The organism is Microcoleus sp. w2-18bC1, from assembly GCF_036700365.1.
In the GTDB taxonomy this organism is placed as follows: domain Bacteria; phylum Cyanobacteriota; class Cyanobacteriia; order Cyanobacteriales; family Microcoleaceae; genus Microcoleus.
Genome location: NZ_JAUBOS010000023.1, coordinates 1 through 57,671 on the forward strand (window position 1 = coordinate 1; position 57,671 = coordinate 57,671).

Here is a 57,671-nt window from a genome sequence, read left to right on the forward strand (position 1 = left end):
TTAGCAGGCATTCACTTTGTCTGAATATCATTATGTTATATTATACCACTATGCGTTTTAAATGCACAACAGCTTAACCAGTGTCTTGTTTCGTTTAAGGAGCCTCTGGCAATTTTAACAAAACGCTGATTATCTTGGCAGCTATAGCGTCCATGTCCTTCTACAATATTAGCACCAACACTATCAGCAGATCGCACTATTTGTTTGCCCATCGTATCCTTCGTAAACTCGTCCCATTTTTTAACAATAAACCATATTTCGTTTGATATTTTTTCAGCTAATTGATAAACTTGTAGCTGTTGAAAGCTTTCCATATTAGCTCCTTTAACATAGTTGATGGCAAACCGTCAACTGCCAACAGTCAACAGTCAACCGTCAACAGTCAACCGTCAACAGTCAACCGTCAACCGTCAACCGTCAACCGTCAACTTCCTTAAACTTTCGCTTCCAAAGACTTGAGAAACTCAGTATTTACCCCCGACTCGCGCGTCAGGGCAATTTTCCCAGTACGAGCAATTTCCTTAATCCCAAATCTATTCAGAACCTGGACGATCGCCACCATTTTACCGGGATCTCCCACAACTTCCAATGTCAGCGTATCATCACCAATATCCACCACTCGCGCTCTAAAAATTTGAGCTAACTCAATGATCTCCGATCGCGCCCCGCTAGCAGCATTAACTTTCAGCAACATCAACTCCCGTTCCACACAGGGAATTTCCGTTATATCCTGAACTTTAAGCACGTTAATCAACTTGTACAGTTGCTTTGTCAACTGTTCGATAATTTGGTCATCTCCGGGTACAACCATCGTAATCCGAGACACTCCCCCTTGTTCCGCCGGGCCAACGGCCAGACTTTCAATATTAAAACCCCTACGGGCAAATAAACCAGCAATTCGAGTGAGGACACCCGCTTCATCTTCAACTAAAACCGAAAGAGTGTGTTTCATTTCTCCAAAAAGACGCATTTCGTGCAATTCTACTTTCGCTAATTCACCTTTTAGCAGAAGTGCACGCCCATTGAACCTGCCTTAGACATTTTATCGCGAGTTATTGGCCGTTCATCTGCAGGAAAAAACAATATCATTAAGCTGTCGGGGCCAGAGTCACCTCCGATCGACAATATCACTCATAGATCGGCGTAAATCCGCCCCCTCCCGCTTATTGTTGTCGATCGCACGCACATGATCTAAGTAATTGTGTGTACGAACCTACACAATTACTTGATCGAATAAAAAGTTTTCACGTCGGTTGGCCCAGTAGGACTGAAATTTTGAGACCCAATGGGTCTCAAAATTCCTTCACAGAAAAACCCGGTGTTGCAGAGATGGCATCTGGCGGCGGACTTGTTCTAGTCGATCGGGATTAATTTCTGCAATTGCCACACCCGGTTCGTCTCCAGCATCCGCCAAAACCACACCCCAAGGGTCTACAATCATCGCGTGACCGTGAGTTTGACGGCGACCGTAGTGACGGCCAGTTTGTGCGGGGGCAATCATATAACAAGTATTCTCGATCGCCCTAGCTTGCAACAAAACCTTCCAGTGATCCTTGCCAGTGTAAGCAGTAAACGCCGCCGGCACGAACAAAATATCAGCCCCCTTGTACGACAAATGCCTGTACACTTCCGGGAACCGCACGTCATAGCACACCGAAAGTCCCAGCGTCCCCAACTCCGGCGACACATAAACCGGCGGCAAATCTTCACCAGCTTTCACAGTGTTCGATTCCCTGTAAGTAATACCGTCTGGCACATTCACATCGAACAAATGTACTTTTCTGTACCTTGCCACTTCAGTGCCGTTTGGGTCTACCAGCAAACAAGTATTGTATACCTTCCCTCCCTCCGTCGGCACTGGAAATCCGCCGCCCAGAATCGTTACCTGGAATCGCTGGGCCATCGTTTTGAGGAATTTTTCGCTTTGGATGCCGATCGCCTCTGAAGAAGCAATCTTTTCCTCCTCTTCTCCCATAAACGAGAAATTTTCTGGTAAGGAAACTAACTCCGCACCCCGACGCACTGCCAGGTCGATTAATTCCTCTGCCTGAACCAAATTTTTTTGCAGGTCAGGCAAGCTAGTCATTTGAATTGCTGCGGCGAGATAAGACTTCATCGATTCACAATATTAGTCATTAGTCATTAATCATTAATCATTAGCCATTAGTCATTAGTCATTGGGAACTAATTTGATAACTAAATAGTTTAGATCCTTGGTTTTCACCCATTTAGGCGCTGGTTTTGTACTCAATGCTCCAGTTTGAGAGTTTTGATATTTGAGCTTTGAAATAACTTGATAAATCACCGCTCCAACTTCAAAACTCTCAACTTTTTTTTCTAGGTTTAGGAACCTAAATCCACTGATTTTTTATGGCATCGGATGGAAAAGCAAGTCTGGGAAAAAACGGTTGAATTCAATTAAAATTCCCGCCGTTATCACCATCCAAGCTGCTGCCAATACTGGTGCGGTCGAAAGATACTTCAGAAAGTATTGCATGAATACTGCTCCTCAAAAGTCGAGACAACTTAAATTATGCGAACCGATTTTAGATTAAGGATTTTAGGCTGGGAATTTGTAAACCAACTAAAATCTAAAATCTAAAATCCCAAATTGCTAGCGCGGCGAAACAGTAATTTCGTCGTCCTTCGCAAACATTTCACCAGTGGTGATTTCTTTGAGAGCTGCTAGAGGCCACAAAAAGCCACTCAGCATCAATGGGACTGCCTTTGGAACATCGATAATAATCTCTTTTTCCTCAGGAGAGCCAGATTTTTTGGCTGCTTGCAGATAAGAACGGCCTACCCAACCAATCCAACCAGCAATATACAAGAACAGCACGCTGGGAATCAAAAAGTCTCCGGCTTTGCTCAAATTGCCGTCTACGATTAAGTGCGGGTATCCTTCCGGGCCGCACATAGCTTGAGAATAGCGATCGAATCTTGCTTTGGCAGATGCGGGGTCGCCATTCGTAGAACGGGCATTTTTAGCCAGTTCCTTGAATTCGGGAGAGTCCTTGCACGGCACTAAATTGTAAGCCGAAGCAACTGGAGCAAAACTGATCCAGACACTCAACACTAAAATTGCAGCAAACAATCGTCGCATGGAATTGTTTCCTTTTGTTACAAAACAATAAGTTTTTGTACAAGCATTTCAACTTGCCGATCTGGAATCCAGATTACCGTGTTTGTTGACAGTGTAAAGTATCCATCATTGATGCGGCAAATCCCAATAGAATGAGGGATTAGCGTTTTCATAGGTCAATGCTGAGCTAGCAATACCGTGAGGATATTCCTTCTTTGCATCCGATGATGGTCTTACCTGTCGATCGGGCAAAAATCCCTTAACAATAACCTGAGTACAGGTAGAGCGGGGGACTTGCGCCGAATTAGTTAAGCTAGCAATAACTAACCTATCAAATAAAATTACCAGTTAATGGCAACCATTTTCGCGATCGAAACAAGTTGTGACGAAACAGCAGCAGCGATTGTTAAGAATCGTCAAGTTTGCAGCAATGTTGTAGCATCACAAATTAAAATCCACGAGCAGTTTGGCGGGGTAGTGCCGGAAGTGGCTTCGCGGAGTCACCTAGAAATGCTCAATCAGGTAATTGCCCAGTGTCTCGGTGAAGCAAACCTGAGTTGGTCAGAAATTGACGGCATTGCAGCGACTTGTGCCCCCGGTTTAGTAGGTGCATTGTTAGTCGGGCTGACAGCGGCGAAAAGCTTGGCAATAGTCCATCAAAAACCTTTTTTAGGCGTCCACCACCTCGAAGGGCACATCTACGCTTCTTACCTTACCGAACCCGACTTGCAGCCACCGTTTTTGTGTTTGTTAGTTTCCGGGGGACATACTAGCTTTATTTACGTCAAAGATTGCGGTGTTTATGAAACAGTAGGACACACACGCGACGACGCCGCTGGCGAAGCTTTTGATAAAGTTGCGAGACTGTTGCAGCTAGGATATCCCGGCGGGCCCCTGATTGACAAATTGGCCGCCCTTGGCAATCCCCAAGCATACCCTCTACCAGAAGGCAGAATTTCCTTGCCTGGTGGTGGCTACCATCCTTACGACAGTAGTTTTAGTGGCTTGAAAACTGCTGTTTTGCAATTAGTACAGAAACTCAAGAAACAAAATAACAATGTGGGTGCCGAAGACCTCTTGCCTGCCTCTACAATTAATGATATTGCGGCCAGCTTTCAGGAAACAGTAGCTAAGGGTTTAACAAAAAGAGCGATCGACTGTGCCGTAAATTTCGGGCTTACCACTATTGTAGTCGGCGGCGGAGTTGCAGCAAACAGCGGACTGCGAAAACACTTACAAGCAGCAGCAGGAAAACACAACTTGCGAGTATTGTTTCCGCCATTAAAATATTGTACGGACAACGCAGCAATGATTGGCTGCGCGGCGGCAGAACACTTGCAGCGAGGACACAAATCGCCGCTAACTTTGGGAGCAAATTCAAGAATGGGTGTCAGCGATATTATGGAACTGTACAAGAGTCATTAGTTATTAGTCATTAGTCATTAGTTATTAGTCATTAGTCATTAGTCATTAGTTAACTGTTGACTGTTAACAGTTAACAGTTAACAGTTAACAGTCAACAGTCAACAGTCAACATTCAACCCAACGATGAAAATCCGCGACGCAGAAGAAAGCGATTTGCCAGCAATTGTCCAAATATATAACGCAGCAATACCGGGCAGAATGGCCACAGCAGATTTAAAAGCAGTCTCAGTCGAAAGTCGCCTCCCGTGGTACAGAGAACACTCTCCCAATTCCTGGCCGATTTGGGTAATGGAATCAGAACAAAATATTGTTGGCTGGCTGAGTTTTCAGATTTTCTACGGACGCGCTGCCTATCAGCATACAGCAGAAGTTAGCATCTACGTTGCACCCGATCGCCAACGCTGCGGAATCGGACAAAATTTATTGCAATCGGCAATTGTGCGGAGTCCAGAATTGAAGCTTAAAACTCTCATAGGAATTATTTTTGCTCACAATCAGCCGAGTGTAAAATTGTTTGAGAAATTTGGCTTTCAGCGGTGGGGATATCTGCCACAAGTTGCGGAACTTGACGGCTTTGAAAGAGATGTCGTAATTCTGGGTTTGCGTTGTTAGCTGTAGGGAAACGGCAATGCCCATTGGTGTCAACTTAAGGTCAAACGTAATACCGGTCTGCTGTTTGACGATTAGGCCTCGATCCCCCCTAGCCCCCCTTAAGAAGGGGGGGGGACAGGAAGCGCTCAAAGTCCCCCTTCTTAAGGGGGATTTAGGGGGATCGAGACTACGGTAGAAGCGAGATTTTCCAGGCTCTGATGTTTGCTCAATCTGCTAAAATTGTAATTTCATCCAAAGATGCGATCGCCACATCCGCATTTTCCAAATGACTAACCTGGGCCTTTCCCCAACAAATCCCGATACAGCCAGCCGCGCCCGCATTTTTACCCATCTGAATATCGCCTGCTGAATCTCCTACCATTAAAGTTGCTGCGGGATTTACTCCGAGTTTCTCACAAGCTTGCAAAAACAATTTCGGATCGGGTTTGTGAACCGTTGAATCCACTCCCATTTCTAACTGAATCCACTCGGCCAATGCGTGGTGTTTCACAAACTTCTGCACAACCTCCGTCGTAGCCGCCGAAAGAATTCCCAGTTTTAAACCCGCTTCCGAAAGATATTTCAGCACTTCCAAACTGCCGACAAATAGAGGAGAAACAGCACTATTTTTAAACATTTCGTCAGCTTCGTCAAAAGCGCGGCGCGCAATAGTTAAAGATTCCAGCCATCCTCTGCCGGTTTCGGCGATGTATCCCGCCGCCACAATCTCATTTTCCCTACGACTACCGACTGCTAGCAAGCCTGTGGGGTCGATGCTGCCGCCTTCGATGCCGAAAGCCATTTGTAAAGGCTCTCCAACGCCCGGAATTTGAGCGTCTGCGAGGCGCGCTCGCTTAATTCCCAACAGTCTCAAAAATTCTTGAGAATCCTCTAGAGTGCCGTCTTTGTCAAAGATTACGGCTTGGATATTCGAGAAGGTAATGCCCCGACATTTAATATTTACCAAGAATCTGAACTCCGTAATTTTTATATTTTTTTATATCTTCCCATATTGCGCTATTTTTGGCAATTCTTAATTGCCCGCGATCGTTGTAATACTACAAAATTATGTCCAACATTAGACATCTCCAATAATCATTATTGTGGAACAGGCAAGATGCCTGTTCAAAACAGGCTTTTCTGGAGCTAACTATTGTTGTAATCCTACAAAATTAGGACACAACATTGTTGTGTCCCTACAATCAATAAACTAAAATCGTCCTACTAAATTAGCCACCATTAATCCTAGTACAACCGGCTGAATCGGCTTAACCATATGCCTTTGAAAACCAGCTTCGATCGCCCTTTCGCGTTCTTTATCGCCCGCATAGGCAGTCAGCGCCGCGGCGGGGATTTCTCCTCCGGCTGCTGCTGCAAGAGCTCGCACTTCTCGAATTAAGAAATACCCATCTTCCTCTGGCATTCCGATATCGGAGATGAGCACGTCATATCTGCCCGGATTTTCAGTCAAAGCAGCGATCGCACTTCTGGCAGATGCAACTGCCAAAACCTCCGCCCCGTAGCCTTCAAGCACAAATTGTAAAAAGTCGCGGGTATCGATCTGATCGTCTACGGCTAAGATGTGCAAGCCTTCTAGAGAGGGGACGCGATCGCTAGAGGCGTTTAAAGGCCCTACCAAAGCAGTTGACTTTAAATCGATCGCCGATGTCAACTCTGGCGGTAGGGATCGCAACGGCAATCTCACAGTCATTGTAGTTCCTTGTTCCTCACCCGGACTTTCGGCTTGCACAGTTCCCCCGTGCAATTCAACCAGGTGACGCACGATCGACAAACCCAATCCCAGCCCTTGATTCCCTTTAACGCTGCTGGAATCGCCTTGATGAAAACGATCGAAAATATACGGCAAACATTGTGCATCAATCCCTTTCCCCGTATCGCTGACTCGAAGTTGAGCATGATTCTCAATCGTCGATAGCAGGATTTCCACTCGTCCCCCCGCCGGAGTAAACTTAATCGAGTTAGACAGAAGATTCCACACAACTTGCTGCAAGCGATTGATATCCCCTAAAACAGTCGTAGGAATCAACTGCGAAACAATTTGAATGTTTTTTGCTTCGGCTGATAATTGAACGCCCTCCAGCGCCGCTTGCACCACTAACCGCAGATCGATCGGACAAATGCACAGTTGAAGCTTGCCACTGGTAATCCGGGAAATATCCAGGATATCTTCGATTAACTGAGATTGGGCCCTCGCGCTGCGCTCGATCACCTCTAGAGCCTTAGTAACGGCTGGTTCCTTCAGTTTCCCGGAACGCAGAATTTGTGACCAGCCCAGGATCGGAGTCAAAGGATTGCGTAATTCGTGGGAGAGATTCGCGAGAAATTCATCTTTACTACGGTTGGCTGCTTCTGCCTCGTGGCGGGCAAACTGTTCCTGCAGTAATAACTGCGATCGTACTGTCTCCAACTGCTTGCGCTGCGTGATATCCTCGATCGACAACAGAATCATTAAAGCTTGATCTTCTCGTTCAAGTTTACAAGCATTCAGCAGCATGGTTTTGGGCCCGATATTATCAAACAGGTGATCCAACTCAAAGTTTTCAAGCTGAACATCACTAACCAGAATATCTTCCAGAATCCATCGCACTTGGGGGATATTCCACTGCCCGTTGCCTAGCTCAAACAGCGAAGATTTTGCTGTTTCTGACGGTGAAACCTGAAACATTTCATAGAACGATCGATTTGCTTTATTCACTCGGAAATCAGCATCTAGGACGACTAAAGGCGTTTGCACAGTTTCCACAATGGTTTCAGCATAATTTCGGGCCTCCTCCAAGGTTCTGGCACTGCGTTTAAGAGCATCAATATCGAGCAAAACCATCACCACACCGTCAATCTGGTTTTCCGTTGTCCGGTAAGGACGAATGCGGAGGTTGTACCAATATCCTGATAAAGTTTGAACTTCTTGTTCTTTCGTCTGGAGAGTATCAATCACCTCCAAAATCATCTGTTCCAAGTCAGGAACGTTCAGAGTTGAGCGGATGTCGCTAAAAGGTCGTCCAACATCTGTGGGAATCACACTAAAAATTTGCTGTGCCGTTGGCGTAAAGCGTCGAATCTGTAAATCGTTTGTCAGCATTAAAATAGGGATATTGATACTGGAAAGCAAATTTATCAGATCGTTATTCACTAGGCTTTGTTCAATATTTCGGCTGCGAAGTTCATCGTTAGTGGTAGTGAGTTCCTCGTTAGTGGCTTGAATCTCTTCTTTGGCAGTTTCTAACTCCTCATTGGTGCTTTGCAACTCCTCGTTGCTTGATAGGATTTCTTCGTTCGCAACTTTGAGGTCTTGGTTGAGACTTTCCTGATCCTGGATCACCGCTTGCAGTTGGGCTTGAGCCGCAGTTTTTTCTTGGTTAGCGGCTGCAAGTTGCTGCCTCAGCAGCTCAATTTCGCGCACTAAATCAGCTTGCTCGAAGCTTTCAGAAGGGAGAGTGCTGAGGTTAAGCACCGTGGGTGAAGCCTCTTCAAATACCACCAAAAAGTAGCGTCCTTCGGCCGCCTGTGGCTGGAACGGAATCACCTCAAAATTGACGATACTCGATCGTCCGCCCACTTCAAGCAATACCCTTTCTTTCCTAATGCTTACGTTCTGCGTTTGTGCCTGATAAATCGCGGTGCGAAGCTCAACCAGCAAGCCTGCCCTTGCCATTGCCAGCAAGTTTAAGTCGGGGGTTCCGGCTACCACTCTCAAGTAAGGATCGATGTCTCCCCGCACTTGCAGGATTTTCATCTGCTCGTTGACAACCACACTGGCTGGGGCATATCGATTTAAAATCAGTTGGTCAGTTTCTTGTTGTAAATCCAAGCTATTCGTAAAATTGTTTTTCACTTCCTGCCGTTCACGTGCTTTAGCGACGGGATAGGAACTCGGCGTAAACGAAAAATTGGGACGAGTCGCAGCCAACTTTTTGGCATAAATTTTAGACTTTTTATCCACTGAAGTAAACAAGTAGGAAAATTCTCCGGTACTCTCAGAAGTGCCTAACAAGAGAAAGCCCGTTGGCTTAAGACTGTAATGGAAAATCGGCATCACTTTTTTTTGCAATGACTCTCCCAAGTAAATCAGCACATTGCGACAGCTAACTAAATCGATATTGGAAAAAGGCGGGTCGCTGCCTAAGTCTTGTCGGGCAAATACACAAAGTTCGCGGACTGCCTTGCTGATTCTATAGCTACCTCTTGCTTCGGCAATAAAGAAGCGAGTACGTCGTTCTGGTGAAACATCTACCATCTGGTTTTCTGAGTAGACGCCAGACCTCGCTTTGCCAATTGCCTGTTCGCCAATGTCCGTGGCAAAAATCTGGATCGGTGGCTGGATGGCTCGATCGCCCAAAAACTCTAACAAGCAAATGGCGATCGAATAAACTTCTTCACCTGTCGAACATCCCGCCACCCAAATCCGAATCGGAGTTTCGGCCGATTTATTTTGAATAATCGTGGGGAAAACCAGTTCTTTTAACTTTTCAAAGGCTTCGGCGTCACGGAAGAAACTGGTAACGTGGATCAGGATTTCTTCATACAGGGCTGTGACTTCAGCCGAATTGTGTCGAAGATGTTGGGCGTAATCATTCAAGCTTTCAAGCTTGTACAACACCATCCGTCGCTGGATGCGTCGCCCGATCGTGGTGGGTTTGTAGTGGCTAAAATCAACGCCTGTAGTGGATTTCAGCAGCGCAAAAATAGTTGCCAGGGCATCTCCCTGTTCGGGGGATTCCTCAACTTTTGTCATGGCAAGCGGGCCAGTGAGAAGGGGATTGTGACTATAGTTTGCCAGTTCCTCGGCAATTTTTTCCGGTGGCAGAACGAAATCGACATTTCCTGTGGCAACAGCGGTATTCGGCATACTATCGAATTTTGCTGTGTCTTGACATTGAGCAAAAGTCATGCCTCCGGCTGCTTTGATTGCCTTGAGTCCGAGTGAACCGTCTCCGTCTCCCCCGGATAAAACTACGGCGATTGCTTTGTGCCCGCGATCGATCGCCAATGAGGTAAAAAACGCATCTCCCGGCATATATTTGCCATAAATCTTCTCGCGCGGTGAGAGTTGCAGCACGCCTTTATATACCACCATCTTGGTGTTGGGCGGAATAACGTAGACTTGATTGGGCTCTACAGCTACGCCGTCTTCTACCTCATTAACAGGCATTTGCGTTGTTCTCGCGAGAATCTCGCTCAGCAGACTTTTGTGATTGGGGTCTAAATGCTGAATCAGCACAAACGCCATACCCGTATCGCTCGGTAAATGGCTCAGTAACTGCGTGAATGCTTCCAACCCTCCTGCTGAGGCGGCAATCCCAACAATGGGAAAGGGGGCATCGGTTTCGGTTAATTGTTCGCAATCGAGGGCGACTGGTGCGATGGCTTCGGGTGTATTTTCTGGAGATAATTGAGGAGAAGTCATGCTATGAAGTCGAGGACTTCAGCTATTCAGCAACCTACAGTTCTCGCAAGATGCCGCTGAAGAACCCGTACTATACTTAAGTATACCTTAAGTTATAGGTATTATGCAACTCATTTAATGAGTAAGTATACTGTTGGAGTCATTATCTTCTGAGCGCGATCGAACAACTCTATCTGCTGTTGGGGCGATCGCAACGAGAGGCTAGCAATAACTACTTATATTTGTTTACCTACTTAGCTTTTTTTAGCGACAAGTGTAGCAGACAGCGGGATTACTGATTCCGTGTTTATTCTAGCAGTATAAGTGACTTGTGCGCCTTGTATTCCTTTTAAATCTTCAACTCGTTTTTGAATTTCGGAGACTCCAGCAGTTTTTAATCCACTTAAAAATGCTTGGTCATGATAAACTTCTTCGGAAAACGAAACTTCGTCACTTTTAGAAAGATTTTGAATCCTGGCAGCTTTGTTGACTGTGGAGCCAAAATAGTCGATCGAATTATTGAGATTCACGAGCAAAGCCGTACCTCGGTGAATACCAATTCTGACTTGAATCCACTCTGCTTGTTGGCGAGTTGAATTGTATTTCCTGAAACTAGCCACAGCATCGGTGGCTGTCATAATTGCTTGTTCGTTGCTGATAAAAGAAGCCATGACGGCATCGCCGATGGTTTTAATTACTTTTCCGCCAAATTTCTCGATCGACTCAAAGAAAATTTCAAAATGGTCGCGGACAATATTGTAAGCTTTGGTATCTCCGAGCGTTTCGTACATTCTGGTAGAACCGGTAATATCGGTAAACATAATAGTAATCGCCCGAATCTTGACTCGCTCTCTTTCCGATATTACTTGATCGCCAAACAAACGCTTATAATCCGGGTGATGAAGCAGTTGCATTCCTGACAGCCGCAGGGGCAGTTGTTCTAATGTCAGTTCATCGGGCAATTCATCTGAATGCAAAATCAGCCCGGACAAATTGTGTTCGGTATTAGTTAATTCGAGCTTAACTTTTCCGGGACGCACGGCCAGCTCTTTTTTATCGAAATCTGGGCCGGCCAACTGCTGGAGTTTAATTTCTTGTATCTCTTCTGTTTCTTCGCCTTCAACCTTTAAAATCCCTTTAGCTAAAGTCAGGGGACAGCAGTAGCGATATCGACCGTTTTCTAAGGTGACAATCTCGGATTCGGTGCAGTATAAAGGCGTTACCAGTTGCAGTTTGCTTTGGAGTACGGGAGGGGGAGCGCAGACGGGTCGCAGTTGCGGGTCTTCGATTTCTTTGTTCAGGGAAAAAGTAACTTCGACGCGATCGAGCAAATCAATTTTAAACTCGCGATCGCACATCGGGCAAAAAGACATTTCTGATGTGTCTGCCAAATCTTTAAATTCTTCTGTAATCATGTTGCAGTGGGGGCAGTGAATATCCCAGTGCAAGTCGAAGGCACCGGCTTTTACTCCGTGCAGAAATTCGGAAGTAATTTTTTTAACATTCTTGACTGTCTCGCCTGCTACGTAGTAAGGATTAATTCTCAATCTCTGCAAAATGTGGGAACCGGTTAACCAGTTTTCAATTTGGTCGATCGTTCCTTTGCTCGAATTGGGACGTTTTTTTAGCTGTTCTAATTTTTCTTTTAAGAGTTCGATGTTCATGATCCACTTGCCTTTGAGCGTCAGGGCAAGAAATTTCTAAGTATTATTTTGTGTAATTTGCTTGTCTAGTTTGTTTTTGCCTGAGAATGCTGATGAGTTTGCACTTGTGCGGATGTCCCTGATGTTTGTAAATCTTAACAAATTAGCAGCGTAAAGGCTAGGTTTATTTAGGCAGATTGATCGCGCTGCCACTTTTTTTGATTCAAAGTGCGATCGCTGCATCGGTCTACAGAAATAGGTTAAATCTCGGTAATTAAGAATGGGGAATTGGCAACTGGGAATTGTCAACCACCGAGCAGCGACTAATGACTAATGACTAATGACTAATGACTAATGACTAATGACTAACTCAAAAAAAAAGAGGGAAAATTCCCTCTTTTAATCACATTAACTGTGATGTTATTCTTCCGTCGCAGGAGGGATTTCTTCCTCTACATCTAATACTGCTTCCGGTGCTGCTTCCGGTGCTGCTTCCGGTGCTGCTGCTTCCGGTGCTACATCTTCTGGCAGATCCTCTTCCATTGCTGAGGGCACGTCTTCGAGTATTTCGTCGGAGATATCATCAGCATCGATGGAATCTACAGGAATGTCGATGCCTGCTTTAGCTTGCTTTTGAGCCAGCATTTTCTCGCGGAACTTAGCTGCCATTTCCTCAGCTTTTTCGTATACCAATTCGCGATTTTTGACCATCGCGCCCGGTTCCGGTTCCAACTGCTTGGTGGAGAGAGAAATCCGGCCCCTCTCGGCATCCAAGTCAATGATCATCACTTTCACTTCGTCGTTGACATTGAAGACGCTATGAGGCGTATCGATGTGATCGTGTGAAATTTCCGAGATGTGCAACAAGCCGCTGACGCCGCCGATGTCGATAAAGGCACCGTAAGGCTTGATACCGCGTACTGTACCGATGACGACTTCCCCGACTTCGAGGCGGTTCATCTTGCGCTCAACTAAGGCGCGACGATGACTCAACACTAGGCGGTTGCGGTCTTCGTCTACCTCTAAGAATTTTAATGGTAATTCTTCGGCGACTAATTCTTCCTTCGGTTTGCGGGTACTTATATGAGAACCGGGAATAAAGCCTCGCAAGCCTTCTATTCTCACGAGTGCGCCGCCGCGGTTGGTGGCAAATACTTGCGATCGTACTGTGGCATCTTCTGCTTGCAGTTGTCGCACTCTTTCCCACGCCCGCATATACTCGATGCGCCGGATGGACAGGGTTAATTGTCCGTCTTCATTTTCATCGGTGAGGATGAAAAATTCTCTGGTTTCGTTTGATTGCAATACCTCTTCAGGGCTTTCCACTCGATTGATGGACATTTCCTGAATGGGAATGTACGCTGCTGTTTTAGCACCGATATCAATCAGAGCGCCCCTGGGTTCTATACTAAAAACTGTACCCGCTACTACATCGCCCGGGCTAAAGTGATAGTCATATTTATCAAGTAGGGCTGCAAAATCTTCGTGAGTAAAGCCGATGTCTTTGACTGTGGTTTTGAGATTGACCATGCGAATAGTTTCCTAGGATTTCTCTCCTTCATGTTTTTCGTTTGTGCCGGCAGATATTCGAGATTTTGGTGAAAAAGCGATTAACTTTTTTCAAAATCTTTTACTAAAGTCAGTTTTCGCTAACTTTTGCCAGGTGCAACTGCACACCAGCGCTTGCCATTACTGTTACTCCATACTCTGTGTTAAAACGTTGCATCTTAACATTCCGAGTCAAGTAGACTATTTTGACACTCTCAGGTATAAATAAACTGAGATTCTTCGTTCAACGAGCCGACTTGCTGGCGACAGGATTACTCCAGTCTAAGTAGAGGTCGGTTTCTCCAGAAGCGTAAATTTCGGTATGTCCTACCGTATTTAATTAGTCACCGAGCTTTAGTTAGGTTTTGTTCAAATGCGAGCTTTCCTAAACTGCAACACCGTTAGGTGTGACTACGCACTCAACTAATCCAGTTAAGTTTTTACGTTGTCTAGTTATACTCTATTTTAGACCGATGACGATCATATCACACCCAGGACTCTTACTGAGAAAAAAGAACACTCGATCGAATGAGAGTCCCTTGAGTCGCTATTTCTCCCGGCCTTCCTCGCGACACGGTTTTCAATCTCCCAGAATATATCGATAAATTAATTTAAGCGAGCTTAGCTGGGAGTAGCGCAGGATGCTGGGCTTTCTCGATCGACTGCTTCGGAATCCGGCAAATCTGCGTCAAAATTTGTCTCCGTTTCTGTATCTTCAGCTTCGTTGAGGGGATTCTGAAGGTGATTTAGGGTATCTACAAAATCTCGGATGCCTCGAAATTGACGATATACGGAGGCAAAACGGACATAAGCGACTTCGCTGAGCGGCCGCAGGTGCAACAGCACCAGTTCCCCTATTTCTGAACTGGCGATTTCTCGGAGCGATCGACCTTGGAGTTGGGCCTCAATTTCTTCTGCCAGAGTTTCGAGATGCCCCGAAGACAAACCGGTTTTTTCGCAGGCCCGAACCAATCCCCTAACTAATTTTGACCTGTCAAAAGATTCGCGCTTGCCGTCCCGCTTGATCACCGTAATCGGCACAAATTCTATGCGTTCGTAAGTTGTGAAGCGGTGCTGGCAGTTCAAACACTCACGCCGCCGACGGATGCTTTGACCTGATTCGGCTGAACGCGATTCTAAAACGCGACTATTTGTGTGTTGGCAGGAGGAACAGCGCATGATTGCTGATTTTAAAAGGCATGGCCAGCAAATTGCCATTCATCTAACCGCCTGGGGTCTGATGAATGGCTGGACTAGAAAAAATCACTTAGCACACAGCGGTGAAATAGTCCCGCACCAAATTAGATCACTATGATGCGGGCTAACCGCAGTCCGGTTCAAGATATTTTGGACTTGCTGGAGGCGTATAGCTAATTATTTGCCAATCCGGGGAGGTTCCCGAAAGGCGATCGCAAAAAATAGTACGCCTATGGCTAAAGCCAGAATCAAAATGTAAGCAACGCTTTCCATGTTAAATTTTCCCTATCTTCCCTTGCCGTATTATCTTATCTTAATTGTTGGTTTTATTATTAACTAAAAAAACCCGGTTTCTTCAAGAAACCGGGTTTTTTTACACCGGGGATGTTTCCCGGCTAGCCAGAGGCTGGCAAAATTTAGAGAGGTTCTTCTCTTCTGGTGGTCACGTCGCCCAGTTTTTGGAACAGGCCCCACTCGACTTGTTCTTCCAAGTCAGCCTCAACTCCAGCAAACACGTCGCGGAAAATAGTCCGAGAACCGTGCCAGATATGGCCGAAGAAGAACAGCAAAGCAAAGCAAACGTGTCCGAAAGTGAACCAACCGCGAGTCGAAGTGCGGAACACCCCGTCAGAGTTCAAGGTTTCGCGATCGAACTCAAATACTTCACCCTTTTGAGCAGCGCGAGCAAACTTCTTAACATCTAGAGGATTATTAAAGGTTTGACCGTTAAGTTCGCCGCCGTAGAAGCTGACGGTAACTCCGCTTTGTTCAAAGCTGTATTTTGATTCAGCACGGCGGAAGGGGATGTCAGCGCGAACGACCCCATCTTTGTCCGTCAAAATTACTGGGAAAGTTTCAAAGAAGTTGGGGAGGCGGCGAACCGACAATACCCGACCTTCGCTGTCAGTAAATACTGGATGGCCCAGCCAGCTTTTCGCAATACCGTCGCCATTGACCATCGCGCCGGCCCGGAACAAACCGCCTTTAGCAGGAGAGTTGCCCACGTAGTCGTAGAAAGCCAATTTTTCAGGAATTTGTTCGTAAGCTTCTTGGAAGCCTTGACCACCGGCCAAGCTAGCTTGAGCTCTGCGATCGATTTCTTGTTGGAAATAGCCGCTGTCCCACTGATAGCGAGTCGGGCCAAAAAGTTCGATCGGAGTAGCAGCAGAACCGTACCACATCGTACCCGCAACCACAAAGGCTGCGAAGAACACGGCAGCGATACTGCTAGAAAGTACAGTTTCGATATTCCCCATCCGCAGGGCTTTGTAAAGACGTTCCGGCGGCCGCACTGTCAAGTGGAACAAACCGGCAATTACGCCGACTACGCCCGCTGCAATGTGGTGAGCCACGATGCCGCCCGGATTATACGGGTCAAAGCCTTCAGGGCCCCAAGCAGGTGCCACTGGCTGGACGTGACCGGTCAGGCCGTAGGGGTCGGAAACCCACATTCCCGGGCCAAAAAGTCCCGAAAGGTGAAATGCGCCGAAGCCAAAGCAGAGCAAGCCGGAGAGGAACAGGTGAATGCCAAACATTTTTGGCAAGTCGAGGGCTGGTTCACCGGTGCGAGGGTCTCTGAAAAGTTCTAAGTCCCAAAATACCCAGTGCCAAACCGCTGCTAAGAACAGCAGGCCCGAAAGGATGATGTGAGCGACAGCGACGCCTTCAAAGGACCAGAAGCCCGGATCGACGTTACCTTCGCCAGTGATGCTCCAACCACCCCAAGAACCCGTAACTCCCAAGCGAGTCATGAAGGGCAACACGAACATCCCTTGACGCCACATTGGGTTCAGAACTGGGTCTGTGGGATCAAAAACTGCTAGTTCATAAAGGGCCATTGAGCCGGCCCAACCTGCCACGAGGGCAGTGTGCATTAAGTGTACAGAAATCAATCGGCCTGGGTCATTTAAGACGACTGTGTGTACGCGATACCAGGGTAGTCCCATTGACTGCGGTTCTCCAAGGTGTAAGTGATGATGTCTATTTTTACGGAAAAATCAGATTCTTAATCCCCAGCAGTTACCTGCAGGGTTTAAACTCTGCCTTTTGCCGACTGCCATCTACCTTCAAAGGTGGAGGCATAAAAATGAAAGTTATTTAAAGAAGTGTATCGAGTGTTAGAACCGATTGCAATATGTTGAGCATTACATTAGTTGCGGGTTGCCCATTTCGCAGCGGGCGGCGATCGTCCCGAGGCGTTCGAGGACTTGCTCGGCATCGATCAGTCTGGTGAGGGTGACGTTGCCGATATTTTTGGCGGGATCGGCAGGATCGGGACGGACTGCTGGTTGGACTTCTACCATGAGTACGGCGTCTTCTACGCGGTAGAGCCACATTTTTTCGTTGCGATCGGAAAGACAGAGGTTGAGCTGTTGGATGTCCGGCGCCCGCCTCCAGGCGGCGTGACTCCACTCGCCGCCCACGCCCCAAACGCGCCCAACTTTCCAGCCGTCGGATAAGAAGAAGTATTTCACTTGTGTACGCTTGTTGAGATTTTTTTGTCTAACATAGCGCAAAACTGCAATAGTACGGAATGATTGAACCGCGAAGGCGCGAAGGGTGCGAAGGAAGAGTAGAGAAGATGTAGGTAATCTGCAAGCTGTTGGGTAAATCTACAGCATTGTCAGATAAGTTTCGGTCTGGTCGATCGGTAAAATATCCTATCTTAGATTTTTCAAGTCGAGTGCAATTCTTAGCCTTTCGAGGAGGAATACTCCTCACAGCGGCTCGCTTGGGTCAGAAAGTTCTAAACATTCAAATGTGCCTTCGGGCCCTAACAAGGTTGTGGTAATTTTGCCCTTTTGGTCGCTGGCTGTCGATCGCATAATCTTAATCTCAATTAATATGCCCCAATTATGAGCGTTCGATATTTGACCAAACCTTTTACTATACTATATAATGGTATTAAATGACAGGTGCCCCGAACTGCACGGGGAGGTATGGTACGGTTGAGATACCGTGCGCCTGTCAGAGACAAGGTGCCCCGAACTGCACGGGGAGGTATGGTACGGTTGAGATACCGTGCGCCTGTCAACCTGAAACATGATTTTAATGATCATACCATCACTGCCAAAATAACGCCCCGCCAAGGCGTAGAGAGTTATTTTAAGCCCCTCTTAAAAGAGGGTTAAGCTCTCAATAAGGGCGAAATCCACGACTATTTATAGTCGTGGATTCGCATTTAAACTTACCCTTCATTTTAGCGGTCTTCAAAGTGGATTTTATGCTGGAGAATAGGAATTTTCAACAACTGCATTTTCGGCTCAAGTAGATGGAAGGCTTCCTCCAATTCAGTATGACCACTGGCTGTCCCTGCTTCCTTTGAATAACGATCTATCAAGTACACCACATAATCTGCTAGCTGCAAACCAGTGTAAAATTCTGAGAAGCCAAACAAAGGTAGTTCCACAAAGTTAGAATATTTTTTTTGTGACTTCCAATCTCGATACACTCTGATCAATCTCCCATCCTGAATACTGGTATGCTGAGTTGAGCGCGAATCCATAAGTAATATTCCAGTTTCGCTAGATTGCTTTAGATAAGCATCTAGCTGCTCTAATAATTGATTGAAAGTTAAGCGATACAAACCAGTTTCATCTTTAATATATTCGCTGGTTTCGCGCAATCTTTTTTTGTTGGCTTGAACAGCGAATATATTGCTAGGTAACTGACTGATAGTTTCTGAAACTTTCTTGAACGCTTGAAGACGGAATTCCCTTGGAAAATTCTTAAATGAACCCACACCTTGCCAAATATCCCGCCCCTTAAGTTCCCAGTCTTCAGGTTCCTTCCCACTAAATAGCTCCTTTTTAAGTGCTGAAAATTCTCTATCCATTTGTGGCCAGTGCTGGACATGGATAGCAAAGCTAGCTAAAAAAAAGAAATTTGTCTCCATATCTTTCCAGCCAGTGCCACCCTCATCAACGTAAAATAAAATGGTCATCTCGCCTTATGGTAACTTTTTGACATAAACGCTACATTATAAGTGTTTTTTAGCTTTTAACTTATACTAGAATAAAGACAAGACTAGAACCCCATCTCTCACCGGCGCTTATATTGATTGCCAACATCCAGGATACAAGCCCCCAGATTAATCCGTAGAGTCACCTCTTCAATTTAAAATCTAAAATCTAAAATCTAAAATCGAATGACCGCACAAACTCCAGTACAATTCCAAGACAGTTTCGACATCATCGTAGTTGGTGGCGGACACTCCGGCTGTGAAGCCGCCCTCGCCACTTCTCGCCTCGGCTGTCGCACCCTTCTCCTCACCCTCAACCTCGACAAAATTGCGTGGCAACCTTGCAATCCTGCTGTCGGTGGCCCGGCTAAAACCCAACTCACTAACGAAGTTGATGCGTTAGGCGGGGAAATTGGCAAAATGGCCGATCGCACCTACCTACAAAAACGCATCCTCAACTCTTCGCGAGGCCCCGCAGTGTGGGCGCTGAGGGCACAAACTGACAAGCGGGAATACGCCGCTGTAATGAATAATATTGTCGAAAACCAAGAGAATTTGACCATCCGGGAAGCGATGGTGACAGACTTAGTTTTGGGAAAAAACGAAGAAGTTATCGGAGTAGAAACATACTTCGGCGTCGCTTTTGAATGCAAAGCAGTAATTCTCACCACAGGCACTTTTTTAGGTGGCACGATTTGGGTAGGCAATAAGTCGATGCCCGCCGGACGTGCGGGAGAATTTGCCGCCGTTGGTTTGACGGAAACTCTCAACCGTTTGGGCTTTGAAACAGGCAGGTTGAAAACTGGAACTCCCGCAAGAGTTGACAAACGTACTCTCGATTACACCAACCTGGAACCGCAGCCGGGAGATGCAGAGGTTCGCTGGTTTAGTTTCGATCCAGAAGTGTGGATCGAACGGGAACAAATGCCTTGTTATTTGACTCGAACTACACCAGCTACTCATCAGTTAATTAGAGACAATTTGCACCTTTCTCCAGTCTACGGTGGCTGGGTTGATGCGAAGGGGCCGCGCTATTGTCCGAGTATTGAAGATAAGATTGTGCGGTTTGCGGATAAGGAAAGTCACCAGATTTTTATTGAACCGGAAGGTAGAGATATTCCTGAACTTTATATCCAAGGTTTTTCGACTGGTTTACCGGAAAATTTGCAATTGCAAATGCTGCGGACTCTTCCGGGTTTGGAAAAGTGCGAGATGATGCGCCCTGCTTATGCTGTGGAGTATGATTATTTGCCGGCAACTCAGTGCTTTCCCACGCTGATGACTAAGAAGATTGAAGGGCTGTTTTGCGCGGGTCAGGTGAACGGTACAACTGGATATGAGGAGGCGGCTGCACAGGGGATTGTGGCGGGGATTAATGCGGCCAGGTTTGCGAAAAATCAGGAGATGATTGTGTTTCCTCGCGAGCAAAGTTATATCGGGACTCTGATAGATGATTTGTGTACGAAGGATTTGCGGGAACCTTACCGGATGTTGACTTCGCGATCGGAATATCGGCTATTATTGCGATCGGACAATGCTGACCAACGCTTGACGCCGCTGGGACGGGAAATTGGTTTGATTGACGATCGCCGCTGGGAGTTATTTGAGCGGAAAAAAGCTAATATTGTGGCAGAGAAGGAACGCTTGTACTCGACGCGGGTGAAAGAGCACGAGGAAGTTGGTAAGGCAATTTTTGCGGGCACTCAACAAGCGATTAAAGGTTCAATTACTCTTGCTGATTTGTTGCGTCGTCCTGGTTTTCATTATGTGGATTTGGAACGCTACAATTTAGGCAATTCTAGTCTGAAGTTGGCTGAAAAAGAGGGTGCGGAAATTGACATTAAATATTCTGGCTATCTGCAAAAACAGCAAAATCAAATTGATGAAATTGTCAGACATGAACGCCGACAATTGCCTGCGGATTTGGATTACATGGCAATTACAACTCTCTCGAAAGAGTCGCGGGAAAAGTTGGCTAAGGTGAAACCGCTGACGATTGGCCAAGCGGCGAGAATTGGCGGGGTGAATCCGGCTGATGTTAATGCTTTGTTGATTTTTCTGGAAGTGCGAAACCGTCAGCAGCCAGCGGGTGTAGGTAAATAATTTAAACTAGAGGTGTCTCCAGGCTTCCTTCAATTTTATGCAATATAGCAATCCTTGCAGGAGTCGTAAACTTTTTACCCCACCCCAACCCTCCCCTTATCAAGGGGAGGGAGTAAGAAATTCACAAATGATGCGAGGATTGCTATAGTAGTATGAAAAAGTTTGGCTATTGTGGCACCACTTTTTTGTTTGGCGGCTTTCATATTGATGGATATAGATTCTAGGCTTTGCTGAGTCACGGTATGAATCAACTTTTCGCTTGATGTTACAAAACTCACCCGACTGGGCTTATAAAAATTCCGAAATCTTGAATTTATACCTGTCTTCAGCAACGCCATATAAAAAAGGAAAACTGGCAGAATGTCAACTCTAATTGATGAAGTTCTGCCAGTATATTGTAGATATTGATCAATCCTCGAACCAAGTCTGAATTTCGCAAACATCCTGCATAAGAATTAGCGTTCATCGGTGGTTCAAACATCCCCGAAATTGCCACCAGTGTTGCCCCCATCAAAGGCTTAAAAGAACAGCCAGATGCCTTGCTGTACGCTTATATACGCGGTCACTGGTGGTACTGGGAATCCAGCGGAATTTGGTATTGGGCGATCGCACAATCGGCTACATAGTCATTCCCCAAGTTCGATAAGGAGAGTGGGAGTGGGAGAGTGGGAGAGTGGGAGAGTGGGAGAGGGGGAGAATTGGGAAACACAGTTAAATTCATCCGTGTATCCGTGTCCGAATCCGTGTCGTGCCTTCCTTCTTCCCTCTTCCTTCTTCCTTCTTCCTTCCTTTAATGTGCCCAGAGAATCACACCAGCTTCATAAGGACTGCTGAGATTATTGTGCTTCGGCAAAACGCGCAACGACAAACCTTGCAAACCGCTAGAAGTATAAGTAATGTCAGCCGTATAAAGGCTAGCATTGTGAGAATCTTCTCCCAAATACTCCATCACCACCGGCACGCCACCAATGATATCGCCGTTAGCATCAACCGAGCCTTGATAAAGTTCAACTTGTACGTCTGCAGGCGTCAATCCCATCAGATTAATCCGAGATTTAACAGATATCGACTGATTGACCTTAACTTCTTTATCCTGCGAAATATCAACAGCCTCAATCTTAATATCGTGCCATTTCGCGAGAACGTGCTTCTTCCAGTGAGACAACTCCTTGGCCGGAGCGCAATTATCCGAAGTCATGGTGTGGTAGCGATCGCTCACCGGGAAATATGCCCGTCGCGCGTAATCTTTCACCATCCGAGCAGTATTGAACAAAGGACAATTCAAGCGAATAGAATCCTTCATTTTCTCCGTCCAACCGCGGGGAATGCCATCAGCATCCCGGTTGTAAAACAGCGGTACAACTTCTTTTTCCATTAAGTCGTACAAAGCATTAGCCTCGACCTCATCCTGATACTTAGTATCTTCGTAAAACTCCCCATGTCCGATCGGCCAACCGGTACGAACATAATCAGCCTCATCCCACCATCCGTCAAGAATGCTCAGATTCGGCAAACCATTCATCGAAGCTTTCATCCCGGAAGTACCCGAAGCCTCACGCGGGCGGCGTGGCGTATTCAGCCACACATCGCAGCCAGACACCATCATCCGAGCAACGTTAATGTCGTAGTTCGGTAAAAACACCATCGAGCTCATCGTCTCGTGCTCGCGGATGAAGTGAACGATATCCCGAATCAATTCCTTACCCGGAATATCCATCGGGTGAGCCTTCCCAGCAATCACAAACTGCACCGGGCGATTTTGATCCCGCATGATCCGCATGATTCGATCGACATCGCGCAAAAACAGCGTCGCCCGCTTGTAAGTAGCAAAGCGGCGGGCAAACCCGATCGTCAGCACCTTGGGATTGAGAGCTTCCCGCGCGTGTTCGATTTCCGTTTGGGCCGCACCGCGTTCACGCAAAGTCTTTTGCAGCCACTCCCGCGCGAACACCACCAACTCCGATCGACAGCGTTCGTGATTGCGCCATAGTTCCTCATCAGGAATCGACGAAAGCCTGTCCCAGAGACGATCGTCCTTACCGGTCATTTCCCAGTCCGGGCCAAGGTATCGATCGTACAACTCCTGAGTAGACTTCGCCACACAACTGCGAGCGTGCACCCCGTTGGTAATCGAAGTAATCGGTACTTCTTCCTGGGGCAAACCCGGCCACAAACCCTGAAACATCGGGCGCGACACCACCCCGTGCAAAGCCGCCACCCCGTTGACAAAACTCGACATTTTAATAGCCAAAATTGCCATATTCAGAGGTGCGGACAAATCGCCAGTATTCTCCCGGCCCAATCCCAAAAACTCATCTTGCGACAAGCCAAATATCTTGGGATAGTGACTCAGATAGTGCATCACCATATCCGGCTCGAACAAGTCAAACCCAGCAGGCACAGGCGTGTGAGTCGTAAACATACTGCTCGAAACCACCACCTGTTCCGCTTCTACGAAACTCAGGTGATATTCCTCCATCAGCATCCGAATGCGTTCCAAAGCCATGAAAGCCGCGTGGCCTTCATTCATGTGATAAGCCGTAACTGTCAGCCCCAATGCCTTGAGCATTTTCACGCCGCCGATGCCCAGCATGATTTCTTGGTGCATCCGCAGAGTTTTATCACCGCCATACAGTTGGTCGGTAATATCTTGGTCGTAGCGACTATTAGGTTCAATATTTGTATCCATTAGGTACAAAGGAACCGTTCCCACTTGTACCCGCCAAATCCGGGCATACACCTTGCGGCCGGGATAGTCTACCTCAATCCGCAATTCCGAACCGTCGGGATTGCGTTCTGGGTGCAGCGGCATATTGTAGAAATCGTTGAGCGGATAGCGTTCTTGTTGCCAGCCGTCGGCGTTGAGATACTGCGAAAAATAACCTTCTTGGTAGAGTAGGCCGACACCGACTAAGGGCAAGCCCAAATCACTAGCTGATTTGAGGTGGTCGCCTGCGAGCACGCCCAAACCGCCTGAATAGATGGGTAGGGCTTTAACTAAGCCGAATTCCATCGAAAAGTAAGCGTAGCATTCCTGCTGCTCGGTGCCGCGCTGTTTGCGGTACCAGGCGCGATTTTTGAGATAATCGTCTAACTGCTGGGCTGCTCGGTTCATTTGGGCAATGAAGCCTTCGTCTTCTGCCATTTCTTGCAGCCGCTCTTGAGATATGGTTCCGAGCATCAGCACCGGGTTTTGGTTGCTGGAGTCCCACAGGTCTCGATCGAGGCGGCGGAATAGGTCTTTGGTATCGACGTTCCAGTCCCAGTGCAAGTTGTAGGCAAGCTTGCGTAGGGGTTCGAGAATTGTCGGTAGCGACGGGGAAACGTTAAATGTACGAATTGGCTGCATAGACAAAGCCTTTATGTTGGGGTAGCGATATTTTCCTCTGTCTTTAGGTACAAGTCCGTTATTCTGCACACTATTTTAAGTTTTAACCAGTTCATGCACGATGCCATCAAGCAGACGAAACGGAAGCGCAGGTCGTTCGATGTGAGCGAACTAGCCGTTTTCGGCTGCGATAACTGTCGCAAGAAGGCCTCGCCACCAGACCATCACGACTGGACGGCGATCTGTCTTGAGTGCGGCAACGAGTTTTCCTACAGTGGCTGCTCGTGCGACGGCTGTTGCGGCGGGACCTATGCGGGTTTCGGCGGTGGTCGCACGACTTTTTACGTGTAACGTTCGCAGGACTTGCACGCAGCGTTACAACCTCACGCAGTCGTAAGTCGCGACCCAATTAAGCAATTTGCACTTGTCGCAAATGAGAATTTACCAAAAGTTTGCTAGCCTCACCAGCCGAGAGGGCAGGGCTGAAATAGTGGCCCTGAATTTCTTGACAGTGGAGTTCCCGCAAACACTCCAACTGCTCTTTAGTTTCTACTCCTTCGGCTACCACGCTCAAGTTTAAATCTCGCCCCAGGGTCGCTACAGCCTTGGCGATCGCCCGTTCGCAGGGATCAGTAGTCAATCCGCTGACAAAGGATTTATCTATTTTTAGGATATTCAAGGGAAACTTTTTGAGATAATTTAGAGAACAATAACCCGTGCCGAAATCGTCCAGCGCAATTTGCACTCCCATATTCTGCAACTCCCTGAGAACTTTTGTGGTATAATCCACATCTTGCATAGCTGTCGTCTCGGTAATTTCTAACTCTAAATACTTGGGTGCTAAACCGCTTTTTTCCAAGCATTTCGCTACCATTTCTAATAAATTAAATTGCTGGAACTGCCGAGCCGAAACGTTGACTGCTACCCGCAAATCTGGCTGCAAAGCATCCTGCCAAGCTTTATTTTGAGTGCAGGCTGTTTGCAGCACCCATTCCCCAATAGGTACAATGAGTCCGTTCTCTTCGGCGATCGGAATAAATGTAGCGGGAGTAACTAAACCTAATTGTGGATGTTGCCAGCGTAGCAGAGCTTCCATGCCCTGAATTTGCCAAGTAGTGATGTTGACTTTGGGCTGGTAAAAAACCTCAAATTCTCCCTGTTCTAAAGCTTCGTGCAGTCTGTGTTCTATAGTTAGTAAATGGCTGCCGTGGGGATTAAGTGTTGAAGTATATAACTGATAGTTATTTCTTCCCATTTCTTTAGCGTAGTACAAGGCAGCATCGGCATTTTTGACTAATGTTTCGGCATCTTCACCATCATCGGGATAAAGGGCAATGCCGATGCTGCTGCTGACATGAAACGGTTGTCCTTCTAGTTTAAATGCTGGCTTTAAATTGTTGAGTATTCTTTGAGCTGTTTTAACTGCATCTTCTAAGCAATTGATGTCGGGAAGCAGTATGGTAAATTCGTCGCCTCCCCAGCGGGCAACCGTGTCACTCGATCGCAAAGTGTCACTGATGCGTCCGGCAAAACCTTCTAACAGGCGATCGCCCGCAGCGTGACCTAATGTATCATTAATCTTTTTGAACCTGTCCAAGTCTAAAAACATCACAGCAAGCATTTTTTTTGTTTGTTTAGCTTGTTTTAAGGACGCCACCAGCCGCTCGTTAAAAAGTATCCGGTTCGGTAAACCGGTGAGTTGGTCATAAACAGCTTGATAGCGAATAATTTCTTCAGCTTGCTTGCGCTGAGTGATATCCATCATCGTGCCGATCGCCCTGACTGCTTGGCCACTTTCATTGCGGATGATATAGCCGCGATCTAGCACAAAAACATATCCCCCGTCTGCACGGTGAAAGCTGTATTCTTCCGACCAACATTGAGCGTCTGAGTTCATTGTTTGGTTGAAGCTTAACATCACTCTTTCCCGTTCTTCGGGATGAATATTTAACCACCAAGATTCTAATTCTATCGTCTGAGTTTCGTTGAGTTTGTATCCAAAAACTTTTTCAAATTCTTCGCTCAACCAATACTCATTTTTTAACAAATCAAAATCCCATACGGCGTCATTTGTCGCCCGCGTCAGCAGGTGAAAACGTTCTTCACTTTTGCGGAGTTTTTCTTCGGATTGCACCCGTTCCGTTACATCCCGAAAGCTGAATACTCGACCAGTAATTTTGCCTCCCGTGCGCTGGGGCAACGAGTAGCGCTCGAAGATTCTGCCATCTGTCAACTCGATGAGATCGTAACTTTCTGCTGCAGGACGATCGGACAATTCTTTAGCACGGTTGAGAAATATTTCCGGGTATTTTAACTGGTTGATTTCAAAACCCAAAATTTGGTTATTATCTCTCGAATCCACCAGCAAATCTGGCAAATGCCACATTTCGGCAAATTTACGGTTAAAGCTAACAACTTTTCCTTCACTGTCAACCGCCAGAATACCGTCAGCCGTAGATTCAATGGTTGCTTGAAGCAACGAAAGAGATGTTTCTAGTTCTAACTCTGCTAATTTGCGATCGCTGATGTCAAATGCTGTGATTAATATTGAGGCTTTTTTTTCAAATTTTATAATATCTACAGTTGCTTCAATCCAGCGCATTTCTCCAGTTTTCGTGACTATTACTAATTCATATTTAGAGCCTGCAGTTGAGCGCGCATGGCTGGATTTACCCCATTTTTTAACTATTTCTATAAAATCTAGATGAATTAAGTCGTATAAATCCAATGCTAGTAATTCTTCGCGAGTATATCCTGTCAGAGCTTCTGTCTGAGCATTGACATAGCGGAACTGTCTGCGGTGATAGATAAATGCAACAGCATTCACAGTTTCTATCAGTTGGCGAAACTTTTTTTCACTGCGCCGCAAATTTCTTTCAGCCCGCTTGCTATCAGTAATATCTTGTGCTATGTATAACTTGCCGCTGACCTTGCCTTGACTGTCGCGAATAATTGAAATAGAAAGCAGTATAATTATTTTTTTTTGCTGTTTAGAAAGGTAGACTTTTTCCACGTTGTGGACAGAACCTTCGGCTGTTAAACTTCCTAAATCTAACTCCGGGGCTGGTGATTCACTTTTCTTAAAAAGTCCGGCTATTGGTTTGCCTAACAACTCTTTTTTAGAGTATCCCAAAAGTTGACAGGTAGCTTGGTTTAACGACAGGATATGACCGCCGGGGGTAGTCGCAATTATCGAGACGTTCATTTCCTCGCAAATATCCAGGGCATATTCGGCAGTTTGCTGCAAATCTTGGGTCATTTGGGCAATAGTATGCCAGATATCCTGTTCTTTTTTTGGATACAACACTTTTTCTCCTTTTGGTAGCTTGTCATTCTCTGTTTCAGACTTCGGCTTGATTAACCTGATCGTCTTGGATAAGCTATTTACTGTTTTACACCTGATTAATAATGATGAGATTACTACACAAATAAAAATCAGGTAATAAGCGATTGTTTTTAATCTAAAAGTAGCTTCTTTTCTAGGAGTTTCCTGAGATTCTATATAATTGTAATTCGGTAATTTTACTGACTCAATTTGGGATAACTTATCCAAAAATAATGGGGCGCTTGCAGAAGTAAGGGGGCGAGCTGCCGATCGCAAATAGCTATGTTTCTGAGACCGAACCCAAATCCCTGCTACAGGGCGACTGCCAGGTTCATCTTCTAGACTTGTCGGTAATATTTTTGGATTTATGTCACATTCCACACCAAAAACAGCAACCGCGAAATATCCCAACATTAATTGAAAAATTCTTCTCATTGGCTCTATTTCCTAATTTTAAATTTTTTTTTAGCAATCATAAATCTCAAAAAGTTTAGCAGAACTTTCTGTACAATAGGAAAACGCAGCCACCCTGAATTTATGTGGATTTGTAAATTAAATTTTACCAAGCTAATAACTTAGCTTTATAACTAATTACAATTTTAATCTTAATTTAAAATGTGTCATCAGCCATTGTGCCACAAATTATCCGCCATTCTGCCTAGACACCGGGTGGAAGCGCGCTAAGATTAGATAATTCCCGCAAGGAGGCGACCGGGATTTGTTATAAAAATAAACAATTAGCTTAAAATCGATGCAGAGGTCCACTAATTGAACCCATGAGTCAGACCATCCCAGAACTCCAAAAAGAAGTCCGCACGCTGCAAGCAGAAGTTACCGCCCTGCAAGAGTGGCGGGAAAAACTTGGCGTACAGCGCTCTGAGTGCCGAGTGGCAGTCAGTTTTCCCAAAAATAATACTCCTGAAGCCATTGCCGAGTTCCACCAGCAAACTGCTGCTTTTGGGGAGCAGTGGTTGCAGCAAATCCAGGAAATTGACCGAGAGACTAAAAATATTGAAAAGCAACTGCAACAAAAACAGGCTTTACTCAATTACAAGCAAGGTGAACTAGAAAAATTGCTGGCAGGAGAGCACTGGCAAGAAGTAGAAAACACTGTTCAAACCGGGGAAAAGCGCTTGCAAGCACAAGCTCGCAGAATCAATCAAGTCGCAGCGCAGCTAGAGGTAGAAATTCAAGCTTTGAAAGCACTGTACGATCAACTAAATCCGAGTTATTCCGAGTGGTTTCAACAACCAACTCAAATAGTCAAATTTTCGGCAACAACTATTCCTTATGCTGTTCCAAGCAGCAGCGGTTTGATATTAGAAAATAAGGAGATTGAATGGGAAAAAAATAGTTTTAATTTGTAAATTTTAAAGGTAAATTAGTGATTGGAATGTCGCCGCCGAACCATCTAATAAGCAAGACGGATTCGACGGCAACATTGCAAGGCTTTTTCCTGCTTTTCTAGATAAAAAATACAAAACTGCCTCTGGCGCAGCTAAGTTTAAGATTTTTTAGTTTCTTTTTTTGAAACAGGTTTATTTTCAACTCTGGTGTCAATCTAAAATCTAAAATATAACTGTTCTGGACGCATCAACCGGGTTTTACGAAAAGACTTTGTTGCAGCCCTCGCTTCCGCTAAAACACCCGGTTGATGAAAGCGAGGAGTGCGTAAGCTCGGTCTAAAATCTCAAATAGACTTACTAATGAAACAATTGATTTGGATAGCGCTATTTATTCTGGTTGCGGTGACGGCTGTGGGTTGGCGTTCTGACTCGTTGCAGCGGTTTTCGGGTGTACCCGAATTAGGGATCGATCGCAATATCCACACTTCCCAAAACCCGTCTCCTTTACCGCTTCCTGCTGAAAAAAATACTTTTTTTCAGCCCCAAATTGACCCGTCTCGTTTGTGGAAACACGTCGATAGTTTAGCAGGAGAACGCGAGGAAGAACGAGATCGCTCTTTTACGAGAGATTACATTTCTAAACAACTGCAAACATTAGGATTTTCCCCAGATTTGCAGCCGTTCGATCGCGGAATTAACGTCTTCGCTGAGAGAAAAGGCACTGACTCAAACGCGGGTGCAATTTTAGTGGCAGCACACTACGATACTGTACCAAATTCCCCAGGCGCTGACGACAATGCGACGGGAGTTGCAGTAGTTTTAGAAGTAGCAAGATTGCTGGGTTCTCGTCCCACGCCTCGGACATTGCAAGTAGCTTTTTTCGACAGGGAAGAACTCGGACTTTTAGGCAGTTTAGCATTTACAGGTAGCGACGCGCGGTTAAAAAATTTGCAGGGTGCGATCGTCCTAGATATGGTAGGTTATGCCTGCCGCACGCCCGGATGCCAGCAATATCCCGAAGGATTGACAGCGCAACCTTTTCTAGAAGCATCGGGGGTAACATCTCCCGACAAAGGCGAGTTTATCGCTGTGATTGGGGATACGGAACATCCGTTGCTATTGAAAAGTTTTGCGGAGTCTGGAAAAGCCGGTTTGCCGCCGGTGGTGGCGTTGCCTGTTCCCCTGAAAGGGTTGCTGACTCCCGATGTTTTACGCAGCGACCACGCGCCTTTCTGGTATAAAGGAATTGGTGCTGTGTTGGTGACGGATACTGCAAATTTGCGATCGCCCCACTATCACCAATCTAGCGATACATTAGCAACTATCGATCGACCTTTTTTCGCCGGTTCTGCTCAAATTGTTGTCAATGCCGTGGCTAAATTATTGGAATTAGGTAATTAGTAATTGGGAATTGAGCATGGGGAATTGGGAATTGGGGATGGGACATCGGGCATAGGGCATTGGGTATGATGACTGTTATTGATACTGCCAACTGCCAACTGCCAACTAATAACTAATGACTAATGACTAACAAAGAAAGCCTGCAACGGCATTTACTGCAACTAGACAATCGAGGCTACAAAGCCTACAAAGACATTCAAGGTAAGTACGAGTTTTCTGAATTCACATTAATTATTGATTACGTGCAGGGAGATCCGTTTGCTTCTCCCAGTAAATTTAGAGTCATAGTTCCGCCAAACATTGCTCAAATTCCCCGCGAACTTTTCAATTCTCGCAGTCGAGAAATAGCTTTGCGAGATTACCTAACTCGCCAGTTTGACCGAGCAGCGCACAGCATCAGCAGCAAACGTGGTACTGGCAAAAGTGGTATGATTGCAGTGGCTCGGTTCGGACAAGAAGTTTTAGAGCGAACTTCGGCATTTATCATTTCCTCAAATACATACGATCTCGAAGATTTAGGAGGAGTTGAACTGCGATTTGCCGTCGGACTTCCAGCGGGCGGACGCAGTATATTAGGGCGACAAGCTGCTGAAATGCTGTGCGAAGATATTCCGCAAATTGTCAGCAATTCTCTAAAGTATGCTAACTTAAATGCTGCGGAATGTCGCCGTCACGTTGAAACTGTAGAAGATGCTGACTGGCTGCGGCAGCAGTTAGCTGAAAAAGGATTAGTTGCGTTTGTTGCTAATGGTTCTATTTTGCCCCGCCACAGCGGTGTTGACAACAGTTCTTTGTTAAATAATGCTGTGGCTTTTCAGTCGCCGCCGTCGTTAAAAGTTGAGTTTAATTGTCCGAATCGCGGTTTGATGTCCGGTATGGGTATTCCCGCTGGCATTACTTTGATTGTTGGGGGCGGCTATCACGGCAAATCAACTTTACTCAGGGCGATCGAGTTGGGAGTTTACAACCGAATTCCGGGAGATGGCAGGGAATGTGTGGTGACTAATCCGGCGGCGGTGAAAATTAGAGCGGAAGATGGCAGAAGTGTCGCGGGAGTTGATATTTCGCCTTTTATTAACCACTTGCCACAAGGTAGAGATACTGCACAATTTTATACTGAAAATGCAAGCGGTAGCACGTCGCAAGCTGCTAATATTATTGAGGCGTTGGAAGTGGGGAGAAAGAAGAAGGAAGAAGGAAGAGGGAAGAAGGAAGAGGGAAGAGGGAAGAAGGAAGAAGATGAGTCTTTTGTTTTAGACACGGAGTTAGTCGCTATTTCAGAAGGGGATTTAGTGCCTGTTTTATTGGTGGATGAGGATACGGCGGCGACGAATTTTATGATTCGCGATCGCAGAATGCAGGAACTCATCGCTAAGGATAAGGAACCGATTACGCCGTTTATTGATAAAGTTAAACAGTTGTATGCGGATTATGGCGTATCGACTATTTTAGTCATGGGGGGAAGTGGCGATTATTTTGATGTGGCAGATACTGTGATTGCAATGGAAAATTTTCAAGCAGATGATGTGACGGGAAAAGCTAAAGAAATTGCTAAAAATTACTCTACTACCCGTGCTGCTGAAGGGGGAAAATTTTTTGGTAAGATTACTCAAAGAGTGCCGATTCCTGCTAGTTTAGATCCGAGTCAGGGACGGCGAGATGTGCGGGTGAAAGTGCGGGATGTTAATGAATTGGCTTTCGGAACTGAGGAGATTGATTTGGGTGCTGTTGAGCAAATTGTGGACAGCGGACAGTTAAGGGCGATCGCTGCGGCAATGGTTTATGCTAAGCAGCAATACATGGACGGAAAACGCACTTTGTCGGAAATCATAGATTTGGTGATGGCAGATATTGACGCGCAGGGCATGGATATTTTATCGCCTTTTCCTGAAGGGGATTTTGCCATGTTTCGACGGTTTGAATTGGCGGCGGCAATTAATCGGCTTCGCAGTTTGTCGGTTGTTGCCAAAATGACTAATGACTAATGACTAATGACTAATGACTAATGACTAATGACTAATGACTAATGACTAATGACTAATGACTTTTTGATATGCTGACAAAAGTGAGTGCAAAAACCGCGATTGAAGTATGACAGGCAATATAGGACAACTGACTGCTTTAAGCGATCGACCTTATATAGTATTAAGCAATCAAGGCGAGGTTTTACAGTTAGAGTTAAAACAGCAGCAGCACGTATTGGGGCGCGATCGCACTCGTGCTGATTTAGTCATTCCCGAACCCTGGCGCGCAGTTTCCGGCGTTCACGCTGTTTTGCGCCAAATTGGGGATAATTACTGGATTTACGACGGTGACGGGCAGCGGCCGAGCACTAATGGCTTATTTGTCGATCGCACTCGCATCACTCCCAATGACGGTTATTGTCTGAAAAACGGCACAGAAATTAAAATCGGTCTAGATCCTCAAAATCAAGTTTTGCTGAGTTATTTTAATCCGCTGGCGAATCAGGTTGCTGTCCCTAGCAAGCAGTCACTTCTTCTTAAGAATCGGTCGGTTTTGTTGGGTCGCGATCCAAACGCTTCGCTGCAATTAGATGCGCCGCTTGTTTCTAGACGCCACGCCACAATCGACCAAGATAGTCGCGGTAATTATATTTTGCGAGACCACAGCGTTAACGGGGTTTTTGTTAACGGTCAGCGAGTGACAAATTCTGTACAGTTGTCCGAGGGAGATGCAATTCGGATCGGCCCGTTTACTCTAACTTACCGCAGCGGTGAGTTGCAGATGCAAGACTCGGGCCATCAAATTCGTTTGGATGCTGACAGTCTGGTGATTCCGAAGCGTTTGGATAATATCACTTTGGCGATCGAACCGGGGCAGTTTGTGGCTTTAGTCGGCGGTAGCGGCGCTGGTAAATCTACTTTAATGCGGACGCTTTTAGGTATCGAAAAAACTACTAACGGCGCTGTGTTTCTCAACGGTGACAACCTGCGCCAAAACTTCAATATTTACCGCAATCAAATCGGTTATGTGCCTCAAGATGATATTGTGCACGCAGATTTGACAGTAGAAGAAGTCTTGAGTTATGCAGCTAAATTGCGCTTACCTCCCGATACAGATGTCAAGCAGGTAGTAGCAAAAACTTTAGAAGATATTGAAATGACTCACCGTCGCAAGGCTTTGGTAAAACAGCTTAGCGGCGGACAGCGGAAGCGGGTCAGCATCGGAGTTGAACTGTTAGCAGACCCGAAACTTTTCTTTTTAGACGAACCGACTTCAGGACTCGATCCGGGTTTGGATAAGAAGATGATGCAACTGCTGCGAAAGTTGGCAAATCAAGGCAGGACGGTGATTCTGGTGACTCACGCGACGGCAAATATCACGATGTGCGATCGTATTGTGTTTATGGGTCGCGGCGGACGCCTTTGTTACTTCGGCCCGCCTAGGGAAGCGCTCGATTTTTTCGATGTCAAAACAAGCGATTTCGCCGACATTTACAACGAATTAGAAACAGGAGAAATCAACGTTAAAAGCTGGGCAGAAAAGTTTAGTAAATCTCCCTACTATCAGCGCTATATTGTCAACCACTTCAGCACAGGCAACGCTAATGCAAAAATACCTTCTGCACCTTCTGCACCCAAATCTCAATCTTTTGTAAAACAACTCGTTTTGCTCGCCCAGCGCTATTTTCAACTCGTTTCCCGCGACTTAGTTAACTTGAGTTTAGCTCTTTTAACGGCTCCGATCGGCATTAGTTTGCTGCGGCTAGCCGTCAGAGATAAAGACCCGTTAATTGGAGTGCCGGAGGCAACTTTAGCACCTTTGGCGTTGCGAGTTTTGTTTGTATTTACCTGTGCGGCGATTTGGGTAGGGCTGGCAACTTCTCTGCAAGAAATTGTTAAAGAATCTGCTATTTATCTGCGCGAACGTTTGGTCAATTTAGGATTGTTTGCTTATTTAGGTTCAAAAATTTTTATACTTTCTGGTTTGGCAGTATTACAAACACTGTTAATAGTAGGAGTTATTCTGATTGCTTTTAAATCCCCCGAACCGAGTTTTATTTCCTGGTCTGTGGGAGCAAGTATTACCACATTCCTAACTTTAATGAGCTGCATAAGCCTTGGATTAGTCGTTTCCGCGATTGTTAATAATAGCTCTCAAGCTAACAGCGCTTTGCCTCTATTATTGCTGCCTCAGATTATTTTTTCGGGAGTTTTGTTTAAGATGGAAGGTGCGGCGAGCAAGTTTTCTTGGCTGATGTTAAGCCGCTGGTCTGTGGGTGCTTACGGCTCTTTAGTTAATGTGAATGGGATGGTTCCCGCGCCTACTACATTACCGGACGGGAGTACGCTTCCTCAGCCGTTTGAGCCTACTCCTGTTTACGATCCAACGTGGGAAAATTTGGGTTTAAATTGGGGTATTTTGTGCGTGCATATTTTCGTTTATTTGATGTTGACTCTGTGGTTGCAGAAGCGCAAGGATATTTTATAATTAAAATTACGCCTTTTTAACTCACAGTTCCTTATCAAATCAGATCATTGGAGAGATAAATGTTAGTTAAAACCAACGCAGTAGTAGAAATTGCTGCATCGCCTGAAGTAGTCTTTGATTTTGTTACGTCCCTATCAAATCTGCCCAAAGTCTTTCGCGGATATGGCCCAATTCCAGCAATTATTAAAGCTGAGATGGCAGATGGTGGAGAAATGCGTGAAGGCGGCGTGCGGCGGATAGAAAATGCTGACACTTCGGTGATTGATGAAGAAATCATTACTTTCAAAAAGCCAGAAAGACAAGCCTACCGACTGGTTAGAGGGTTTAAGTTTCCGATTTCTCTACTCATTGAGTCTGGTGGCGGAGATTGGAATTTCACTGCCACAGCAAAGGGAACTCGGATTGATTGGGAGTTTTATTTTATGCTGACTTCTCCGGTATTCTATCCCGTTGGGTTGTTGCTCGTTCAGATTTTTATGCAAAAAGCTATGCAGCAGTGTTTAGAGAAAATTAAAGAATATTTGGCTAATCCAAGCGAATAGATTGTATGAATTATTGGCTGATGAAGTCGGAACCGGATGTTTATAGTATTGCGGATTTGAAGGGCGATCGCACTTCCATTTGGGATGGCGTTCGCAACTATCAAGCGCGCAATTTTATGCGAGAAATGAGTCGGGGAGATTTAGTATTTTTTTACCATTCTAATACTCAAATACCGGGAATTGCCGGGTTAATGCGCGTCATTGAATCTGGGATTGCTGATCCGAGTCAGTTTGATATGAATAGCGGATATTATGACCCTAAATCGCAGTTTGATGCTCCTCGCTGGCAAACTGTGAAAGTGGAGTTTGTTGAAGAGTTTGCTAAGTTAATATCTTTGGATGAACTGAAACAAAAGTTTAGTGCTGATGAGATTTTGCTGGTGAGGAAAGGCAATCGGTTATCGGTGATGCCGGTATCTGAAAGTGCGGCTGAGAAGATTTTGAAGATGACATAACTCTACCTAAATATGGTGCGCCAGCAGAGCGTTATTTCTTCAACAATCTAGAAGCTTAAAGCTGACGCACCATACAATTATTATTAACTAAAGACCGGCCGCACAAACTGCGGCTCCAATTAACCCTACATTATCATTTAAAACCAATCTCACCGGCATCATTTCTAACAGCGAATCCATCCGGCCTTTGTGGGTAAAAGCTCGCATAAAACCCCCTTCTTGAATCAGTGGCAAAATTTTAGGAGCGATGCCGCCAGCTATGTACAAACCACCGTAAGGTAAAAGTGACACAGCCATATTTCCTGCGACAGCGCCGTAAGCTTCTACAAACATTTGCATTGTTTGTTCGGAAAGCCGATCGCACTTTTTGAGTGCCGCCTGTGCAATTGTCGCCCCCGGATCGACCGTCTTCTCAGTTTTCCCGACTTCTGACTCCCATTGTTTGATAATTTCTCCTACCTCCGCTGATTCCGGGGCAAATTTTCTGTCCCGCAAGAACTGGTAAATGGCTACAATTCCCTGTCCCGAAACCACACGCTCGATCGATATTCTGGGAATGTCGTGTTTTGCCAACAAATAATTCAGCAATTCAAACTCTAACTCCGATCGCGGCGCAAAATCACCGTGTCCCCCTTCCGAAGAAAAAACCCTCACCCCATTTACGTCGGGAATTGCAAAACAATTTCCCAAACCAGTACCTGCACCAATCACAGCAATTGGAGCATCTTGTCGGGGTTTTCCAACTTGCAAAGTCTGCAAATCTGTAGCATCCAAACCGCACACGCCGTAGCCAACAGCGACAAAATCATTAATTAAACTAACGTGTGATATTCCTAATTCCTGTTCCAGACGTTTCGCATCCAGCCTCCAAGGCAAATTAGTCAGTTTTGCAGTGTTATTAACCACCGGGCCTGCGATCGCAAAACAAGCTTTTTCAGGCAATGGCGCAAAATCCAATTTCATAGCAGCTTCCGTCAAAAACTGCTGCACCATCGGTACTAAATCGGGAAACTCCCCGCTCGGATAGCGAAACTCGTAAAGAGCATTCATTTCACCGTTAACAGTCCTTTCCACTAAGCGCAAAATAGTCTTAGTTCCGCCAATATCGCCCGCTAATAATAATGCCATAAATCTCTTTTTCCACCAAAGATAACATTCCCCATTTAAACACCCACAGTATTAATTGCCAACCAAGACCGCAGCACCTCAGCCACAGTCCAAGCTTGAGCCGTGCAACCCCGAGGCGAGTGGGGGGCGTCGCCCTCAAAAATTTCGCCCAGACTGCCAACTCCGCCGGCTCTTATATGATGTACCATCGGTTCTAGGAATTCGCTCGCTTGTGCTGGGTTTTTGTATACGTGCAAGTGCGCCAAGACAAACGGGCCAATCAGCCAGCCCCAAACTGTGCCCTGGTGGTAGGCGCTGTCGCGCTGCAATTGGTCGCCTCCGTATGCGCCGCGATATTGCGGGTGCTGCGGCGAGAGGCTGCGGAGGCCGACAGAAGTCAGAAGCTGTTGAGCGCAGCCGTCCACCACGCCGCGCTGCTGGATGGGCGTCAGTAATGGTGTATAGCGGGTTTCCTGGCGCATCCCCGCTGACAAGGAGTTGGCGGAGTGAGGAGGAATCGAGTCTAGGGGCAGGGAAACGGCGAATATTTGGTTGGGGCGCAGGGAGGGATCGTGTCCGTCGGGGCCGTCGAGAACGTCGTAACAGTAACCGGTTGAGGCGTTCCAGAAGCGAGGGAATCCAGCGGCTGTTCGATCGCCCAATTGCTCGTATTCATTGTGAGGCTTGCCCAATTTTCGAGCAAAACTTGCCATAGCTTGTATAGCATTGTACCAAAGCGCGCTGAGTTCGATCGGCTTACCAATCCGAGGCGTCACCACCCAATCGCCGATTTTCGCGTCCATCCAAGTCAGTTGCACGCCGGTTTCGCCCGCGTAGACTAAACCGTCATCGGGATCGAGGCGAATGTTATACCGAGTTCCCTGTATGTGCCAATCAACAATCTCACATAAAGTAGGCCAGAGTTCCCTCAAAAGTTCCTCGTCCCCAGTGGCATCGATATAAGCGCGAATTGCCTCAAAGTACCACAGAGTGGCGTCTGCGGTGTTGTATTCCGGTGCGCCGCCCGCATCCGGGAAGCGGTTCGGCAGCATCCCCCGATCGACATACCGCGCAAATGTCTGCAAAATCGATCGCGCAATTTCCCATCGCCCCGTACAGATTGTGAGACCGGGTAGGGCGATCGTCGTGTCGCGCCCCCAGTCGCTGAACCAGGGATATCCAGCGATAATCGTTTTGCCTGCGGGTTCCTCCGGTAGCGGGCGGCTGACGATAAATTGGTCGGCTGCGAGTACTAAGTGATTGATCCAGTCGGGAGATTCGCTCACTTTTGACCAGTTTTGCAGCAGTTGTTGGTCATAAGTGCGGCGCTCTTCTAAAGCTGTACCGCCGTTGAGTTCGGTATTTTTCTCGGTGCTGGCTATCAATGTGAGAGAACTTCCCGGTGCGATCGTCATGTGAAAAGTCGCCGCGTGCAAGTGATCCTCGCAGCAGTCCAATCCGCGCCGCTTTTCGGCTGCTAGGTCAAATCCGTAATGCCAATTGTATAAAGGCGTAGAAACTCGAAAGTTGGCCTCTGGTTCGGCATCCGTCAGCAGGTACAGGGGTACAGACTTGGGAAATGCAGTCACGCAAACCCCGCTTTCTAAGGTCTGTAGGCTCATCGGCCAGTCGCCGACGCTCGTCGTGTGGTGGTAGTCGCGGTAGTTGACTAGGGCTTTGACAGCGAGGGCGATCGGTTGTGAGGCACGGTGCAGGCGGTATTGAATATATGTTGTGTTAGCACCTTGCTGCATCCAAATTCGCTTTTCCAGGATAGCGTCCGCGAGAGCAAACCTCCAAACAGGCGTCGTGCCTTCGAGGTGAAAGCTTTCGATGTATTTGTAGCCGTGGGGTTCCATCGTCGCGTCGGCCCAGCGGTTTGTATAAAGCGGATATGCGCGATCGTGATACACCGCCGTCTCGTCCAGCTTGGCGAGCATCAAAGTGCGTCCCAGCGGGGGTTTGAGGGCGGCTACCAGCAAGCCGTGATAGCGGCGGGTGAGGAGATTTGCGATCGTCCCGCTAGCGTAACCGCCGATCCCGTTTGTGACCAACCACTCGCGAGATTCCGCCGAGTCGAGATTGCAGCAGATTTCCCGTCCAAAAGCCATAACCATAAAGTCCACACTCGCGCTGATTTTTGACCTACCTTTAGGTAGATTTTCGACATGATATCAACTAGAAATATTAACGCTTGCAGGCCGCTAATTTGGCGATCGGCCCCGTGCCGATTCCTGCTCTAATTTAAGCCTAACCAACCGCTAATTTTGCCCCTTACCCAATTTTCCCCTTTGATGCCTCTGTCTAAAGTTAGTTGTTTGTTATATTAAGTAATATTACCGTCTAAACAGGCGCTGAACGTTAAGGGCAAGCATTTGATAGCGCGTCGGGCGATCGAACTACAAACCTATTTTATAAGGAGAACAGCTCAAAGTGAAGATAGGAGCAAATTACCTCGGCAATAACCAATGTGAATTTACCGTTTGGGCGCCCACCCTCAAACAAATGGCAGTCCAAATTGTTTCCCCAAAAAAACGCCTGATACCTCTGGAACAATCGGCAGAAGGTTATTGGCGAACCACAGCTACAGACATCGAACCAGGAACCCTTTACACTTACCAAATCGAAGGAAAAACCGACCGACCAGACCCAGCCTCAAAATATCAACCCCAAGGCGTACACGCTCCGTCGCAAGTAATAGATGAAAATATTTTTACTTGGACTGACACAAATTGGCAAGGCGTGCCACTAGCCGAAATGATTATTTACGAACTGCACGTCGGCACCTTCACCCAAGCCGGAACATTTGAAACAATAATTCCCCAGCTAAAACAACTTAAAGAATTGGGAATCAACGCCATCGAAATAATGCCAGTAGCCCAATTTCCTGGCGATAGAAACTGGGGATATGACGGCGTATATCCCTACGCGGTTCAAAACTCCTACGGCGGCCCCGAAGGCTTCAAAACACTCGTCAACGCCTGCCACGAACACGGTATTTCAGTAATTCTCGATGTAGTTTACAACCACCTCGGCCCCGAAGGAAATTATCTCAGGGACTTCGGCCCCTACTTTACATCAAAATACGGCTCGATTTGGGGAGACCCATTAAACTTCGACGATGCCTACAGCGACGGCGTACGCAACTACTTTATTGAAAACGCCCTCTACTGGTTTCGAGATTATCACATCGATGCCCTGAGATTAGATGCAATTCAAGCAATATTTGAAGTCGGTGCAAGACCTTTTTTACAAGAACTATCCGATGCCACAGCCGATATTTCCCAAGAACTAGGACGGCAACTTTACTTAATAGCCGAAAGTGACTTAAATGATGTCCGCACAATACGTCCTAAAGAACTCGGTGGCTTCGGATTAGACGCCCAATGGTGCGATGATTTCCACCACGCACTGCACGCCTTGCTCACCGGAGAAAACGACCGATACTACCAAGATTTCGGCAAGTGCGAACACTTAGAAAAAGCATTCAAAGAAAGCTTTGTTTACTCCGGCCAGTACGCCCCCCACAGAAAGCGGAGACACGGCAATTCTGTTAAGGATGAACCGGGTCATAAATTTCTGGTTTTTGCCCAAACCCACGACCAAATCGGCAACCGAATTTTGGGAGACAGACTATCCAAAATAGTTGACTTTGAAGGATTGAAACTCGCAGCCGGCACCGTCTTAATTTCTCCCTACATTCCCTTCTTTTTTATGGGAGAAGAATACGGAGAAGAAGCACCGTTTTTTTACTTCGTTTCCCACTCGGACGAAAACTTAATTGAAGCTATCCGCAAGGACAAACAACAAGAATTTAAAATCTTTGAAGGCCGAGGCAAGTTTCACGACCCCCAGAGTCCTGAGACTTTCGATAAGTGTAAGTTAAACTGGGAAAAACAAACCGAAGGCAAACACAAAATCCTTTGGGAATGGCACCAACATTTGATTCAGCTGCGGCGGACAATACCAGCGCTTAAAAAACTCGACAAAAACAGTCTAGAAGTGTCCAGCATTGAAGCGGAAAAAATCTTATTTCTACGTCGCTGGACAGATGACAGCCAGATATTCTGCATTCTAAACTTCAACACGCAAGATGTTGCTTTTACGGCTGCACTGCCCCAAGGCAACGGTCACAAAATTTTAGACTCTGCTGATGAAAAATGGATGGGTTCAGGTTCTAGCTTGCCTGAAAAGATAACTTCAGAGCAAAAATTGACCATTAAACCGCATAGTTTTGCACTCTATGAATTAGAGTAATTAAAACGGGAGGCAGAGCCTCAAATACAGGCGCTCCCAGGCAGAGCCTAGGAACAAGCAACAGGAGGCAGAACCTCTCTCGTTCGTTCTCAGGCTACGCCGCGGAATGTAGTCTAACAAGAAACGGGAGGCAGAGCCTCTCTCGTTCCCAGCCTCTGCCCATTGGTGACAACTTAACGTTAAACGTAGTATCGGTCTGCTGTCTGACGATTAGGGCTCGATCCCCCCTAGCCCCCCTTAATAAGGGGGGGACAGGAATCTTATCAAAGTCCCCCTTATTAAGGGGGATTTAGGGGGATCGAGACTGGGTTAAAAGCGAGATTTATCAGGGGTTTCAGTCTTAAGTTGACACCAATGGCCTCTGCCGGGGAATGCAGTAGAGGAGGCTCTGCCTCATATATTAAAAGAGAAAACCCTAAAAAACCAGGAGTAAAATTAACATGATGAGAATTCCCACAACAACTTATCGGATTCAATTTCATGGAGGTTTTAACTTTGAAGCCGCCAAACAAATCCTTAGCTATCTAGAAGATTTAGGAATTACCGACCTTTACGCTTCACCGATATTTAAAGCCAGAAAAGGCAGCTCTCACGGATACGATGTCGTTGACTCAAATCAGCTCAATCCCGATTTGGGAACATCAGAAAATTTTGAAGCCCTCACATACGAAATTAAGAAACGGAACATGGGATGGCTGCAAGATATTGTTCCGAACCACATGGCTTACGACACTCAAAATTTGCTGCTGTTAGACGTATTGGAACACGGGCCAGATTCCGACTATTTTGATTACTTTGATATTGAATGGAATCATGCTTACGAACATCTCAGAGGTCGAGTGCTGGCTCCGCTGCTGGGCAATTTTTATGGAGAGTGTTTGGAAAATGGCGAGATTCAACTCAAATACAGCGAAAATGGGCTGAGCATCAATTATTATAGCTTACAATTGCCCGTAAGAATTGAATCTTATGCTAAATTTATTAGTCATAATTTGGGGCATTTAGCCAGAGAATTAGGCAGACGCCATCCAGATTTTATCAAGTTTTTAGGAATTCTTTATTTGATTAAAAATACACCTTCAGAAACTAAAGGTAAAACCCGATACGATCAGATAGCTTTTGTCAAAGGGCTGCTGTGGGAACTCTACAACCAAAATCCCCTTGTACAGGAATTCATTGATGAAAATATCAAAGTTTTTAACGGAGAAAAGGGGAATGCCGAAAGCTTTAATCTGCTAGACGATTTGCTTTCCGAGCAGTTTTACCGTCTGTCTTTCTGGAAAGTGGGGGCAGAAGAAATTAACTACCGAAGGTTTTTTACGGTCAACGAGCTTATTTCGGTAAAAGTTGAAGAGATTAAAGTTTTTCACAAAAACCATGCTCTGATATTCGACATGGTTGATGAGGGAAAGTTTACCGGATTGAGAATCGACCACATCGACGGGCTTTACGACCCCACAGAATATTTGAAACGGCTCCGGGAGAAAGTCGGAGATACTTACATTACTGTTGAAAAAATTCTGGAACACGAAGAAGATTTGCCGTCATATTGGCCAATTGAGGGAACGAGCGGCTACGACTTTTTGAATTACGTAAACGGCGTTTTTTGTCGGTGCGATCGCGAACAGCAATTTAGCGAAATATATCAGAGATTTACTCGCTTGAATGTTCCCTATGAACAGTTATTTTTAGATAAAAAAGGACTGATTGTTGAGAAAAACTTGGCGGGAGATGTAGACAATCTAGCTCAACTTTTGAAGAATATCTCCGGTCAGTCGAGACAGGGAAATGACTTTACTCGTCCCGGTTTGGAAAAAGCATTGGCGGCTGTTTTGACAATTTTTCCAGTCTACCGAACTTACATCAATCAAGACGGTTTGAGAGAGTCCGATCGCACTTACGTACAATATGCGATCGCCCATGCCAAACAACAAGCACCCCGACTCCTCAAGGAACTTAAATTTATCGAAACGGTGCTGTTACTGGAAGAAGAAGAAACTCTAACACCAGAACAAAAAGAGCAGCGTCGGCACTTTGTAATGAAACTCCAGCAGTTGACGGGCCCATTAATGGCAAAAGGCGTTGAAGACACGCTTTTATACGTCTACTATCGGCTTTTATCCCTCAACGAAGTGGGAGGAAATCCCAGTCAGTTCGGCGTGTCGCTGGGAGATTTTCACGAGTTCAACAAACAACAGCAAGTCGCTTGGCCGCACAAAATGAATGCTACAGCTACCCACGATACCAAACGCGGCGAAGATGTGCGAGCCAGAATAAACGTTTTGTCAGAAATTCCCGATGAATGGGAACAGCAAGTCAGGTCTTGGAGAGAGGTAAACTCTTCTAAGAAAGTCAACTTTGCGAATCGAATGGTTCCAGATACTAATGACGAATACTTCCTGTACCAAACTCTGCTCGGCAGTTTTCCCTTTGAGGGAATTGAAAACACTGATTATGTCGATCGCCTGAAAGATTATGTGATTAAAGCTGTCCGCGAAGCAAAAGTTTATACGGCTTGGCTGAGACCGGATAACGATTACGAAGCTGGTTTTATGACCTTTGTCGATACCGTTCTCGAACCTTCGGAACAAAATCAGTTTCTCAACAAATTTACACCTTTCTGTAAAAAAGTAGCTAATTACGGAATTTTCAATTCTTTATCTCAAACGCTGCTGAAAATCACGGCTCCGGGCGTTCCCGACATTTATCAAGGGACGGAATTCTGGGATTTAAGCCACGTCGATCCCGATAACCGCCGTCCCGTGGATTTTGAGCGCAGAATCGAGGTTTTGCGGGAAATTAAAGAACAAGCTCAGACGGATATTTTGCAACTGGTTGAAGATTTGATTGCGACGCGAGAAGACGCGAGAATTAAGTTGTTTTTGACGGCAAGAGCGCTAGAAGCGAGAAAAAAATACTTGCAAGTTTTTCAATCTGGCGATTATCTGCCCCTGGAAGCCGTTGGCACTTTTAAAGATAATGTTGTTGCCTTTGCCAGAAGCTTTGGAGAGACTACAGTTATTGTCATTGCTCCCCGGTTTTTGACGGGAATTGTCAAACCGGAAGAAATGCCGATCGGCAAACAAGTTTGGAAAGATACTAATTTGAAATTATCCGAGCAAATGCCGTCGGTTTGGAAAGATGCAATTACAAATCAGGCGGTAGAAAGTAACAGTACTTTGGCAATTGGTGACGCTCTCAGTTACTTTCCTGCAGCTCTGCTGATCGGTAAAAAATAGCAATGAAAAGCTGGAAAATTCACTAATTTTCCGAGATTCCCACGAGGCGGACTTGAGGCTCTTCCTCAATAAAATATTCTTTCTCAGGCACAGCCTGGAAGTAAACGGGTAGGGACAGGGCATTGCCCTGTCCCTTTTTAGAATTGATGTTATATCAAATCCGTTAGCATCGGAATAGTAAATTCGAGTTCGCTGTTCGCTGTTCGCTGTTCGCTGTTCGCTGTTCGCTGTTCGCTGTTCACTGTCAACCGTCAACCGTCAACATCATTCCGGTGTAACCGGAAATGATATTAAACCTGATTTGAAGCCAAAAAACCGATCGCCCCTACCAACCAAACAAAATTTATACACATAAGACGGCAAACACAACACAACGTATACGGTTTGCCACAATACCCGAATCGATCGCACACCGTACATTAGGAAGAGTAAAGAAAAGCAGTCAACAACTGTAGCGGTGTAAACCTCATGAATGCAACCGTCCCCCAAAAGGTTCGGTAAACACGCCTTCATCGCCTGGTCTAACCACCCGCAGTATAGAGATAAGCACCTATCTAAGACTGTATTAAAGCAGGACTCACTATCCGTACACCCCCCACAGGTGAAATCGCAGTCCTGAATAACCAGACTATCACACAGATAGAAAACCAAAATTTTGTAGAGATTGGAGCCGGAACACCCCTATGGGAAAAGTAGTTGGAATTGACTTAGGTACGACAAACTCCTGCGTCGCAGTTATGGAAGGCGGCAAACCCACCGTCATAGCCAACGCCGAAGGGGGTCGCACCACACCTTCTGTAGTAGCATACGCTAAAAATGGGGATCAACTTGTCGGACAAATCGCCAAGCGTCAAGCCGTGATGAACGCCGAAAACACCTTTTACTCAGTAAAACGGTTTATCGGGCGTCGGGTTGATGAAGTAACCCACGAAACCACTGAAGTTTCCTACAAAGTTCTCAAAGTCGGCAACAGCCTCAAACTAGACTGTCCCGCCCGTGGCAAGCAATTTGCCCCAGAAGAAATTTCTGCACAAGTTCTCCGCAAACTCGTAGAAGACGCCAGCAAATACCTCGGCGAAACTGTTACCCAAGCGGTAATTACTGTTCCCGCTTACTTTAACGACTCCCAGCGCCAAGCTACGAAAGACGCGGGAAAAATTGCCGGTATAGAAGTGCTGCGGATTATTAACGAACCTACAGCAGCAGCTTTAGCTTACGGGTTAGATAAAAAGAGCAACGAAACCATCCTCGTATTTGACTTAGGTGGCGGTACTTTCGACGTATCTATTCTCGAAGTAGGCGACGGCGTGTTTGAAGTGTTAGCAACTTCTGGAGACACTCACCTCGGCGGTGACGATTTCGATAAAAAAATTGTTGATTTCATCGCTAATGAATTCCAAAGAGCCGAAGGCATTGATCTTCGCAAAGACAAACAAGCACTGCAACGCCTGACGGAAGCTGCAGAAAAAGCCAAGATTGAGCTTTCAAGCGTTACCCAAGCAGAAATCAACCTGCCGTTTATTACCGCGACTCAAGACGGGCCAAAACACTTGGACACGACTTTGACGCGGGGCAAGTTTGAAGAACTGTGCTCGGATTTGATCGATCGCTCCCGCATCCCTGTTGAAAATGCGATCCGCGACGCCAAATTAGACAAATCTGCAATTAATGAAGTCGTCTTAGTTGGTGGTTCTACGCGCATTCCTGCGGTGCAAGAACTGGTTAAAAAGCTTCTTGGCAAAGACCCCAACCAAACGGTAAACCCGGATGAAGTGGTCGCAGTCGGTGCAGCAATTCAAGCCGGCGTACTCTCCGGCGAAGTCAAAGACATCTTGTTGCTCGACGTTACTCCGCTGTCTCTCGGCGTCGAAACCTTGGGTGGCGTGATGACCAAAATCATTCCCCGCAACACCACTATTCCTACCAAGAAGTCGGAAACTTTCTCGACTGCTGTAGATGGCCAAACAAACGTGGAAATTCACGTTTTGCAAGGCGAACGGGAAATGGCGAATGATAACAAGGATTTGGGAACCTTCCGCTTAGATGGAGTTCCACCAGCCCCCCGTGGCGTACCTCAAATTGAAGTTACTTTCGATATCGATGCTAACGGTATTTTGAATGTAGCTGCTAAGGATAAAGGTACTGGCAAGGAGCAATCGATTAGCATTACTGGTGCTTCTACTTTGCCCAGCAATGAAGTCGAGCGCATGGTGAAGGAAGCCGAATCCAATGCTTCTGCTGACAAGGAACGTCGCGAAAGGATCGATCGCAAAAACCAAGCTGATTCTCAAGCCTATCAAATCGAGAAGCAGTTAGCAGAATTGGGCGATAAAGTTCCCGCTGATGACAAAACTAAGATTGAAGGGTTGCTCAAAGACTTGCGCGAGGCCATTGGTAGTGAAGATGACGATCGCATCAAAACCCTAACAACAGAGTTGCAGCAAGCATTCTACGCTGTCAGCAGCAACCTGTACCAGCAAGCAGGCGGCCCAACTGACGGCCCTGGTGGCCCCGGCGGCTACGGAGACGGTGGCCCGACAGGCGGCGGCGACGACGTGATTGACGCCGACTTCACTGAAGGCAACAAATAACAGGCTAAATTAAAAGCCCCCAGCTAGAAGCAAGAAACCCGGTTTTGAACAGAAACCGGGTTTCTGTGCATTCAAAAACAAACAAAAGGCGATCGCCCAAAATCAGTAAAAATCTGCTTGAGGCATAGTGAAAAAAATTGAATATGCTTCAATAAATATCATAAACTAGCAGTAATATCGCAATCGAGAGCCATTAAATGTCACGTTCTCCTATACAAAGTTCCTCCCCAAATAACCCCAGCCCATCTCATGTAGCATCCTTGCGCCGACTGCGCCGGATCAGCCATTTACTAGACAATGCAATTCCGATTCCCGGCACAAAGTACCGCATCGGACTCGATCCTATACTGGGACTGATACCGGGCGGCGGCGATGTAATCAGTTCAATTTTTGCAGGATATGTTGTCTTCAAATCCGCTCAAATGGGAGTGCCTCAAGAGACCTTAGTAAAAATGGCAGCTAATATCGTGTTTGATACAGTGGCTGGTACTGTACCGGTAGCCGGAGATTTGTTGGATGTTGCTTGGAAAGCTAATGTCAAAAATATAGAATTGCTGGATGCTCATTTAGGTTCCCCTGAACAAGGCAAAAAAGCCGATTGGCTATTTGTGGCGGCGTTGCTGTTGGGTTTGATATTAATTGTCGGAGGCGTGATTTTCTTGAGCGTGATGCTTTTTGGCTGGCTATTTCAAGTAATTACAGGGCGTTAAATTGGGTGTGATGAGCAAGATAAATCCCTCTCTTTATGTCATTCATAGTGATAGCATATAATCGGAAAAGTTTTCCTAAAAAATCCTCTTTGAGGATGATTGCGAACTGACAAAAAACATCTGGGTTTAAGTATCCATAGGTGCGTTGCTTTTTTTACGAGTCAAAAAAAAGAGCGAATATATCACATCTCCGTAGATTAAAAACAGGGAGATTGGAAAGAAAACACACCCTTTTTTCGCAGCAATACTTAAGAGAAACAAGAGGATTATTGGCTACGAAAAAACAGTGGCTGCCATCAATGTTGAAAAATTCAACCAACCCCTACCAATAAAGGTTCTGATCCTCTTGCCAAGAAGAGATATGTGGCATAAATCTGAGATATTGCACCACTCTCAAGAACAGGCAAGATGCCTGTTCCACAAGAAAATTCACTCTAGATATTGAAAAGTATATCTTAAGGGGATTGACAAAATTTATTAACTATGTACTCAAGTGTCAATTTTCTTTGAAACTAGGTAGTGACCAGGAATTTCTTGATGGTACCCGCCACGTGATCTATCCGTGGAATCAATCCCAAATCGAAAATCGAAAATCCTCAAGCCCCCGCATTTATCTCGCGCAAGTCAATCGAAAATCTAAAATCTAAAATCTAAAATCGATTGACCCGATCGCCCTTGAATCCGATATAGTGATATAATCCAGACTATAATATCAAATTGATATAAATGCTTGAATTATCAGCCCTTGGACTGCTACAGTTGCAACCCATGCACGGCTATCGGCTAAAGCAAAAACTGGAGCTGTTTATGAGCAGTTGCATCAGCGTCAACTATGGAGCGATTTACCCACTCCTGAAGCGCTTGGAAGAGCGAGGCCAGATTGCGACAATTGCCGAAGAAGCCGGAGATGCGGGATGTCCGCGCAAAATCTACGGAATTACCGCCCAAGGGCGCGAACTCTGGCGGCAAAAAATGCTCGAACACCCTCAAGAAAGCTGGGTTAACAGTGGTTCCCGGTTCCAAATCAAGTTTTTCTTTTTTGGCGACTTAGAGCCTGCTGAACGGCTGAAGCTATTGGAACACCGCTTGCGAGCCTGCTACACCCGGCAAGACTACATCGAAAGTCTCAAGAGCGAATATCCACTAACAGATGACTATCAATTTGCCTCTCGCGATCGCTGCAAGTCAGTGCTGGCGTCAGAGATAGAGTGGTTAACCGAGCAACTAGCCAAGGAAAAAAGTGCGATCGCCGGAGTGCGTGACTCCCCAACCTTCGCTAAATCCGCCGACTCCAAGGAAAAATCTTTCCAACTCACCCACTCAGGTGAGTCATAAGAAGGATGTGCAATCTTGCCTGCCATCGTAACTTTTGAGAAATAACAAGAAGCTTTCCTAAAAATAATCACCATCAGGCTGGGCTAACTGTGATGAGACTAAAGCCCTGCACATACTCCAACCTCATTAAAAAGAGACTTTCCCGATTCCATCATCTTTAAAATCCCTTGTCCTTATTCCCCCATGTTTGAGAGGAACGCCGGAAAATCAAAGATTTCGCCCAAGTCTCAGTCAGAAGTTAAAAAAAATCTAAGTGGTGCTGCCAATGAGTTATTCTAAATCCCCAGAATCCGTCGTTGAAGCTGAAAAGCAAAAATCTCCCACACCGGAACTGCACCCAATTGATGCAGACAACGATCGACCAGAAGATTTTGCAGCCGTTGCCGATCGCCCCCAACCTGTTGCTAAACCCGAACTGCACCCAACCGATGCAGACAGCGATCAACCAGAAGATTTTGCAGCCGTTGCCGATCGCCCCGAACGTGCTGCTAAACCACGATCGCGCTGGCCCCTAATTGCCGCGATCGCGATCGCCACAGGCGCAGCAGGTTTCGGCTGGTACTCGTGGCAATCGGGTCATAATCGCGCACAGCAACCGGCAGCAGCAGCCCAACCCCCAGGCATACCAGTCAAGCTCGCAGCCGTACAAACCAGCTCAGTCCAAGAAGCCTCCGAATTTGTCAGCAGCTTAGAGGCCAAGCGTTCGGTAGAAATCAAACCCGAAGCAGAAGGGCTAGTCACCGAGATTTTTGTCAAATCCGGGGACTTCATAAACAAAGGACAAGCCATCGCCCGCATGAAAAGCGACAGCGCCCAAGCTGACTTGAGGCAATCTCAAGCCAACCTGATCCGCGCTCAATCCCACTTAGCCGAGTTGCAAGCAGGAACCAGGCCCGAAGAAATCGCCCAAGCTCAAGCCCAAGTCGCGCAAGCCCAAGCCAACCTCGCCCAACTGCGATCGGGCTCTCGGCCAGAAGAAATTGGTCAAGCCCAAGCCCGCGTTAGCCAAGCTGAAGCTGACCTCGCCGATGCCCAAACAGGTAGCCTCTTAGAAGACATCGCCCAAGCAAGAGCGCAAATAGAAGCAAGCACAGCCGAAGCAAAATTAGCCACCCAGCAGCTTGCCAGATATCAGGCATTGGCAAGAGAAGGTGCAGAATCTGCCAACACTCTTGAGCAATACACCCAAAAAGAAGGCAGCGCCAAAGCCAACCTCCGAGAAGCTCAAAGGCGGTTTGAGCAGCGACAAAAGAACAGACAAGCCGAGATCGAGCGCCGGACAGCAGCCTTGCAACAGCAGCGGCAAGCTTTGCGGCAATTGCAAAACGGTTCGCGCCCAGAGGAAATAGCCAAAGCCGAAGCAGAAGTTGCACAAGCCAAGAGCAGATTAGCGCAGTTAGCCAACGGCACTCGCCAAGAACAGCTCGATCAAGCTGAAGCGCAAGTTGCCGAGGCCGCCGCTCAAGTGCGCGGCTTTGAAGTACAACTACAAGAAACTGCCGTCATCGCGCCCTTCGCAGGAGTCATCGGCGACATACCAGTGAAAGTAGGTGATTACTTGCAAAAAGGTGATGCCCTTGCCACCCTGACTGAGAACCAATTGCTAGATTTGCGGTTATCAATTCCTTTGGAACGGCAGCCTCAATTACGCTTAGGGCTGCCAGTACAAATGCTCGACGCTCAAGGTAAGGCGATCGCCCAAGGTCAAATCAGTTTTATCTCCCCCAACGTCAGCGCCAATTCCCAAACAATTTTAGCTAAAGCCACCTTTCCCAACCCCACCGGCGAACTGCTTAATCTCCAGTTTGTAAAAGCTAAAGTCATCTGGAAACAGAACCCCGGAATTTTAGTTCCAGTAACAGCAGTCACTCGCTTAGGTGGGGAAACTTTTGTCTTCACAGCTCAAAAGCCGGAACAGCCAAAACCTGGGATGCCACCTTTAGTAGCGCGACAAAAATCCGTGAAATTGGGAGCCATTGAGGGGAATAATTATCAAGTTATTCAAGGTTTGAAAGCCGGGGAAAAAATTGTTACCGCAGGCATCCTTAACCTGACAGACGGTGTTCCGATTATGGCTCAAGAGGAAGGGGAAAAAGCTGGGGAAAAATTACCAGTAGGAAGCAAAAAATAAGGTATGTTGTTGCGCTTTAGCACTCTTAATTCACTTCTTAAGAGCGCACAAGCGCAACTACGTACTGTATGTGAAACTACTTGATTGCTCAGCTATTAAAAAAGGGGAAATTTTAATTTTTGACGTAAGTCTAATTAGAAATTAGAAATTACGAATTATCAACTAACAACTACCCATTACCCAAATAATGTTTGCAGATTTCTTTATTAAACGACCAGTCTTTGCTAGCGTCTGCGCCTTAATTATTATCTTGGTAGGGGCAATCAGCATCCCCAGCATACCTATCGAGCGCTTCCCCGACATTAGCCCTACCCAAATCAACGTCACAGCTAACTATAGCGGGGCGAGTGCTGAAATTGTCGAAAATGCCGTTACCAACATCCTAGAAAGGCAAATCAACGGGGTTGAAGGACTAAAATATCTAACTTCCAGTAGTAGTAACGATGGCACCAGCACCATTACAGCTACCTTTGATTCATCGCGCAACAAAGACATTGCCGGCGTCGATGTTCAAAATCGAGTTGCAGTTGCTCAACCCCAATTACCAGATGCCGTACAACGCACAGGAGTTAGAGTTACCAAACAATCTACAAGTCTCCTATTAGCGATCGGTTTATTTACCGAAAATAAAGAATACGACACCATCTTTTTAAGCAACTACGCTGACCTATATTTAGCAGATGCCTTAAAACGGGTAAAAGGTGTGGGCGACGTGCGAATTTTTGGAGAAAGACGCTATGCAATGCGTTTGTGGATAGACCCTAATAAATTAGCAGCTCGCCGTCTCACAATGCAAGATGTAACGAGAGCTCTCAACGAACAAAACTTGCAAGTTGGTGCTGGGAGAGTTGGTCAAGAACCTGCTCCACAGGGACAAATGTATCAAATTGACTTGCGTGCTGAAAGTCGCCTCAAAGAACCAGCAGAATTTGAAGAAATTGTCCTCAAAACAGAGACCAATGGAACGTTAGTTAAATTAAAAGATGTGGGGAGAGCAGAACTAGGGGCAGAGAATTACAGCTCATTTCTGCGATTTCGAGGCAATGATGCAGTAGGTTTAGGGATTTACCAACTGCCTGGAAGTAATGCTTTGAATGTTGCCCATGCCGTCAAGACAGAAATGGAAAAACTAGCGGTTGCTTTCCCTCCGGGCTTGATACATAGAGTAGCGCTGGACACGACTTTGTTTGTAGAAGAGTCGATGGCAGAAGTAGTCAAGACATTATTTGAAGCTGTCTTGCTAGTTGTTATAGTTATTTTTGTTTTCTTGCAAGACTGGCGCACAACTATTATTCCTATCATCACAATTCCAATTTCTTTGATTGGGACGTTTGCCTTTATCAAAGTTTTCGGATTTACGATTAACAGTTTATCTCTGTTTGGTCTGACATTAGCGACGGGATTAGTGGTTGATGACGCTATCATTGTAGTAGAAAATATTGACCGCCTGATCCGCCAAGGGATGAATGCCCGCCAAGCGGCTTTTGAGTCAATGCGGGAGCTTTTTAGCGCTGTAATTGCGACTTCTTTAGTGTTGATGGCAGTGTTCGTACCCGTGGCATTTTTCCCCGGAACTACAGGAGCGCTTTATAAACAATTTGCGCTAACAATTGCTTTTTCCGTCCTGCTTTCTACCTTTATTGCTATTACTCTCACGCCCTCACTTTCAGCAATATTACTGCGTCGAGGACCGAAGTTTGGGGGCCCGCTGGGTTGGGTTTTTGACAGGTTTAATGGAGTTCTAGATTGGGTACAGCGGCAATATCGCAAATCGTTAATATTTCTCACAGGAATTAAGACTATTGTCACCCTCGTGTTCATCGCTTCTCTGGGAGTAACAGCTTGGCTTTATTTATCAGTCCCCACAGCATTTATCCCGGAAGAAGACCAGGGCTATTTTATGACAATTATTCAAGGGCCCCAAGGTGTTTCGCTGCAATACACTCAGAAAGTAATGGATCAAGTAGAAGCAGAAATCCTCAAACTTCCTGAAGTTGTCGGGACTTTTTCAGTGGGTGGATTTGGTTTTAGCGGTAGCACTTCTAATCAAGGCATTATATTTACTACGCTGAAAGCCTGGGAAGAACGTCACGGAGAAGATCAAACTGTACAAGCGATTATTGGTAAGTTGCGGGGTAAGTTTTTCTCGATTCCCGAAGCGAGAATTTTCCCAGTGAATCCGCCGGCTATTCAAGGTTTAGGTCAATTTGGGGGTTTCCAATTTCAATTGCAAGACCGCAAAGGTAACGGCGGTTTAGATGGCTTAGTCCAGACTATGGGCGGGATTTTGAAGCAGGCAAATCAGACACCGGGATTGCAAGCGGTATTTAGTACATTTGCTGCGAATACCCCTCAGTTAATTGTGGAGGTTGACCGCAATCGAGCTAAGGCTCTAGATATTCCGATTAATGATGTTTTCAGTACGTTACAAACGGCTCTGGGTGCTCAGTATGTGAACGATTTTAACCTGCAGCAGCGCAATTATCGGGTGTATGTTCAGGCGGATAAACAGTTTCGTGATAACCCTGAAGATATTGGGAAATTGTATGTGCGTTCTGGAAAGAATGAAATGGTTTCTTTGAGCAATTTGGTGAAGATAACTCCGGTGGTGGGGGCACAAACTGTTAACCACTACAATTTATATAGGTCAATTGAAATTACTGGCTCTCCGGCTCCGGGAGCGAGTTCTGGACAGGCGCTAAAATCGATGGAAAAGGTGTCGGCTCAAGTGTTACCCTCGGGTTTTGGCTATGAATGGTCGGGGAGTTCTTTAGAAGAAATTGAATCGGGCGGTCAAGCACCGATTATTTTCGGTTTGGGGCTGATTTTTGTGTTCTTGGTGTTGGCGGCGCAGTACGAAAATTATGTCGATCCTTTCATTATTTTGCTATCGGTGCCTCTGGCGATTTTGGGTGCTCTTTTAGCTCAGTCGTTGCGGGGTTTGGCGAATGATGTTTATTGCCAGATTGGTTTGGTGATGTTGATTGGATTGGCTAGTAAAAATGCGATTTTAATCGTGGAGTTTGCGAACCAGTTACGGGAGCGGGGATATTCAATTGCTAAGGCGGCAGTTGAGGCTTCTCAAGAGCGTTTACGACCGATTTTGATGACTTCTTTATCATTCATTTTGGGTATTGCTCCTCTGGTTAATCCAGAAGGTGCGGGTGCCGCCAGTCGCCGATCGCTAGGGAATGCGATCGCGGGGGGGATGGTTGTTTCTACTGTCTTGAGTTTGTTTATAGTGCCGGTTCTGTATGTGGTGGTTGTCTCGGCTCGCGATCGCTTTCGGAAGCGCGATCGCCCACAAAATCCGCCCGAAGATGGCACAATTTTGAACGGCAAAACAACTACCCACGAGGAGATTGAACGCGATAAAGTATCGCCGTTGTAGTTGGTAAGTTGAAAAGGCGATCGTTTTATGAGTCTCATTGGTGCGATCGCCCAAAACCCGCCAATCCCCAATCAAAACCCCCAAAGTCCCCTGATTAGTCCGGGGTTCAATTCTTCAATCCCAAATCCCAAATCCCAAATCTAAAATCTAAAATCTAAAATCTAAAATCGATTGACGGCGGCCCCCATCTGCGGCTACGCTTTGAAGTGAGAGGTTGCTTGCTTGTAGAGGAGGCAGCCCGCGTCGCCCAAAAATCTAGTTGCACTGCCCAAAGCTGCTACGAACAGCAATGGACAGCTAACCGCCAAACTGGTACAAGCAGTCTGGAGGCTAACGGAGTATCTTAACATCCTCTGTAGCCGCCCTGCTATGTGTTGAACTGCGGGGCGGCTGGGTTTTTGGGTTTTCCTAGAAAACCCAAAACCAGGAGAACATAATATGTCACAGGAATTAGTGCCTGACGACAACTTGTCCGATCGCTCAAATGACGACTCACCAGCAGTATCCGAACAGGAAGTGGTGCTGTTAACGGTTGTCGGTTCGCAATCGGGTGTCAGGGAAACCATACTCACTTTGTACCGACTGGGATTTGCCGAAGTCGGCGATTGGAGCCCGGTACAACGTGCAGCTAATCCGAAGCAGGTGATGAGCGTGCTGATCCGTCGGAAGCGCGCTGACGTTACACCGCCGAGAAAATCTGGACGGTAAGTTGCGCTGTCATTTTGATTGAAGCGAAGAATCTTCGTGGGGTGGGCGTCTCGCCCGCCCTAAACATACCTTGTCATTCTGAGTGAAGCGAAGAATCCCCGTGAGGTGTCTCGCCCGCCCTAAACATACAAATTAGATGCGATTCAGCATATTTAATATTAGATTTTAAGGTAGAAGTAAGAGACTTGCGATCGCGGGCAACAATTTACTGCAAGCTTCCACTAATGTCGCCGCACTAGGTAAACCAGCAATAGTCCCTTTCAGAATCTTCATTGCCGTTTTCCCCGCCTTTTGCATTGTGCTTTCTTGGGGATTTTTCCCTACTTCTGCCAAAGCTTTTACTTGTTCCAATGCTTCAGCTTTATCATCATCAGATAAATCAGTTTCAGCCTCGATGGCTGTTTGTAACTCAGTCAATAATTCTTTAATTCCCGGTTCATCTGGTTTAGCAGAATCAGATAATTGATTAATTGTATTGGCAACAGTACCGCTGATATCACCTAAACTTAAGGCTCCTGCACCGCTAGCATTAACGGTTCCGCCTGTAATTTCTATTTTGCGACTTTTGTCGATTTGGTCACTCATAGCTTTACTCTCTGATGTAGATTTAACTTCATTAATAAACTTAACATTAACAGGTGGCGGAGTCAACAATTTTACAAATTCATTCAGATTTAAATTTTGAGTATATCCTGCTTTCACGAAGTCTTCAAAGACATCATTATAATGTTTTTGAATGGCAATAATTTCATCTTTAGATTTTAATTGTTCGGCTCGGATTTGAGCTTCTAGCTTTGCTTGATAAACTTCGTCCCACATTTGCTCAACTTTACCCTTATCCGTTCCTTCGGGAACTTTGAGAGTCAGCAAAACATCGTTTTCTTTCTTCTCAACTCCTTGAATTGACTCCGGTGTAATGTCTGGAAATTCTCGCATTAACTTCTGAAAAGCGGCGGTAAAAGCTTCGGGGTTAAGCCCATCTTTGATCAGGATTTGCACGGTTTCCATAATCTTTTTATAGAGTTTCTCGAAATCCCCCGGTTCAAAACATTTACTGATGTGGTGAGGGCGGCGTTCGCGATCATCAGTTCCCGGTTGGGGATATTCTAGAAGATAAACAAACCGACAGTCAACGCGATCGAGCTTTGTATTACCGTCAATATTCCAAGCTTCCAAACAAGCACCTGTAAAACTAGCTGCTGTAAAATCTGTTGCCAAGGCTTGAGTGTCAGTGAGGTTTGCCGATTCCAAATTAGCTTGATGCAAAGTTGCTTCGTGGAGATTAGCCTGCTTAAGATTAGCCTCGTTGAGATTAACACCTATCAGGTTTGCTCCTTGGAGATTCGCACTAACATAGGATTTTTTGTAGCCATTGCCGGTGATGAGTAATTCTCGGACGCGGGTATCAGCTAATATCGAATTACCGACTCGCGCGCGATCGAGTTTTTCTGTATTGCGGAAGCAAGTGCGAGTGAGATTGGCGGTTCTAAAATCCGTACTTTTGAGGGTTGCCTCAGTGAAATTGGCTTCAGTTATATCTGCATTGCGAAAGCTAGTGCCGCCTGTAGTAGCAATGGCAATCGCAATGGTGCGAATCAAAGCCTGCTTCTCATCCCCAGCCAGGGCACGCCAAGCAATGTAAATACCTAGTGCTGCCCATGCCACTGCGCCTGCCCATGCCACTGCGCCTGCGCCTGCCACTGCGCCTGCGCCTGCCACTGCCCCTGCCCCTGCCACTGCCCCTGCCACTGCCACTGCCCCTGCCACTGCCACTGCCACTGCCCCTGCCCTTGCGCCTGCCACTGCCACTGCCCCTGCCACTGCCCCCGCGCCAGCGCCAGCCCCAGCCACTGCCCCAGCTCCTGCGCCAGCGCCAGCCCCAGCCACTCCCACTCCCACTGCCCCAGCCACTGACCCTGCCACTGCCCCAGCCACTAAACCTGCCACTAAACCTTGGCGCGGGGTAACAATAAAGAAGATTGCCAAAACTATCAGCAATAAGACACCTGGAATCAGGGTGTACTGTTTGATGCTATTTGGAGTGAAAAACAGTGTTACCCAAGCAATAGTCAAGCCTGACATCAATCCCGATATTAACGATAGAAATAGCGAGATAGTTACTATAAAAATTGTCCAGCGGCGTTGCAGTCCAGCTTTGGCAAGGGTGAAGTCAGCTTGTTTGAGCAGGGCATTGGTGAAGTTTGCGCCTCGGATGTCTGCACCGATGAATTTTGCACCTGTGAGGTCTTGACCTTTGAAATTGTGGCCTCGGAGATTTTTACCGGAGAAGTCTTGGGGCATGATTTCACGCAGGGAGATAATATTATGTCCGGTCCACTTAATTACGACTACAGTGCGAGCGTAAGGCTCGCGAGCCTTACGCTCTTAGTATACAATCA

At 46.3% G+C, this 57,671-nt stretch carries 36 protein-coding genes and 1 pseudogene; 17 read left to right on the forward strand and 20 right to left on the reverse strand.

From position 1 onward, the window contains the following. Window positions 1-74 precede the first annotated feature (74 nt). The 5 genes and pseudogenes from QT979_RS14420 to QT979_RS14440 form a co-directional block, all read right to left on the reverse strand. A pseudogene (locus QT979_RS14420) lies at window positions 75-314 on the reverse strand (four helix bundle protein); the annotation flags it as partial. Window positions 315-433: 119 nt separating this feature from the next. Further along, window positions 434-952: an acetolactate synthase small subunit gene (gene ilvN / locus QT979_RS14425; RefSeq protein ID WP_333210829.1), complete on the reverse strand. Its 519-nt coding sequence runs from the start codon at window positions 950-952 to the stop codon at window positions 434-436. A 351-nt stretch (window positions 953-1,303) separates the two neighbouring features. Next, a complete protein-coding gene (locus tag QT979_RS14430) occupies window positions 1,304-2,116 on the reverse strand; it encodes a carbon-nitrogen hydrolase family protein (RefSeq protein WP_333080387.1) in 813 nt (270 codons plus the stop codon). Window positions 2,117-2,368: 252 nt separating this feature from the next. Continuing rightward, a complete protein-coding gene (gene psaJ / locus QT979_RS14435) occupies window positions 2,369-2,497 on the reverse strand; it encodes a photosystem I reaction center subunit IX (protein ID WP_015174876.1) in 129 nt (42 codons plus the stop codon). A gap of 117 nt (window positions 2,498-2,614) precedes the next feature. Next, window positions 2,615-3,103, reverse strand: coding sequence for a Photosystem I reaction center subunit III (locus QT979_RS14440; RefSeq protein WP_333210827.1), 489 nt, complete (start codon window positions 3,101-3,103; stop codon window positions 2,615-2,617). A 330-nt stretch (window positions 3,104-3,433) separates the two neighbouring features. Here QT979_RS14440 and tsaD point away from each other — a divergent pair, with 330 nt between their 5' ends. Then, entirely contained in the window at window positions 3,434-4,507 is a 1,074-nt protein-coding gene (tsaD, locus tag QT979_RS14445) for a tRNA (adenosine(37)-N6)-threonylcarbamoyltransferase complex transferase subunit TsaD (protein ID WP_333210825.1), read from the forward strand. Between the two features lie 123 nt (window positions 4,508-4,630). Beyond that, window positions 4,631-5,119 (forward strand): N-acetyltransferase family protein, encoded by a 489-nt coding sequence (locus tag QT979_RS14450; RefSeq protein ID WP_333310700.1) that lies wholly within the window; start codon window positions 4,631-4,633, stop codon window positions 5,117-5,119. Between the two features lie 205 nt (window positions 5,120-5,324). On the opposite strand, the gene QT979_RS14455 is transcribed toward QT979_RS14450, so the two are convergent. The 9 genes from QT979_RS14455 to QT979_RS14495 form a co-directional block, all read right to left on the reverse strand. After that, window positions 5,325-6,065, reverse strand: coding sequence for an HAD family hydrolase (locus QT979_RS14455; protein WP_333310702.1), 741 nt, complete (start codon window positions 6,063-6,065; stop codon window positions 5,325-5,327). Window positions 6,066-6,308: 243 nt separating this feature from the next. Beyond that, window positions 6,309-10,523 (reverse strand): chemotaxis protein CheB, encoded by a 4,215-nt coding sequence (locus QT979_RS14460; protein ID WP_333310704.1) that lies wholly within the window; start codon window positions 10,521-10,523, stop codon window positions 6,309-6,311. Between the two features lie 233 nt (window positions 10,524-10,756). Next, the gene (locus QT979_RS14465; RefSeq protein WP_333310706.1) at window positions 10,757-12,166 is read right to left on the reverse strand and encodes an adenylate/guanylate cyclase domain-containing protein; all 1,410 of its coding nucleotides are present in this window, start codon (window positions 12,164-12,166) and stop codon (window positions 10,757-10,759) included. A 399-nt stretch (window positions 12,167-12,565) separates the two neighbouring features. Then, complete coding sequence (locus tag QT979_RS14470; protein ID WP_333310708.1) at window positions 12,566-13,675, reverse strand: 30S ribosomal protein S1; 1,110 nt, start codon at window positions 13,673-13,675, stop codon at window positions 12,566-12,568. 639 nt (window positions 13,676-14,314) lie between these two features. After that, window positions 14,315-14,872, reverse strand: a complete 558-nt coding sequence (gene nrdR, locus QT979_RS14475; protein WP_333226654.1) for a transcriptional regulator NrdR — start codon at window positions 14,870-14,872, stop codon at window positions 14,315-14,317. Between the two features lie 195 nt (window positions 14,873-15,067). Continuing rightward, window positions 15,068-15,163, reverse strand: coding sequence for a photosystem II reaction center protein T (locus QT979_RS14480; RefSeq protein ID WP_006635641.1), 96 nt, complete (start codon window positions 15,161-15,163; stop codon window positions 15,068-15,070). A gap of 143 nt (window positions 15,164-15,306) precedes the next feature. After that, on the reverse strand, window positions 15,307-16,836 hold the full coding sequence (psbB, locus tag QT979_RS14485) for a photosystem II chlorophyll-binding protein CP47 (RefSeq protein ID WP_333210814.1): 1,530 nt from the start codon (window positions 16,834-16,836) through the stop codon (window positions 15,307-15,309). A gap of 198 nt (window positions 16,837-17,034) precedes the next feature. Further along, window positions 17,035-17,364, reverse strand: coding sequence for a hypothetical protein (locus QT979_RS14490; RefSeq protein WP_039887994.1), 330 nt, complete (start codon window positions 17,362-17,364; stop codon window positions 17,035-17,037). Window positions 17,365-18,089: 725 nt separating this feature from the next. After that, a complete protein-coding gene (locus QT979_RS14495; RefSeq protein ID WP_333310710.1) occupies window positions 18,090-18,833 on the reverse strand; it encodes a DUF3800 domain-containing protein in 744 nt (247 codons plus the stop codon). Between the two features lie 204 nt (window positions 18,834-19,037). Here QT979_RS14495 and mnmG point away from each other — a divergent pair, with 204 nt between their 5' ends. Then, window positions 19,038-20,954, forward strand: a complete 1,917-nt coding sequence (mnmG, locus tag QT979_RS14500; RefSeq protein WP_333310712.1) for a tRNA uridine-5-carboxymethylaminomethyl(34) synthesis enzyme MnmG — start codon at window positions 19,038-19,040, stop codon at window positions 20,952-20,954. Between the two features lie 790 nt (window positions 20,955-21,744). On the opposite strand, the gene glgP is transcribed toward mnmG, so the two are convergent. Together glgP and QT979_RS14510 are read right to left on the reverse strand one after the other, a co-directional pair. Further along, window positions 21,745-24,303, reverse strand: coding sequence for an alpha-glucan family phosphorylase (gene glgP, locus QT979_RS14505; RefSeq protein WP_333210807.1), 2,559 nt, complete (start codon window positions 24,301-24,303; stop codon window positions 21,745-21,747). Between the two features lie 388 nt (window positions 24,304-24,691). Then, window positions 24,692-27,589, reverse strand: a complete 2,898-nt coding sequence (locus QT979_RS14510; protein ID WP_333310714.1) for an EAL domain-containing protein — start codon at window positions 27,587-27,589, stop codon at window positions 24,692-24,694. Between the two features lie 794 nt (window positions 27,590-28,383). Here QT979_RS14510 and QT979_RS14515 point away from each other — a divergent pair. From QT979_RS14515 to QT979_RS14540, 6 genes are all read left to right on the forward strand, one after another. Then, complete coding sequence (locus QT979_RS14515; RefSeq protein WP_333210803.1) at window positions 28,384-28,974, forward strand: hypothetical protein; 591 nt, start codon at window positions 28,384-28,386, stop codon at window positions 28,972-28,974. A gap of 339 nt (window positions 28,975-29,313) precedes the next feature. Next, window positions 29,314-30,354, forward strand: coding sequence for a M28 family peptidase (locus QT979_RS14520; RefSeq protein ID WP_333310716.1), 1,041 nt, complete (start codon window positions 29,314-29,316; stop codon window positions 30,352-30,354). A 122-nt stretch (window positions 30,355-30,476) separates the two neighbouring features. Further along, window positions 30,477-32,339 carry an ABC-ATPase domain-containing protein gene (locus tag QT979_RS14525; protein ID WP_333310718.1) on the forward strand — a complete coding sequence of 621 codons (1,863 nt, stop codon included), beginning with the start codon at window positions 30,477-30,479 and terminating at the stop codon, window positions 32,337-32,339. A gap of 106 nt (window positions 32,340-32,445) precedes the next feature. Beyond that, on the forward strand, window positions 32,446-34,806 hold the full coding sequence (locus QT979_RS14530) for an FHA domain-containing protein (protein WP_333310720.1): 2,361 nt from the start codon (window positions 32,446-32,448) through the stop codon (window positions 34,804-34,806). Window positions 34,807-34,865: 59 nt separating this feature from the next. After that, window positions 34,866-35,348 carry an SRPBCC family protein gene (locus QT979_RS14535; RefSeq protein ID WP_333210796.1) on the forward strand — a complete coding sequence of 161 codons (483 nt, stop codon included), beginning with the start codon at window positions 34,866-34,868 and terminating at the stop codon, window positions 35,346-35,348. Between the two features lie 5 nt (window positions 35,349-35,353). After that, window positions 35,354-35,803 (forward strand): EVE domain-containing protein, encoded by a 450-nt coding sequence (locus QT979_RS14540; protein ID WP_333210795.1) that lies wholly within the window; start codon window positions 35,354-35,356, stop codon window positions 35,801-35,803. Window positions 35,804-35,890: 87 nt separating this feature from the next. Here the strand turns inward: QT979_RS14540 and QT979_RS14545 are convergent, their stop codons facing one another. After that, complete coding sequence (locus QT979_RS14545) at window positions 35,891-36,931, reverse strand: glucokinase (protein ID WP_333310722.1); 1,041 nt, start codon at window positions 36,929-36,931, stop codon at window positions 35,891-35,893. A gap of 35 nt (window positions 36,932-36,966) precedes the next feature. Further along, window positions 36,967-39,027, reverse strand: coding sequence for an amylo-alpha-1,6-glucosidase (locus QT979_RS14550; protein WP_333310724.1), 2,061 nt, complete (start codon window positions 39,025-39,027; stop codon window positions 36,967-36,969). A gap of 316 nt (window positions 39,028-39,343) precedes the next feature. On the opposite strand from QT979_RS14550, the gene treZ reads away from it, so the two are divergent. From treZ to QT979_RS14585, 7 genes are all read left to right on the forward strand, one after another. Next, window positions 39,344-41,167, forward strand: a complete 1,824-nt coding sequence (gene treZ / locus QT979_RS14555; protein WP_333310726.1) for a malto-oligosyltrehalose trehalohydrolase — start codon at window positions 39,344-39,346, stop codon at window positions 41,165-41,167. A gap of 443 nt (window positions 41,168-41,610) precedes the next feature. Further along, the gene (treY, locus tag QT979_RS14560; protein ID WP_333310759.1) at window positions 41,611-44,406 is read left to right on the forward strand and encodes a malto-oligosyltrehalose synthase; all 2,796 of its coding nucleotides are present in this window, start codon (window positions 41,611-41,613) and stop codon (window positions 44,404-44,406) included. Between the two features lie 683 nt (window positions 44,407-45,089). Further along, entirely contained in the window at window positions 45,090-46,997 is a 1,908-nt protein-coding gene (dnaK, locus tag QT979_RS14565) for a molecular chaperone DnaK (protein ID WP_333310727.1), read from the forward strand. A gap of 197 nt (window positions 46,998-47,194) precedes the next feature. Then, complete coding sequence (locus QT979_RS14570; protein ID WP_333310729.1) at window positions 47,195-47,707, forward strand: DUF4112 domain-containing protein; 513 nt, start codon at window positions 47,195-47,197, stop codon at window positions 47,705-47,707. A 726-nt stretch (window positions 47,708-48,433) separates the two neighbouring features. Then, window positions 48,434-49,042, forward strand: coding sequence for a PadR family transcriptional regulator (locus tag QT979_RS14575; RefSeq protein WP_333310730.1), 609 nt, complete (start codon window positions 48,434-48,436; stop codon window positions 49,040-49,042). A gap of 265 nt (window positions 49,043-49,307) precedes the next feature. Continuing rightward, complete coding sequence (locus tag QT979_RS14580; RefSeq protein WP_333310732.1) at window positions 49,308-51,173, forward strand: efflux RND transporter periplasmic adaptor subunit; 1,866 nt, start codon at window positions 49,308-49,310, stop codon at window positions 51,171-51,173. Window positions 51,174-51,360: 187 nt separating this feature from the next. Further along, a complete protein-coding gene (locus tag QT979_RS14585; RefSeq protein ID WP_333310733.1) occupies window positions 51,361-54,564 on the forward strand; it encodes an efflux RND transporter permease subunit in 3,204 nt (1,067 codons plus the stop codon). 194 nt (window positions 54,565-54,758) lie between these two features. Here the strand turns inward: QT979_RS14585 and QT979_RS14590 are convergent, their stop codons facing one another. Continuing rightward, window positions 54,759-54,914: a hypothetical protein gene (locus tag QT979_RS14590; protein WP_333310735.1), complete on the reverse strand. Its 156-nt coding sequence runs from the start codon at window positions 54,912-54,914 to the stop codon at window positions 54,759-54,761. An 88-nt stretch (window positions 54,915-55,002) separates the two neighbouring features. Here QT979_RS14590 and QT979_RS14595 point away from each other — a divergent pair, with 88 nt between their 5' ends. Then, a complete protein-coding gene (locus QT979_RS14595) occupies window positions 55,003-55,272 on the forward strand; it encodes a hypothetical protein (protein ID WP_333310737.1) in 270 nt (89 codons plus the stop codon). Window positions 55,273-55,437: 165 nt separating this feature from the next. Here the strand turns inward: QT979_RS14595 and QT979_RS14600 are convergent, their stop codons facing one another. After that, window positions 55,438-57,573: a pentapeptide repeat-containing protein gene (locus QT979_RS14600; RefSeq protein WP_333310739.1), complete on the reverse strand. Its 2,136-nt coding sequence runs from the start codon at window positions 57,571-57,573 to the stop codon at window positions 55,438-55,440. Between the last annotated feature and the right edge of the window lie 98 nt (window positions 57,574-57,671).

What these genes read in the sequence shown, in the direction of transcription:
- ilvN (WP_333210829.1), bottom strand. Translation starts at nt 952, where the DNA reads ATGAAACACACTCTTTCGGTTTTAGTTGAAGATGAAGCGGGTGTCCTC.
- QT979_RS14430 (WP_333080387.1), bottom strand. Translation starts at nt 2,116, where the DNA reads ATGAAGTCTTATCTCGCCGCAGCAATTCAAATGACTAGCTTGCCTGAC.
- psaJ (WP_015174876.1), bottom strand. Translation starts at nt 2,497, where the DNA reads ATGCAATACTTTCTGAAGTATCTTTCGACCGCACCAGTATTGGCAGCA.
- QT979_RS14440 (WP_333210827.1), bottom strand. Translation starts at nt 3,103, where the DNA reads ATGCGACGATTGTTTGCTGCAATTTTAGTGTTGAGTGTCTGGATCAGT.
- tsaD (WP_333210825.1), top strand. Translation starts at nt 3,434, where the DNA reads ATGGCAACCATTTTCGCGATCGAAACAAGTTGTGACGAAACAGCAGCA.
- QT979_RS14450 (WP_333310700.1), top strand. Translation starts at nt 4,631, where the DNA reads ATGAAAATCCGCGACGCAGAAGAAAGCGATTTGCCAGCAATTGTCCAA.
- QT979_RS14460 (WP_333310704.1), bottom strand. Translation starts at nt 10,523, where the DNA reads ATGACTTCTCCTCAATTATCTCCAGAAAATACACCCGAAGCCATCGCA.
- QT979_RS14465 (WP_333310706.1), bottom strand. Translation starts at nt 12,166, where the DNA reads ATGAACATCGAACTCTTAAAAGAAAAATTAGAACAGCTAAAAAAACGT.
- QT979_RS14470 (WP_333310708.1), bottom strand. Translation starts at nt 13,675, where the DNA reads ATGGTCAATCTCAAAACCACAGTCAAAGACATCGGCTTTACTCACGAA.
- nrdR (WP_333226654.1), bottom strand. Translation starts at nt 14,872, where the DNA reads ATGCGCTGTTCCTCCTGCCAACACACAAATAGTCGCGTTTTAGAATCG.
- QT979_RS14480 (WP_006635641.1), bottom strand. Translation starts at nt 15,163, where the DNA reads ATGGAAAGCGTTGCTTACATTTTGATTCTGGCTTTAGCCATAGGCGTA.
- psbB (WP_333210814.1), bottom strand. Translation starts at nt 16,836, where the DNA reads ATGGGACTACCCTGGTATCGCGTACACACAGTCGTCTTAAATGACCCA.
- QT979_RS14495 (WP_333310710.1), bottom strand. Translation starts at nt 18,833, where the DNA reads ATGACCATTTTATTTTACGTTGATGAGGGTGGCACTGGCTGGAAAGAT.
- mnmG (WP_333310712.1), top strand. Translation starts at nt 19,038, where the DNA reads ATGACCGCACAAACTCCAGTACAATTCCAAGACAGTTTCGACATCATC.
- glgP (WP_333210807.1), bottom strand. Translation starts at nt 24,303, where the DNA reads ATGCAGCCAATTCGTACATTTAACGTTTCCCCGTCGCTACCGACAATT.
- QT979_RS14515 (WP_333210803.1), top strand. Translation starts at nt 28,384, where the DNA reads ATGAGTCAGACCATCCCAGAACTCCAAAAAGAAGTCCGCACGCTGCAA.
- QT979_RS14520 (WP_333310716.1), top strand. Translation starts at nt 29,314, where the DNA reads ATGAAACAATTGATTTGGATAGCGCTATTTATTCTGGTTGCGGTGACG.
- QT979_RS14525 (WP_333310718.1), top strand. Translation starts at nt 30,477, where the DNA reads ATGACTAACAAAGAAAGCCTGCAACGGCATTTACTGCAACTAGACAAT.
- QT979_RS14530 (WP_333310720.1), top strand. Translation starts at nt 32,446, where the DNA reads ATGACAGGCAATATAGGACAACTGACTGCTTTAAGCGATCGACCTTAT.
- QT979_RS14535 (WP_333210796.1), top strand. Translation starts at nt 34,866, where the DNA reads ATGTTAGTTAAAACCAACGCAGTAGTAGAAATTGCTGCATCGCCTGAA.
- QT979_RS14540 (WP_333210795.1), top strand. Translation starts at nt 35,354, where the DNA reads ATGAATTATTGGCTGATGAAGTCGGAACCGGATGTTTATAGTATTGCG.
- QT979_RS14545 (WP_333310722.1), bottom strand. Translation starts at nt 36,931, where the DNA reads ATGGCATTATTATTAGCGGGCGATATTGGCGGAACTAAGACTATTTTG.
- QT979_RS14550 (WP_333310724.1), bottom strand. Translation starts at nt 39,027, where the DNA reads ATGGTTATGGCTTTTGGACGGGAAATCTGCTGCAATCTCGACTCGGCG.
- treY (WP_333310759.1), top strand. Translation starts at nt 41,611, where the DNA reads ATGAGAATTCCCACAACAACTTATCGGATTCAATTTCATGGAGGTTTT.
- dnaK (WP_333310727.1), top strand. Translation starts at nt 45,090, where the DNA reads ATGGGAAAAGTAGTTGGAATTGACTTAGGTACGACAAACTCCTGCGTC.
- QT979_RS14570 (WP_333310729.1), top strand. Translation starts at nt 47,195, where the DNA reads ATGTCACGTTCTCCTATACAAAGTTCCTCCCCAAATAACCCCAGCCCA.
- QT979_RS14575 (WP_333310730.1), top strand. Translation starts at nt 48,434, where the DNA reads ATGCTTGAATTATCAGCCCTTGGACTGCTACAGTTGCAACCCATGCAC.
- QT979_RS14580 (WP_333310732.1), top strand. Translation starts at nt 49,308, where the DNA reads ATGAGTTATTCTAAATCCCCAGAATCCGTCGTTGAAGCTGAAAAGCAA.
- QT979_RS14585 (WP_333310733.1), top strand. Translation starts at nt 51,361, where the DNA reads ATGTTTGCAGATTTCTTTATTAAACGACCAGTCTTTGCTAGCGTCTGC.
- QT979_RS14590 (WP_333310735.1), bottom strand. Translation starts at nt 54,914, where the DNA reads ATGTTAAGATACTCCGTTAGCCTCCAGACTGCTTGTACCAGTTTGGCG.
- QT979_RS14595 (WP_333310737.1), top strand. Translation starts at nt 55,003, where the DNA reads ATGTCACAGGAATTAGTGCCTGACGACAACTTGTCCGATCGCTCAAAT.
- QT979_RS14600 (WP_333310739.1), bottom strand. Translation starts at nt 57,573, where the DNA reads ATGCCCCAAGACTTCTCCGGTAAAAATCTCCGAGGCCACAATTTCAAA.